The sequence below is a fragment of the Colwellia sp. C1TZA3 genome (assembly GCF_007954265.1).
In the GTDB taxonomy this organism is placed as follows: Bacteria; Pseudomonadota; Gammaproteobacteria; order Enterobacterales; family Alteromonadaceae; genus Cognaticolwellia.
In genome coordinates, this window is sequence record NZ_VOLS01000004.1 from 57,672 (window position 1) to 109,325 (window position 51,654).

Here is a 51,654-nt window from a genome sequence, read left to right on the forward strand (position 1 = left end):
TTTTACTAAATGCATCTGTTTGTGATGTTATTGATCTACTACCAAATTCAACAATAGTTTGAATCTCATCAGTGATACTTTTTAGTGCTGCGGTACTATTAACTGCAAAGTCGTTAAGAGAGCCGTCCATTGACTTAGCAAACTCATTAAGCTTCTCTAAAGTATGCAGCTCAAAATTCTCTACTGTCGCGGTGGCTTTCGCCATTTCCTCAACTGTTTTTGTCACACTTTTGTTCAATTCATTACTTATTTCAGCAAAGTCTTTAACTACTTTATTAGTGTTAGCCAGTTCAGTTGTAATAGGTAAAACAACCTCTTCACCCATTTTGTCAATTAACCCTTCAAATTCATCAGCTCGTGCTTTCGCTAGCTCATTAACGGCATTGACTGTCTTATTAGACACTGTAAGCATATCTACTGCATGCCCATCTACTTGCGTTGTAAGTTGATCTATAGGCTGGCTCACTTGAGTGAGTAGTGCTGAGTTAAGTACCTGCTCAGTTATTATATTCTCAGCGATATTGCCTACAGAGCTAGATAATTGAGTAATATCTCTTGCTGAAGATTCGATGACTTTGGTTAAAAGATCTAAACCATTTCCTAATGGCGATGAAACGTTATTTTGAAGTAATTTAGCTAAGATTTCAGCGCTAATTGAGTGCTCTTTAATATCCGCCAATTCTATGTTGATACCTAAAAGGGATTGAGTGACATCCTTAGTCTGGTCAGTAATTGGTTTATATATTTTTTGCTCTATAACACTTTCTAGGTCTGACTTTGAAAGTTTACTGCTAGTTGCAGTTAAAGTCTCAATCATCCCTGTTAAAGCATATGTAGCTTGATTGATCTGTTTGTTTTCTTCATTTATTTCAGCAAGCAATTTAGTAGGTTTTTCAAATGAATCTCTAAATGCTGATGTAACATGAGATAAATTACTGCAAAGTAATTCATCTAATGCTTCAACGCTAATTGAGTGCTCTTTAATATCCGCCAACTTTATGTTGATACCTGAAAGAGCTTGAGTGACATCCTTAGTCTGGTCAGTTATTGGTTTATATACTTTCTGCTCAATTACACTTTCAAGATCTTCTCTTGAAAGCTTGCTGCCAGTTTCACATAAGTTTTCAAGCAATCCTGTTAAAGTATATGTAGCTTGATTGATCTGCTTATTTTCTTCATTTATTTCAGCTAGTAATTCAGTAGGTTTTTTAAACTCTTCACTAAATGCAGATGCGATATTTGATGAAAGAGATTGAGCCAATTGGTTCTCATCTATTCTATTTTCAGTCAGTTTATGTGTAACCGAGTGCTCCAGTTTTTCTATTTTATCGCAAACATCTTTAGCCGCAATTGTTGAGTAATGCTCATACTCATTTGCAGTAATCGCACTAGGCTTGCTAGCTAACTCTTTTAAGGTGGTAGTTAGATCAGACATATTGATAGCTTGTTCATCCAAGGTTCGTTGTCCTATAACTAATTGGTGTAATAGGTCGTTACTTGTCACAACAACACTCTGTCCCTGCAAAAAACTTATTAAGTTATCTTTTGCCTTCTTAGTATTCGATACACTCCAGGAAAATAGGATCATAAAAATAAAGCTAGTCCCCATTCCCGCAATAGATGTGTCAAACGCTGTACCTAAACCACCAATTAAAGTAGATGCCTGCTCAACAAGAGCTGAAGAGTCAGAACCAAAACCCGTCAATCCTTTGAGGCCAATCGCAATTCCCACAAAAGTACCTAGAATACCTATGGTAGTTAAAATGGCGGGAACAGATTTAAATGAAGATGTAGAAAAGTCTTCGATTATTTGCGAAGGGTGTCTTAGTAGCTCAACACGCCCATGTCTAAACGATGTATACGTGAGATTTTTCTTTTTTGTGATGGCACACATATCGAGGGCCAGAGCTTTGCTTTCATCATTTAGACTATTTATAGGTGTATTTTCACTACCTGTAATGTCAAAGAAGTGATTACGCTTACTGTTGATCAAAGCTATATACTTAAAGCGGCTACGTAAAAGAGAAAATGTACATATAACAAATAATAGTCCGGTAGATATAAAAAAAATGTAATTCATAACTTAGTTCTTTTGGTTAATTGCTAGTTTTAATTCTGTTTCGGTTAATAGTCGTCTAGCGACCGCTACAGGTATATGTTCGGCATTCCACTTTATATCACCATCCGAGGAGAAAACCTTTTGGCTGCCCCAACGAACACTAAAAGCGCTGCCATCTGGATAACTATCGAGGTCAAGCTTGAACCAGACCTGTTCTGGATAGCTTCTAAAAAGCTCCACTTGCCACAATGACTTTTGGTCTTTGAGGCGCTCCGCCATAACATTATTAATTTGCGGAGATGGATCTTCTTTAGCGACTTTCCAAGCTCTATTTATTGAGACAATACGGTCAACAATTTCATTAAGCTTTAGACTTGATTCAAATTTGTAATTAATGGTTTGCATTTTTTTCCATTATTATTGGTACGGTGTTTACAGTTAATTTCCAGTTCAAATTTAATTTAACTTCGGCCAAATCTATCTTTATCTTGTATGTGGCGCGACATTTGAATCCAGTACATAAAGTCATATAGTTATACTTTTGATATAACAAAATCAGTAGGCCAATCGGCACTATTTCTAACCAAGCATTTCTCTCTTACCTCAAATATTTTTGCGCATTGCTCTTCTACGGGTAAATTAAAATCCAAAAACTTCAAATAATGACCTCTTTCAGGAGTTTGTAATGACCAATAACCTACACCTTGATCGGATTTAACCTTGAAAAAATCACCATTTTCAAATTCTATAACCATTAACCTTCTGTGAGGTATTTCAAAACGATTACTGTGTAAGTTTAAAGTCAAATCTACAGTTAGTCCTAACTTAAACCATAAGCTGTATAATTTTTCCATATCGTCAATATGCTGCCAATCGTTATTTATATAGCCACTATTACGAGCACTCTCATTAAAAACTGTATCTAATTGAATTGTCGAGTTGGAATGTGTCGGTAATGAATTTAATATTTCACCAATAATTATCAAGTACCAAGGACTTTGCAAATAACGATCTGAATAGTGAACTCTCATAACTTTAGATGTGGTCATTGCATAAGCTAGGGCTTCATTACTATCTTTTGCACTTTCCCAAAAGCGCTTGCCAAAATCAGTGATTCTCCCATTAAGTTCAGTCGATAGCTCAAGCTCAGATACTAGGCTGGCTTCAACTTTCTCCCAATCTCTGGTATCAAAGATTAACAATTTTACCTTCTCAAATTTATCTGACTTTACCACAACAATTTCTGACGTTGATAACAACCAATTATGGTTAACAGCTATTAGCTCTGTAGAACTAGCAGCTATAGATGTTATTTCTTTATCAGAAATGATTTGGGCGACAAACACTCCATCATTTGAGCACTGTTCATCACATTTAACTAAAGCAACTCCCCAGCTTTTATATCTTAAAAGTTCATTTTTTGTTTCATCATCTAACTCGATACTCGGGAGTACAAAGGTTAAGTCAATTTCTTGTACTGAAATATATTGGTGGACCAGAGTTCTTACTCTTCTGGAGTTTAAGTCCCACTCATTGCTATCACTTCCCAGCCAAAGAGTGACACTTTTAGCTCCTTTATTAATTTGTTGAGCAATAACCTCTTTCACTGAGGCATGACAATATTGAGCCCCTTCCATATATTGATACTGTTCAGGTAAAGAAATATCATTTTTAAAGCTAAGACCTAACCACTCTTTAGCCACATTTCTATTTAAAAATTGACTGTCATGTCTTGTACTTGAATCTAAAAGACATGAAGAGCAAACATCATCACATTTTTCAATACAGTTAAGAGTGTCATAAGCACTTTTCAGCAAAGTAGATATATAGTGTGGAGCTGATGTTGAGAAACCTGCCCCTCCTGAAACAATATCATATAGTTGAATGACCATAGCACTGTTCCCAGAGCCTGTTATTTTACTAGGTCTTATGGTGTAGCCCATCTCTCCGGTAGATACACCAAGCTGTTCTGAAAGTGCATTACGAAGAGCAACGGCTAATGTCGTGGCTACAGTTCTTCCCTCTGGTGAGTCTGGAATATAAGTATTTGTTTCTGGATCCCTTAACGTTATTTCAAAGACATCTGTAAAGCTTGAACAACCTAAGTGAATTCCAGATTGAATGAATGAGCTTCCTTCACATTGCTCTTTATATTTTTCACTACCTTTTGTTCCGGGCATACTAACAACAGGACGATGAGGCTCATTTGGAGTCAAGTCCTTTGGAAATTCATCATCAGAAATCATCGAGTCAGCACGACCACAAGTTAGACATACTGCATAGCCATGGCCATGCTCCCCTGAGGAATGATGAAAAATAGTTCCATTATTGCCATAACACATGAAACCGGTTTCTGGGTTTGGTAATGGATGACTATCTCCCGCAACTGAAACCCAAGCAGGCTGAACAGGAATATACTTTTGTGTGGATATGTCGTTTGAAGGCTCATCAAAGAAGTCTGTTACAAAGCCAGTTGGCTCTAAAACTTTTAATTGAAACTGTGGTTTAATCAGCTCATCACAGCTATGGCATTTTAACTCATCAGAGCCTAAAACACCGACACTTAGGCCGCTATCGCCACAGTTATCACAACGCCATGCGGTGTCAAACTTTTGCTCTTCTTTAGCGTTTGCTACACCAATCTTTTGCCAATTAAGGGAAATACCAGAGGATTTAAATACCCTTCCATCGATAACTAATTCTGCCCCAGGAGCGTATTCTCTTATAGCAACAGATAAATTTCTTGTTGGCATTCCCCTTAACTGTGAAATATTATCTTCTCTGCCAAATTTATCATTGGCTTCTTTATCCTTTTCTCTTTTGTAATCTGTAAGGTTAAAATTATTCAAAGATACAACGTCTGTTGGGAAACCATAACCAGGTAAAAAGGTTTTTGCTGCTAATTCTTTTAATAGATATTCTTTTCTATGGCGAGCAAGCTCTTGTCTTATTCTAAATTCAAATGGTGAATCTGTTTCAGCTTTTCCTAACTGAGCTATAAGCCTTTTAAAAGTATATAACCAGTCATTTTCCAATTTTGAAATCGCATTATTTGTATTTTCAATAATTGATTCTACTTGCATTGCATCTAAAGCTGTCCCTCTTACTAAAGACATGACATTTTGCTTTTGCTCAGGGCTTTGTTGCCCTAACCAGCCTTTAAAACGCTCACAGGTAGATTGTGAATCATCTTCAAAAAACCATTGTAAATTTAGTGATGTTTTTTCTTTCTGCGTTGTTCCAATCTCTTCTTTCAAATAAACAGAAAGCAAGAAGGAGTTAACATGTCTTTGCACTAAACGCTCAGAGTTAAGTGAAATTTGTGGTGCAGGTATTTTTGTCACAAAAGGCCAAGCAGGATTATTAAATACTTGAGTGTCGTGAGGGTTGTTTTTACATAGCGTATAAGAAATTGCTCTTGACTCTTTACTACGTCCAGCGCGACCAGATCTTTGTAGATAGTTTGCAGGGTGTGGAGGAACATTATTCATCACAACAGCAGATATACCACCAATATCGACGCCCATTTCCATGGTGGTTGAGCAATTTAATACGTTAACAGTGCCTTTTTTAAACATTGCTTCATAAGCTTGTAGACGCTCTGCTGATTGCTGTGCAGAATGTTCAGCTGTACGATAGTAGAAACCTCCTTCTACAGTCCTATCATTGATATCTGTCCATACATTCATACTTCTTAACTTTTCTACATCATCATTAAGTTTTAATTGCTCACGAACTTTAGTAACTCCCTCTTGATATTCTTCTTGGGAAACATCAAAATTCCACAATGATGGGTAGGCGACTTCCTCACATTGAAAGCTTCCTTTCGTAATATCTCGAGGCAAATAAGGAGTTAGTCCCTTAAAGGTAGTATCTAAAATTTTATTAGTGACAGGACACAAATACCCTTTATCGATAAAGGATAAGGTTAGGTTATTCCTAGTTAAGTAATACTGGTTTCCTTCAGACTTAAGTATTGGGTTTGCTTTGGAAGTAATTGCATTCCAAACACTAAACAGCCAGTCATTTATAATATCGACATCTGTTTGGTCATTAAGTTTTAATCCCCCTCCTAGAGCCAGAAGCTTCCCTAATCTATTAGCCATATTTTTTTTAACTTGAGGCCAACGTTTAACCCTATTATCTCCACTTGAGATGCCTGTAGGATCAGGTTTCATTAACTTTTTAGGTGAAAACCTAAAGCCAATCCACGCTCTCAAATTGTCTTCAAGTTGAATAAATGTGTTTTCTCTAACGTAGAAGTCAAGGCAGACTTTTATAAAATCACGCCAATCATTTAGATTTAACCCTTTAGATTCCCATAATGGTGGCGTGGTGGTTACTTTATCAATCCCTTGATAACTAATTTTCACTATACCCTGAGTTTCTAGGCTATTTTGTCTCTTAGGTCGTCTAGCAAACTCCCTAACTAATAGCATGTCTGCTAATGTATGTGCGCCCGAATTATCATTAAAAAGTTCAGGATTAGCATACTGATTGTATTGCAAAATAGAAGAGTGAACATCAGAATGCTGAGCAAGCTCAGTAACCATTTCAGTCCAAGTTAAAGCGACTGAGTTGAATATACTCCCACCGTCCTTTGCTGCCAATATTTCCTTAATTTTGTCATCAACCTTTGCTGCCTCATTTGGCATGATGGCCCTTAAAGTTTCTGCCGTGTCTCTAAGTTTTTGAAGTTCTGTTTCATCTATTTCCTCAACACTGAGAAAGGCTCCCTTTCTTAGTTGCTCATTCTTTAGTATTTCAAAAACTAACCCTCTTAATTTATTCCTCTCAGCTTCTTGTTGCATACGAACAGCCATACGAGCTGTACCTTGCCGACTATCGGTAAAAGTTATTAATTTTCGTCCTCTGCCAGGTAAACTTTCAGGACCTATATTAGTTTCCTTGTCAAACTCTGCATCAGGGCAGTACTCTAATAGAGTAGGTACGGCATTTGATACATAAAAAGGTGAACCTAAGATAGCTCTTCTAAATGGACTGTTTTTATTAAAACCTTTATAACTACACGCGCCGCACTCTGCTTTATTTGACTCATCGATTAAAAGGTTAACATCCTCATTAAAGCCGCCAATACGCCCACTTTCCTTATTTATACCAACTTCATGATATTTTTCATCATTTTTTCTGCTGCTAGCTATAACGATACAGTGTTTTGAAGTTCTAACATCTAACTCTTCTTCATCATCTGAGTCTTCGGTATTAAACTCTTGGTTTAGTGAAAATTCATCGTTTACTTCTAAATTTCTTTGAGTTAATACACCATTTTTATCAAGCCCTAATAAATGAGGCTCATTACAATCATTACAATGAGAAATCTCTAGGACAGGTGCACCACATTCACACTTATGTTTATGCTTTACGTAAACATTTCCAAATGGCCATTTATCTCTTAACGGTGTTTCTTTCTTTGCAGAACACTCTTTATCAATACAACTCCACAGGCCATTGATCATCGATTGAAAGAAGTGAGATCTAACCTTTAAAAATGCTTCAGAATTCAAATCTGGCTTGGTTCCTGTAAGTAAATCAATCCACCTTAAGAGTTCATCCTGTGATAGCTTAATATCAGTTTTACTAAAAACTTGATTGGAAATTTGTTCAATCGTTAAAGGGGTGTTGCTTTCAGTTAAAATAGTCCTAATTGTTTTAGCTAAGTTAGATTTACACAATGATTCAAACCTAGCTTTAGACACATCTAAATCAAAGTCTTTTGGTTTTTTTACTTCATTTGCAGGGATTTTACATAAGTCTTCTAAAGAAATATTTTCGTTTTCAAGTTCCGAAATCGTTGGCACTTTACGGTTACCGCCAATAACAACCACTTGCTTTAAATCCACCCCAGCAAGATCTGATAAATATTTCTGTAATTGCTCTTCCGCATTTTCATCAGCAATAGTTGCTGAAGTAGCAACAAACCTCACATTTTTAGCTTCAACACCAAAAGCTTGTAACACTCGTCTAAGTTGCATAGAAAGCTCTGCGGCTTGTGAACCAACATAGGTATGAGCTTCATCTAATATTATCCAACGAAGAGATTGTTCTTTCTTAGAGATTTCAACAATTGGCGCATCAATATTACGCACTAACATGTACTCAAGCATCGTGCCATTCGTTACAAGTATTGGTGCAGGCTCTCTCCTCATTAACTGCCTGGTTAGGATTTCATTTAGAGTTTTCTTTTGCTCACTACGCTTTAAGTTTTCTTTATCGACTGTATTTCCGTTATATAGACAAAACCGCATGCCATCGTCAAAACTTTGTGTCCAAGCAGATAAACGCTCACGTTGAGAGTTTATCAAGGCATTTAACGGATATAGAAATATTGCTCTAACACCAACAAGTTTTTCCTGTTTTTGGGCTAGCTCTTGATACAAGTCTTCAAGTACAGGTACCATAAAGCATTCTGTTTTACCCGAGCCAGTACCACTCGTAACAACAACTGATTTTTTACTTTTATCCAGTAATGTTTGCCAGCTTTCTAACTGATGTTTAAAAGGGTTAAAGTGAGCAGCAAAACGATATCTACCGTTTTCTTTACTGTCTAATGCATCAACAACACTTTTAGAAAGTAAACTTCCCTTTAAATCTTCTATTTTAGGCTCTGCTGGCTGCCAACCGAAAGTATGTTCAAATAACGGTGGAGCTAAGAATGATCCCTCTTTGCCGCACTCTGCTTCCATTTGGTTTCCTAGGTGTTCACGTAGCGCTGGATTTGTAATGCCTAAAACACTTAAAGTAGACTCTTTTGATCTTGATAATGTTTGCTGAACTAAGCTTGAAAAAAAACGCATTGGTAAGTCCTTTTAATACTTATTTAATAAAAATAAGTTTAAGAAATATGAATACACTGGATTGAACCAGTTATGGTCAAAGTCTCGAATTAGCTTTATATTAAATAAAGTTTCATGGTCAAATACAAACAACTCAGAAATACGGGTATCCTCAGCAGCTATAGAGGCACAAACTATTGGGAGAATTGCTACTGGAAATTGAAAACTATTAGGGATGTTTATATATTTTTTTACTTCGGGCCTTTTATTTAACCACTTCAAAAGCCTTCCTTCGAATCGCTGTGGCCAACTAGCGTCACTGTTATCTCTGATTAAATCTTGTATCCACCCGCTAATTACATGTTCCATTACTGGAGTAGGCATTAAAGCGGGCATTCTTTCTGTCTTGATGAAATCAATAACTTCTTGTGGGTAGTTTGGCAATGCTTGATGCAACTTATCAAATAGCCCATTGATAATAGTTGAACACATCTCCTCAGGTACATCTGCCGCCAACAAGTAATCCGCAAAGGTTTTTTTAGCCTCAATCCATACGTTAGGAGAGATCATTTCCCAAATAATAGTGAACTCACGATCAATACGTTGAACTAACCTTTCATCCATTTCCATTTTCAATAATAAAAGTGCTAATGCCTTATGATTTTTAACTAAATCACTCCAAGCATTAAATGTTGGTAGAGGTAAATAACTAAATTTCTCCCACAATTTTACAAAGTAATTCCAATTATTATTGTGTGGTTTACTTTCAATTTCTTTAATAAAAGTAGAAATAGTGTCGCGGTTATCAAACGAGAAGTGTTTTATAGCCGCTTTGATATCTTTTATTTCTGATAGTTCTTCTTTTTCATAGCTACTATAAAATCCAGCTCGAAAAGTTGCATTCGAGTCGGGTTGAGGAACTATCAACCATGGTCCTTCTTTGTCCATCAAACTTGGGATCTCAAACATCCCAACATTCATACCTTCAACAAGTTTAGGTTCAAGAAGTAACGGGGATCTTTCTGGTTCACTTATCAACATCGCCATTGGCCTAAAGCTATCATCAAACATATACTTTAATGATGCACCCCCCTTTAAACCAACCGTATGCATTTGATAGTCAACAACAACTGCGTGGGAGTGTCTTCTAATGTTAAAGGTTTTAATATTTCTTTGTTTACCTTTTATCGTCAGGCGAACAGTAGCGTCTAGTGCCCCCAAAGACATTAACTCATTAATTCTATCTTTATAACTGTATAAATTAATTTCGACAGGCTTATCATCAACCCTAACATTCCAATTATAATTCGGCGTTGAGCGCCCTTGAGGCATAAGTGCTAATTCAATGCTAAATGATTCAGACGAAATACTTGAACTATATAAATACAACCGGGAGCCAATTAAATCATCAACAGAAACATCCATTGCTAAGGACTCATTATCCTTATTAAATGCGTAAATTCCTGCCGCAGGAAATAGTAAATCAATTTGAATAGGGTCACTCATTAGATTTGCCAACACTGTCAAAGAAACATTAACAGGCGGTAAGTCTCTCGCTGACAGTAAAAACTCCATTCCATTAGCAAGTTTAGTGGTTAAAACCCTAACCCCATTCCCCTCTAATGAATAAATTGAATTTTCTGATGAAGTGACTATTACCTTTCCTTCACCGACTGTACTGCCAGGCTTAAACGCTATATCAAAATCATTAGGTAAAATACCTACACTACGTTTTAATAGAATATCATTATCTTTGTTTTTAACAGTGAATGTATGCCTTCCGTACTTTTGGCTATTTGTTAAAGACTGAATGTTTTTATTATTTATAAAGCTAGAAAAGTCATATTTTGAAACAGGTAAGTCTGAGTTAATATTAAATTTAGGGACGCCCTTATAAACAAGCGATGGTTTAGTACCCCACATGATTTCATCACCACGTAATGAAATCATGCCACTGGTATCTACGGATTTATTAGTACTAACTCTGTAGATATGTTCACCTGAAATACAACGTAAATCACCATTAGCCTTATACCAATGATACCCTTGGAAGGTATTTTCTAGTTCGCAACTACCTAATATAATCTCAACTTCAAAGTCGCTTGGTAGTAGTAAATAGATTACTTCTTTTTTAGTTGAAAAACTTGCTTGGCCAATTAATTGGAATGTGCCATTTTTTTCACTGAAACCTAAAGGAACTTCACCAAGTTGAATTGCCGAGTTCTCAATATCTTTGCCTTCTAGGTACTTACCAGCATCAGAAGCGACAATGCTAAGGCATTTATCCAAGTTAGTACGCTTGAGTTTTATGCCTTTTTGTTTGGGTCTAACTTTAGTAGCATTATTTTCAAACTGAGCATAACTCCCACCTAAGTAGGCAGCTGACTTATCACCTTCATAAATATCTATATCTATTCGAGCACTATTAACATCCGACTTTTTAAAATCAAACTGAAGTGTGTTTGGCAATGTAACTTCAGACCTAAATATCAAGTTAGGAAGAGATAGATAATGATGACAGGACAGCAAGGCTTTGTGCTTTTTAATACTTCCAGAAGCTTTCGTCGCATTAGATAACCAATTATCAAGTAATTCACTGCCCGTATTATTATCTAGAGGTATAGGGAAGTGAGTTCGCCACTCTGGAGAAACTTTATCTAAATAGCTTGAAGGTTTATCATATTCAATACTATCCAAGTTATGCATCTTAACTAACTGCATAAGTTGGTTAATAATTTCGGCTATAAGCTCTATAGATTCTTCTTGTTGAAATGCAGATGGCAAATAGTCAACGTTTCGGCGGATAACGTCTTGTAGTGATATTCTAAATAACTCGACTTGATAAAAGTCTCTTAGTGTACGCCTCATTAAATAGCCAAAATTATTATCGGGCTTACTTATTAGCTGAAATGGAAGACCTCCCTCTGAAAAGACAGAGCCTAAAAAATTTCTTTTTGCTGTATAACGAAGAATTGGGCGCTTCCAATAACCTTCTAATCCTAGTTTAACAATCGTTTCACGTTCACTTGCAATCTTTTCAAACCCAAGTTCATCCCAAATCCCCTGCCAAGCCCAACCATCTTCAGCCTGGTATAACCTGCGATACCATTCAGAGCAAAAAATAACAAAACAAGCACACCACTCTTTATGTTTAATACTTAAATTAATTTTTGGTTCATATTCAACAACTATATCTTTTAGAACATTATATTCTTCTAATGTCATCTGGTACGAAAACAACGAATTTCCAGATGCAGAATTTAATCCTCTTTCATTTATAAATTGAGTTAACCATTGAGACGGGGTTGTAAAGTTCATAAACACATACTTCCTTTTATGCATTTATTAAATGCAGATAATTTAAATTCGAATAAATCCTCATTCGAATGTAACCTTGAAAAATATTTGGTTATTTGTCCTGTGTCATACTCTACATGAATTAATAATAAATTAGAAATCATAGTGTTACCTTTTAAGAATAATATTGTTCAAGCTCCTTAATATCGGTATTAGAAGCAGTCGATTGACTATTTCTGATATATATAATTACAGCAATAATCGATAACAAAGCAATTGATGCAAATATAATTGTTTGAATAATTAAGTCATTCATTTTTTAGCACTCCAAAGTTAGTATCACTTTAAGTAGTGCTAAACTCATGCCAAAAACAAATAACCAATAAATTCAACAACTAGAGCAATAAAAATCCAATCAACAAGTAACATATATAACGGATAGGTAATAATTATTACACCTATAAGCTTATTACTACCCCCTTTATTGTTGCTCAGCCCAACGTACACAAACTAAAGAGAGTTGACTTTAATAGCTGTATCTCCTTGAATATTAATAAATACTAGATCAGTAAATCCTTCATCGTCTCCGACTGATTCATAACTTAAAAACATATTTTTAATCGCTATTTCATCAACATACTTTCTCTGTTGCTTAAAACGCAGTTGGTTACGCTTGAGAATTAGAGACTCACTCCCCTGGAAGTCAAAAACAACTGCTTTAAAGGTAGCGAGTGGATAAAAGTTAAATATTCTCTTTCTAGATCTTTTAGTTAAATTTGTTAGATCCCAAACAACATGTTTGAAGTTTTTACTTTCTTTAATTAATTGTTCGAATATTTTGTTGTGAGTTATTTTAATGTTGCTATTTGACGGGTACTTAAAAAATTCGTGGTAATAAATTCCAGCTCTTTTCGTCAGTATGTCAACAATATCATCTGACGAAATAACAAAGTCATAGTCAAAAGTATTTAAATAGGACGTTTTTCCAACACATGGAGGGCCAATTAACACAGTGACTTTAGAAGTACTATCTTTCAAGGCAAGAGCCTTTTGGCCATTTAAACCGTTTTTCATCGTCTATGATTGCAGAGATATCAAATGGAACTACCCATAAACGTAATGGTTTATCGTCATCAAAATCAAAGCTCTGCTCAATAGGCTCTTGAAAGTCATCATGACTTGGGTAAATCAAAAATAGCTCACCTTTACCTCTTAAATATTTATGACCGTAGGCAAACATTTGGTAAAAGTCTGACTGAGATAAACCATATTTATTTTTCTTATCACTGCTATTTACTAGCTTCCATTTAGTATCGAGTACACAGGCGTTCACGCCTTTATCTTTACTATATGAGTTTTGTAGTAATAAGTCTGGCTTTAACATAAACCGTTTGTCGCCGTCATGGGTAACTAAGTATTCAGAACTGGCTTGTGTTTTCAAGCTAAAACCATCTGAAAGTTGCTTACCTAAAACACTAGCAACATAACTTTCAAATACAGCTTCCATGGGGAACAACAAGGAAAAAGCATTGCTTTTTCCTTGCATAGTTAGTGGTGAAAAACCTTCCAGAATTAATCTTGTCCATGCTAATGGTGTTTGGTAATAATTCATGCCTCTATCTAGCTTAATACCGCCAAAGTCATTCTTGATATTCGTGCTCTCTGGTATGTCAGCAAAAGCAAATAATAACTCTTGAACCAACTTTTGGTTGTTCACACTGCGGCTATAGCCGCTTACTTTTTTGAGTGCGGAATGGATTAACCGGTTTACTGGCCTATCTTGCAAATACTCATCATATTCTACATAAAATTTATGTTTGTTAATAAAATTATGCTGAACCTGTTTACCTACTAAGAGCTTACCTTTTAGAAAGGCTAAATTATCTTCACGGCGTACATAATCATTACGTAAACCCCGTTTAATTAATTCATTCACTGAAGATAAAAACTGGCTGATAAATACCTCTAACAAAGGCATTTTATTTTTAGCCAAATTAGCATTGTTAGTTTTTAAGTGACGAAAGCTCTTTAACGTTTTAAGCATGTTTAATAAAGAATCTTGAGCGTGTTTTGCTCGATCCTCATTTACATCTTTTTTAGCAACTTTAGGTAATACCTCTATTTGTGTACCATCAGGGGTAAATAATACGCCTGCATAGTTTTGTACTTGTAACACTTCACAATTATTGATGAAACGTGGACGCAAGAAACGGCTTTCAGACTCGTCACATAAACATAACTTTTTTAAATACTGAAAGGCCGATTCAGAAATGATTTCAATGTTTTCAGAAGCTTTGGCTTTATCACCAAAGCCTAAAAAACCAAACTCAAAAACAGTGGTTTGACTTTTAACAACAGGCATTAAGGGGTTACCTGTAACTCAGATTCACCTACTTTAGTGTTCTCATTCGATTTTATTTCATCACTTTTTGCCGCAATGGTCGATTTAGCCTTTAAAACTAAGGAGTTTAATACCTTGTCATCATAAATAGTCTGATAAGCTTCAGGGTTACCCCATACACTACTTATGCCTTCAAAGTTAGCTAACTTATAAGTTATTTTACTATCTTCATAGGTTTCCAAACCATGGTTTTCTCCAAAGATACTGCTGTATTTCTGAGTTTGTTGTTGAATAAAAACATACTTATTCAACTCATCAGTTTCTTTTTGAGACTTTAACACTTTTCGATTGTCACCCAAGACTAGACGAATTTTATTCCAGTCTTCAAAGAAATATTCTTCAAGTAACGGAATAATTTTATTTTTGAAGGTCTTTTGCAACTCTATAAAAGCTTTACCTTCATCACCCTTCGACTTTTCGTTTCCATCACGAGCTTCAACCACAGTCATAAAGAACGCATGACCTAAAGTGTGCTCACGATCGTAAAGCACTTCGATACGTTTATTCATTGTTATCAGTAACTGGGGAAGATCTATTCCTTTAACTAATGTACCTGCCAATAAATCAGGGTTTGGCATCATTTCAATAAAATCAAAACGACGACGCAGTGCAGTATCCATCATGGCTAGCGATCTATCGGCCGTGTTCATCGTACCAATTAAATACAAATTATCAGGAACAGAGAATAGTTCTTCTGAATTAGGTAAAATCACTTCTAATGCACCTTTACTGCCTAAACGTTTTGACGGTTCAATTAAGGTAATTAACTCACCAAATATTTTAGAAATATTGCCACGGTTAATTTCATCAATTATCAGACAGTAATTTTGTTTCTTTGCACTTATCTGGCCAGCATCTTTTTCGGGTAAATGTTTTTTTAATGCATCTAACGCTCTAATAAAGTAAGAAGCGTGTTGTTTCGCAAGGCCCGAAACAAATTCAGATTGTTTGATTCCTTGTCTGCTCTCAACTCCGTTTTTATATAATAACTTTAAATCTTCGTATTTCATGATTTGAGAGCTTTTCCAACTTTCTCCGCTATATCGAAAGCCAAACTCTTCAATAGCTGTAATTGAAACAGCTTCTGTTAATTCAAAATTATCAGACTCATCAAACATTGAAAGCTTAAACCCCTCTAACGCTTTGCTAAAACTGTATTCTTCATTTAACTCTGCGTTGGATTGTTTACTCTTTACTAAGTTCTTTTTAGCCTCGTCGCATATTTCTTTAAATACACCATTTTTTTCAAAGTAAGATATCTGCTCGCCTTTGGTTCTGGCCGTTAAGCCAATAACGAACTCTTCATAACCATAGCTCTGATGAAAGGTAACAAAGCGAATGCGCCCCTTTGCAACTAGCGACTTATATGCTTTTTCAAGTTTCTCCCTAAGCGTAAGGTTATAAGGTTCAACAGCCTCATTGATGATTAAGTCGTAAAGCAAAGGTTCGGCCGCTTTAACGGCAGCTTCAATGGTATGATAGGTTTTTCCTGTTCCAGGAGGGCCATAAAGTATTTGATTCAACGGTGTCTCTTGCATAGTACTAACTCCTTTACTGCCAGCTTGCTGAGCATCATAATCAGATTCAGGTTCAGTTATTCCACCAATATCTTCTGGTTTTTCTTTTTTGTTAAAAAACTCATAGAGTTCCCACAGCAAAATATTTCTGGTGAAAAAGTCATAATCTTTATTTACAAACGAATTTACAGATTGTAAAAGCGTTTCATTATCTTGATACCAATGGTCAGCTTTAAGTAGTGACAATTCAAAATTAGTATTTAAACCTGCAAAAATAGCTTTAAGGTATTTTTTACCTACAATGCTAGTAACATGCTCAGGATCAGCCAAAGCAAATACACGATGTATTACCGAATATAAAACTCTTTTAAAATTTTCATTTGCTGTCCAACGCTTGAAAACATCATCAAAAACTTCCTTAGTTGGATTATTAACAATATCTAAAGTTACTTTTTGTAAAAATACTTTATTTTTTGAAAATTCCCTCTCATCGTACATAAAGCCATTGCCAACACTCGATATACCGTTGACTTTCTTTAGCCAAATTTTGCTTAAGTCTTCATCATCAACAGATTGCGTGTTAATTATTTTATCTTTTAGCTGACAAGTCGCTTGATAGTCTTTGTACCAGCCATCAGAGTTAAAATGGTTACTTTTAATCCAGTCAAAAAACACTGACAAGCTATGTTTTTTATTACTTTGTTGCCAAAAATCATCGATAGCACTTTGATACTGATTTCTTATCTGTATTCCTGAACTTTGTGTACTCCATTGTTGTTCAGGACAAGCGTTTTGCAATAACACATAAGGTATCAAGCCTTCCTTACAGGTGTTACGTAAGCCTTGTAACTCAAATTCAATGTAAGAACGTTGTTTGTTAGAATCTTTCCAACAAACATCCATAAAACTAGGTCTGGTTACCACACCCTTCGCAATAATACCGCGAGCGCCATCACCTAATTTAATCAAATAAACATTATCGTTTAATTTCACTTGTTTATTATGACAAGACCACGTGATTCTTTCGCCAACTTTATAAATAAGTTGCCCTTTCGTTGAGCCTTCTCCACCATTGTTGAAATGTTTGGGATTCCAACTTAATAAATAACTTTCCATAATCTATCTACCTGTCTCAATACCTGATGCTGTAATGCTTTCTTTGTAAGCTTTATCCCAATTCTCATACTTAAACGCTTTTTTCACGTTATCAATAAACTCTTTCTTATTGAGCGTTTCGTAAGTCAAATCTTTAAAGTCGTAGCGTAATTCCATTTTTTTTATCAACTCATCGGCACTTGGGAATACATCGTTTAATTGATCTTCTATCCATAGCCTAATAGCTTCATCACTCGGGTCAGGGCCTAATTCTCGCTCTATATCTTCTAAATCGTTAGCCTTTAAAATAGGCACATAAATATCAACAATCGCAGATTTAGAGTCTTCAATACTTTGCTGTAAATTGTCTTGTACGGCTTTGCCATGAGCTGTTAGTTTTTTATTCAGTTCATCTATTTTCTTTAAGAAGAGTTCTTTATTCCTAACAAGTAACACTCTGCCTCTGTCTTTACCCAGCGACGAGGTAAATTTATCACGAATGTCTTTAAGATCTTTTTCTATTTTTTTAGAAGAGAGCGCATTGTCTTTGGCTAATAAATCAAAACTTGTTTTAAAACGCCCTTCTAATTCAGTATTGGCAGTGCCCAGTGCTTGTAAGCTTTTAGGCATGGATATTTTTTGGCGTTGAATAGCGGCACCTGTCATCGACAATTCAACATATTGCAGATACGAGCTATACACCCTAACTTGGCGAGTTACGTCAAACTTAACTAAGGGGTTATTTTTAATTGAGCTTTCAATGGTTTTAATCTCTTGCTCACCTAATGGGTTATTAGGTATTTCAGGAATAGTAGCTGTGATTTTTTCACGCTCTTCTTCACTTACACAGGTGGTAAGCGCTATTGCTTTAGCCGCAGGAGATAATCGAGTTGTAGCTTCTTGTACTTGTTGTACAGTTAGTTTGATGGCATTAAAACCTAAGCTGGTTGACTGTTCACTTTCAAGGTATAAAGCAGTTGGTGAAAAGCTATAGCCTTTACCATCAACAATGATCAAGGCAAAACGCAAATTAGGAATGTTATTAATCACAACAAAGTCATCCAAATTCGATACTGCTTCAAAATCACCAAAGCCCATTCGAATGCTTTGTTCACAAACATCCAGGCATACAGTAACCATGCCTTCACTTAAATCTTCCGAAGCTTGGATCAAAGCACCAGCCACTTCAGGCCTAACTCCCGGTGCTGCATAGATCACAGACTCGGTTGCACTTTCAATTAATTGGCTTATTTTAAACGTGTCTAAATAAGTAAAAAAACCATCAAAACCTTCCATGTAACTTCCTGTTTTTATTATTTATTTTCATCAAAGTAAACGGTATATCTACACCTTGTCTGTTAATACTCTTTTTGCTTCACTATAACGATTGTCAAAGGCTTCAGTTTTAATGTTTTCCCCACAAGAATCATCAGCACCACGGCGAAAGCGGTTACAGCCATAGAAAGTCTCTCGATTAGCATCGTTTTCTAATCTAGCGACCATAGTGCCAATACCACAACGTAAGCAGCCAAGCTCAACTTCATTACAACCAAGACAAAACCTAAAACCTTTAGCATTGGTTTGCATAGGCGAATTACAATGCTTACAAGCATTCATAGTCGTATCGCAAGCTGGCGCTAAAGTGCACTTATAAAAAGTTTTATCATAGCGAGTTTGCAATGCTTGTAACGTACCTGATTTACAGCTAGGACAATGCCACTGAGCAAATGATTTAGCTAACTTATTATCAACTAACTTATTGCCATACTTATTGATTTCAGTTAAGAAAGGGCTACCCTTGTCAGAATCGAACAATACATAAATAAAGTGCTTAGCTCGGGTTAAGGCAACATAAAATAAACGTCGCTCTTCTGCATACAAATAACTTTCTTTTTGCGGCAACACCAAATCAACCAGCTCATCATTTTCACGTGAAGAGGGAAAACTCCCGGACTCTACGCCCAGCACTACCACATAATCAGCTTCTAAGCCTTTACTTGAATGAGCGGTAACATAAGTAATATCTAAAAAAGAATAATTCAATTTATCAACATCAAACCCTGTCAGCATTGGCATGTTTTCTTTGCGATATCGGCCAATTATTAATACCGATAAATGTTCATTTTTCTGTTGTGCACTTTTATTAAAGGTATTTAAGCTACGTTGAAGTGCTTCCTGATATGCTTGCTGTTTTTGGTCTTTTATTGATAAATGACTTAGTTTTAAGTCTTGCTTTATATCTACTAGCCTAAGTGCAGGAACATCAATTTGAGCATGAGTTGAAATATCTTTTTTAAGTTGTCCTGGGTTAGCCATAACAAATTGACTACTCAGATTCTGAATTTTATTATTAAAACGAAATGTTTTATCTAATGGCACAGCCGTTGACGGAGAAAAGCTTTTATTAAACTCAGTAAACAAAGCGATATCAGCACCATTAAAGCGGTATATCGATTGCCAATCATCACCAACAGCAAACAGTCGCATATTAGGTTTAGACGCTAAAAGAGCCTTTAATAACTTTGCCCTGCCACCAGATATATCTTGGAACTCATCGACTAAAATATGGGTATAACTGTGGAAAAACTTCCCGTTTTCTACAATTTCCACAGCAAGCGAAATCATATCGCTAAAATCAACCGTATCAGTTTCACTCAAATGTGTTTGATAACTATACAATATCGGTTCAAACAAGGCTAAAAAGGCACGCGTTCTTTCAATGTCATACTGCGCAGGTGTAATACTTGCCAGTATTTCATCTACCGAGTGCCCACCTTCTTTGTAAAGTCCCAAGAAACGTTGAATTAACTCAATAAAGCCTAACCATTGCGTTTCATTTTCTTCTTTTAATTGTGTAAATATTTCTGCTAAAGGGATAGTTTTAACGGTTACCAAGTTATCGATTAGTACCTGCTTTAAACAGCTAGGTAACTTCCCCTGCATTAGTTGATAAGAATACAGCTCAGCCATTTTGGTGTCTTTTGAGCGATGTAATTCTCGTTTCCATTCAAGGTCTTCAAGATAACTTTGCTGATCAACAAATGGCGCCGTTTCAAACTTTTCATTTAAGCCTAAATATTCAATGTAAAGATCAGCCTCAGGTAAATAAAAGTCAGGTTGGTATTGGCGTCTGGCGACAGTTTTGGTATCAAATTTGTAATTAGCTTCATACTCATAGGCAACCCCATTAAGTGTTAAATAGTTGGCAATACGTAATTCACCGACACTTTTAACCCATTCTCCTTTAAGCGTAATCAAACGACAACTTGATAAAAACTCGTGATAATCATCAATAGTTTCAAAGTCTAATTCTGCTTTAGCGGGTGTACCTAAACTCGAGAAATAGTTAACTAATAACGCTTTATAATTATCATCCGCATCAGCTAAAGTATCTATGGAGCTATTAATAAATTGTGTAAATTGAAGTGGTTGCTCAGCAAATGGGGTTACTGCCTTTTTATAACCACCAAAGTTTGCAACAATGGCATTGCCAAGCGCATGAAAGGTACTGGCTTTAATGTCTTGTGCAACAGACGGTATGCGATCTTTAATTCGCTCATTCATTTCAGCGGCAGCTTTATTACCAAAAGCTAGCATCAGCACATTTTTTGCACTGGCAATATTAGCTTCGACTAAAAATCCCGCCTTGCCTATTAGCGTTGCTGTTTTACCTGTACCTGCGCCAGCAATAACCAAATTATGGTCATCATTCGTAACACAGGCGATACGTTGCTTTTCAGTTAATTTTGACTTTTCTACCGTATCGAAAAATTCTGCGTATTTATTCAGTAAAATAGGCACAACTGATTGGTTATGTAATTCACGCCCAAGCTCACTAACATCAGTTGTTTTTAAGCTGAGCGCTTGAGTAAATATTTGCTGATGTAACGGATTTTCTAATTGTTCAACATTAATACCTAATAATGAAAATTTGGTCACTAAGAAGTGTAACTGTGCGATAGGTTGCCATTCAGTACTAGATAAATAAACCTCTCTATTTTTTAATTGCTCTAATGACTGTTGAAAGTGTAACCAACGTTCACTTGAGGCAATCAAACTTAATAGAGTAGTAATCACTTTTTGTTTAAAAGCATTTAATACCGCACTGCTGTAGCCTTTAAGGACTTCTTGTTGCTGGTCTTCTGCCCCTATCGTTAACGAATCAAATAACCAGCCCTTGTTGACGTTAAACTGGTTAATATCATTTAATGAAAATTCAATAACGCCACCATTACGTTTAATCGTAATGGTGGTACTGTCAAGTTCAATACTTAGTTGAACACCGCGTATTTTATGCCAGAATTGAACTACTGATGCTGGGGTTAGTCTCATTTAGTTACCGTATTTAGGTAAGGTATTATAATCATTACCACTAAAATAAAATTTCGAAGTCTTCGTCTTTAGCTACTATTGAACTTGTTACTTTAGGCGCAGCATCCACATACTTATTGTCTTTAGAATAAGGGTTAGTACTACACCCCATCAAACTACAAGATTGACATTTTGAACACTTACACCAGTTGCAAGCTCCACACCGGGGGGTTGCCGGGTCGCGATCATCAACGCGCCCACTATGACAACTCCAACAATGATTTATATACCATTCAGTCGCACAATGTTGGCAACGTTGATAGCCTTGTGCGCTGTGCACCCAATATGTTGGTACAAATTCCGTTACCGGCTTGTAAGGATCCGCAAATTTAATTTTATAATCGGTATTGTCTGATGCACAGTTGAGACAAACGTGACGCATAGCATCATCATTTCTAATGTCTGTGGCATTTTCTTTATATTTAGTACAACGCGCTTCAAACTTTTGTTTTTGTATTTGCCTTTTTAAGGCCAATGTTTCTTCTTCACCCAACAAACAGCAACTCACCTCATCTAGCCAATGAGGTGAACTCAACTCTGTTTTTTTCCAATGGGCATGAATAGTTAATTGCTCTATCCATGCTGATTTTTCTGTCGCTGTAATTACATCACTTAAAATCAGTGATTTTAGTGCAAGAATATCTGTTTGGGTAATACGAGCATTCACCACAAACTTGTCTTTTAATTGTGCAACAAAATCGACTAACTGTTGATTAGGAATATCATTAACATTGTGCCAATGCTTAGCCAGTGCATTACCTTTATCTGTTTTTTCGTTATCAAACCAAACCGTTAAATGAGATGATTTAACGTTTGAGTTATTCTCATAATTATAGGTATCGAACTTAGCTAATAATTGTTTAGTGCTTTCATCTTTTATTTTTCTAATATGGAAAAATATATCCTTATAACCACTTACTTCGATAAAACCAAAGCCTTTATCATCAAGATAACGGCTAACCGTACCAAATAATAATGCCATTATGCGACACCCTTAGTTTTTGGCTTTGTCTTGGCTTTATTGGCCTTAGAGGCTTTAGCAACTTTCTTCGCTGCCTTTTCTAGCTTTTCAGCCTCAGCTCGGGCGGCTTTAATGCGTTGAAGTAGTTTGTTGGCCGGTTCGTCGTTGGGATCTTGTGGCACTAACTCGCCTTTAAAAGCTTTAGCTAATATCGATTGGGTTAGGTTGTCGACTCGCTGTTTGGCATTGCTGAGATTCTTTTCTAAGGTATCGGCTAAGGCAGAGTATTGTTCGACTAGTCGGACTATTTCGGTTTGCTCCTCGATAGGAGGTACTTCTAAAATAAATTCTTTCACATCTCGTTGAAATAAATGAGGTACAGCACTTCCTGTCATTCTTTCCTGAACAATTCGCTGAACCTCTGGCCCTGCTAGAAAATAATATAAATAATCAGTTAAAAAGTACTTCCCCGATCTAATTAGCAGAAGTGAAGAATTTATTGACGCAAGTTCAGTTAAATCTTTAATAATTGCTATTTTCCCAATACCTGCACCATCTTTGCACACAAGGATATCTTCATTTCTGAGTTGTATTTCTGGGCTCTCCTCATATCTCTCTTTGGATATGTGATAGGCTCTGGACAAATCAACATATTGACCATGGTTTAAACCGTGAACAGATAAAAACAATGGACCTTCTTCTGTATATTCGTCAGCTTTTAGTCCTTTCCAACCGATTCTAGCTGAAATATAAATAAGACCTTCTAAAGTTTCATAAACCCAGCCTTTTGGAAGTTGTTTTTCTTCACCTGATAATTCAGTTAAAATTTCTTTGTATTTGTCTTTCCATTTGTCATTTTTAGGTACTTTCCCTTTAGCTAAAAACTTTGCTTCCTGCTCCTCAACCCAAATGTCATATCTATAGTTTTTTATATCTTTTTTAATTTCAACAATAGATTTTTCGCATTCATTATCCCCACGCCATTTCTCAGTGAGTTTGCCGGAGACTGCGGCGGCGAGCACGGATTGACGGAAACGTTTGATGATGTTGGGCAAATTGTTGAGGCGTTGTTGTATGGTGTCGACCTGCGCCAATAAGCTATCGAGTTTTTCAACAATGCGTTTTTGTTCTGGGAGTGGTACTACAACAAACGGTAAAGTTGAAAGCGTTTTAGGAGATAAATTTGGCTGTAAAGTCTCTGACAAATTCACCTCAACTAGCTTCATAAAGCTATTTGTTAATAAATGATACTCACAGTATTTTTTATCTATTTCAGCATTGAAATTTAATTTACAAACTCGCTGATTAAGTAGTCCAATTTCATTTCCTTTAGGGTAGTGACAAATCTTTAATTTCCCGTTAGTGATCGGACGAGTGAGAGCCATCAATAAATCTTCAGGTTTTACCAAAAAAGAGTTATTTGTATCTTCGATATAGGAGGATGGTAAATACTCCTGATTCTTGATTAAATAGAAACCACTTTGAACGTTAGATATTTTTACTAAAGGAGTACCAGACTCTACAAAATCTTTACTTTTAAAAGCATTCCCAGAGATTACATTACAAATGGATCTAAGTTCATCTTGTATCCAACCTTTAGGTAATTCAGTTACTTCTTCTAGACCCATTATTCAGCACCTACAATAATTTTTTTCTCTAGCCCAAACTCTTCCGCTAATAAATCCACTTGCCCTGCTGCTTCATCAATAGCTCCAAGATCTATCATTAGTTGATTCATTTCGCGCAAAGCTTCGGTCAGTTCGGTCATCGCTTCAGTCGCTAAGACTTCTGGTGCGGGTAGGTTAGCTGCATCAGTAATTGAGTTATCTTTCAGCCAAGTAATGTCTAAGCTGTCGCCTTTATCTTTAATAAACTGGCGAGAAAATTTGCGGAAACGAGCCTGTTCAATTCCATTAGAAGATTCTGAATCAAGTTCAGAATGACTGTCGGTAGTACAACCTAGAATATTGTAGATACCCTCTTCACGTTTACTTTGACCATTAGCATCATCACCATACGCTTGTTCAAAGCTTTCAAGGTACTTTTCAGTAAACGGGCTGCGTTTACCAAAGGTTTGTAAGTTAGTACGTAAATCGTATACCCAAGTCTCTTCAGTACAGTCTTTGTCTTGGTTGGGGTTAGTCGGCGTGCCTTTTTGGAAAAACAATACGTTGGTTTTTACCCCTGCTGCGTAAAAAATGCCGGTCGGTAAACGTAAAATGGTGTGCAAGTTACATTTATTCATTAAGTCGGTACGAATTGATGCACCCACACCAGATTCAAATAATACGTTATCCGGAATCACCACCGCCGCTCTTCCGCCTGGCTCAAGGGAGTTATAGATATGCTGCATAAAACACAATTGTTTATTCGAGGTGGGGTAAACAAAAGTACGGGTAATATTGGTACTAGCAGCCGAGCCAAAGGGAGGGTTGGTTAAAATCACATTGGCTTTGGGCAGATTTTCACCGTCGTTACCTAAGCTATTACCTAAACGGATAGCACCGCCTGCGCCGCTGCCTTCACTAGCAACATCAGGACCTTCTATGTCATGTAATAAACAATTCATTAACGCTAAACGACGCGTTTCAGGTACCAGTTCAAGACCAACAAAAGCGCGTTTCATTTGAAACTCTTGGCCGCTGTCATCTAAGTCGTCTAAGTCGTTAGTTTGGCTTTTAATGTATTTGTCGGCTTCAATTAAAAAGCCAGCGGTACCTGCTGCGGGATCTTGAATTATTTCGCGTGGCTGTGGTTTAAGTAATTTAACCATAGCGCTGATTAATGGTCTTGGTGTGAAATACTGCCCTGCGCCTGATTTTGTTTCGTTGGCGTTTTTTTGTAATAGCCCTTCGTACATATCACCAAAGTCATCACGGCTTTTGGCGCTACCACTTTCGAACCAATCTAGGTCGTCCATGGTGCTGACTAGCTCAGTTAATTGCCCTGCATTAGTAATAGTAGTGTTTACGTTTTGAAATATAGCACGCACAATGGCGTGTTCGTCACTGCCTAATTGTACTAACATGTTGCGGTAAAATTGCAGTTGCTCTAAGCCAATTTTACCTTTTAAATTGCCCCAACGCATGCCTTCGGGCAGTAAATCCTTTTCTTGACCAGTTTCTTCACTCATTTTTAAAAACAGTAAAGTGGCTAATTCGTTTACGTAGTTTTGATACGAAACACCGCCGTCACGCAGGGTGTCACACATTTTCCAGAGTTTGGCGACCAAGTCATTATTATTCATTTTTTGTTCCTAACGCCTTTGTAAACAGACCATTATGGTCATGTTGGCTTAAATTTGGTTTGTTTTTGACGGGCTAAAGCCCGACCTACAAATAGATTACCGTATTGGCTGATATTGTCGGTTGGCCTTTAGGCCGTCGGTTTGTTTGTCTTTGACGGGCTAAAGCCCGACCTACAAAATATATTACCGTATTGGCTGTTATTGTCGGTTGGCTTTTAGGCCATCGGTTTGTTTTTCTGTGACGGGCTAAAGCCCGACCTACATTTTACTTATGCGGGTTGTTCCCACATGTATTCGTTAAATTGTTCGAGTACTTGGTTGAGTTTGCCATCAAATACGCTTTCTAATTTTTTTACGCCGCCACGGCGTTTGTAGTTGCCGGTTTTAAAGGTGTCTTCGTCTATGGCAACTTGTTCTTTTAAGCTGCTGGCAAGACGTTCTAACCAGTTAATTTGCTCTGGGTTCCAGTCTGTTTGTTGTGATATTTTTTTTAGCGCGTTATCTACTCGTTGGTTAAATGGCAGTAAGGCATCACCTAAAGCGGCGCGGCGAATATGGCCAATTAAACGGGCGGCAATGTCTTGATTAGTCGTTTTTTGCCATGCGACACGTAGGGTTGATTCGTCAAACGATTGCGCGTCAAACCATTCTTGCAATTCTAACAGCGCTTTACGGGTTAAATCTTTAGGTTTAGTAATAACGGTATGCAATGCTGCTTGTTTATTTTCGCTTTGCTCAACTAATGTGTCAAATGCTTCAAGAAAGTCTTCAGGGCTGTCGTATTCGCCAAAACCTTGTTTCATATCGATGAGTTCATCATCAATGTCGGTGAATATCGGTTCACTTCTTAATTCATTTATTTGTTTTTTCAGTTGCTCTAAGTTTTCAACCAATTTGGGCATTTTAGTAAAAATTTCAGCACATTGCTGTGGGCCTTTAGTTTTTAGCGTTTGGGCTAAGTTAGCAAAGTCACACCCTGCACTGTGGCTTAGCGATTCATCAAAACGTTTAATCGTTTGCTCAATTTCTACTGACTTTTCTCGGCTAAACAAACCATGGCTAACAATACGTTGAACTTTGGCAACAAGTTGCTCATGACTATGTTCGGCAAAGTTTCTGCCATCAGCTTCAATAGTTTTATAGGTTTGCGAGTCGGTGATTTCATTCACTAAGGTTTTTAATTCTACTTTAGGTCTTACTACCACAGGTTTCATGGTATCTACTGATTCGAGTGTGCTGTATAAGTCGACGGCGTCATAAATTTTAAAGCTGATTTTACCGACTTCAGGGCATAAACGTGTGGCACGACCTTTCATTTGTTCGTACAAAATACGGCTTTTAACTTTACGCAGAAAAACGATATTACAAATACTGGGAATATCGATACCGGTAGAGAGTAAATCAACCGTTACCACGATATTAGGCAAGCGCTCTTTGTTGTAACGGGTGATCAAGCTTTGAATTTTTTTCGGATCTTTATCACTGGTGCCGGTTATTTTAATAATGGCGTCGTGTTCTAGTTTTGGGTATTTATCTTCAAAGGCATCGCGTAGCGCCAATACCACCATGTCGGCATGGACATTATTAACGCAAAAGATTAAGGTTTTTTGAAGCCCTGTTGGGTTTAGCTCACCCGCTAGTGCTTCAGCCACAACCTTTGTAAAACTCGGTACGATTATATCTCGGTTAAAGTTGGCAACTTCAAAGTCTTGTTCATCTTTAAGAGTGTCTTCAATCAATTCACCTTGATTGGTTAATCGAGTGACTTTGGTGCCTTGGTCTAGATAAATACCTTCTTGAACCAATTTAGTCATGATTTTTATTGGTGGCTCTTGGTCGGTTAAGTAACCGTCGATCACCGCTTTACGATAACTATAACGGTATACAGGTGTGCCAAAAATGTCAGTAGTATGAAGTGCTGGTGTTGCGGTAAGTCCTATTTTAACTGCGTCGAAATGATCAAGTATTCTTCGATACGCAGAAACGTAATCTATCTGGTTGCGAAACTCCATTTCACCGTCGGTTTGCTCTTTATCGAGAATATACCCGCGATGTGCTTCATCGACAATAATACAGTCGTAACGTTCTACCGGCATAAACTCATCGCTTTGCAACGTGCGTTTAACTAAAGACTGCACGGTTGCAACATGAATTTTTGTCGCGTCAGATGGAAACTTGTCGGTTAAACCTTTGATGTTAAATATAGTATTAAAAGGAACATCGTTAATGCGAGTATCGTCAAAAGCGTTAAGGGCTTGCTGACCTAAGGATCTACGGTCAACTAAAAATAATACGCGATTAAAACGACGAGATTGCACCAAGCGATACATTAAGGCAATAGCGGTTCTAGTTTTACCTGTACCGGTAGCCATGGCTAACAGTATGTTTTGCTGCCCTGTTTTAATGGCTTGTTCTGTTGCGGTTACGGCTTCTTCTTGAAAGTAGCGTAGCCCTAAATCGGTGGGTTTGTTATTTTCTAACCATTGGTGCGCAACATCACTATTGCTGCCAAGTTTCCCTTGAAGTTCTTTAGGTGTATGCCATGCGGGTAATGCTTTAGGCGCATTATTAATTTTACGTACATCACGATACCAAATACCACTTTTTGTCAGTAGTTGACGGCGATAATCTCGACCATTTGCTGAAAAAACAAAAGGAATTTTATAGGTCCGGGTATTTGGCTTAGCTGATTCAGGCCAAGTAACTTGATAACATTGCACTTGTTCCGCGACTTTTGCTTGCATCACTTTTTGTGATTGAGCATCATTCGCCGCTTGCTTTGTTAGTTCAAGGCATAGTTCGTCGTTTAGGTGGTTATAGTCAAAATAAATACTATAACGATGCGCTTCGCTTAACTTGTCACAAACATCAATATTAATTTTTTTCGCTTCAACAACGCCCATAGGCTGCAAACCAACAAATAATACGTAATCAGCAAAACCTGTTTTACCCGTTTCATCTTTGGCTGTTGGCCATTCGGCAATGGCTAAATTTTTACCCGTTTGTGGACGAGTACCATTAGCATAAGTCAATGCTTGGGTATCTGCTGCCCAACCGGCATCACGCAGTTGTTGGTCGATAATAAACCGGGTTTCTTTTTCTGATAAGTTTAAACGACGAGCCGCTGCACGTTGGGTAATTTCCTGTTTGTAGGCTTTGCGCTCTACTTCGGTTTTCTTGGCTAGCTCAACTTCTTTTTCTTGTAACTGCGCTTCTAACGCTTCCACACGCGCTTGGGTTTGCGCTTGGGTTTCTACTTCTTTGCCTTCAAGTATGGCGATGTAACCATTAAGCGCCGTTAACTTGTTTTTATTCGCTGCAAGCTCAACACCTGTTTGGCTATTAGTATTTAAGGCTTGTTGTAACGCTTGTTTAAGTTCGGTGACCTGATGCTGGTATTCGTTATCTTGCTGACCATCGGGCAGTACAAACATAGGTGCTGCAAAGTCTAGATCTTTATTAACTAAGCGGTAATACCAGATACTTAAACGAAAGGCTAAACGCAATGCCATTTCGGCATCGTCAAGGTCGTTATGGTAATCGTGAACCGCTTGATTACCCACTTTACGCAGCATATGAAAAACGTTGATAATAGAGTCATCAACCCAAGATATTTTGGCCAGTTCTCTGACTAATTCAATTTGCGTTGGCGGGAGTTCAATATCGAGTAATTTAGCAATATGTTTAGCTGATGCTTCACCAAACATACGTAACTTAACTAAGGTGGTGTTGGGATCGTCAGGAAAGTTCTTTTCCGCCGCTAATGCGATACGGTAAAGAATGTCGTTAACACCTTTTAAGAATTCAAAATTAGATTTTGTCACTGACGAAGTACTCCATTCACTTCCTTTATTTATTCAACTATTTATTTTATCGCAAGTTTAATACCACATATTTTATTTTTGGCATTAAACAATTTCAATATCTAAATCTTTGATCCATTTTGTTAACACTTGGTGACTATTTAAACTTAGCATATCAGCAGCTTTACTTTTGTTATTGCCTGTTGCTTTTAATGCGGCTTCAATGTATTTTTTTCTTTGTATATCAATAATATCACTGATATTAACTTTTTGTCCAAGTGTTAAACTTATTTCATTAACTTTTTGTTTATTTGTACGAATAATTAATCCATCTTGAATATCTTTTTCTGTTATTTTTTCTTTATCAGTCCACAAGAAAGCACGGTTTAAAGTATTCCATAATTCTCTAATATTCCCTGGCCATGCTTGAGTGGAAATAAATTTTATTGCACTTTCGGAAATATTCTTACTTTTATAGTCGGGGAGCTTACTCGCAGCTAAGTTGATTTCATCTATTAATTCCTTAACCAAGAGTACAATATCTTCAGCTCTATCTCTTAAAGCGGGTATTTGAACAATGCCTACCGCTAATCGATAAAATAAGTCTTCTCTGAATTCATTATTTTCAACTAATTGTATTAAATCTCGGTGAGTCGCTGCAATAATACGCACATCAACATTAATGGTTTGCTCACTACCTACTTTAGTAATTTCACCTTGTTGTAATGCTCGTAAAAGCTTCACTTGTGTTTCTGGCGTTAGCTCACCGACTTCATCTAAAAATAACGTTCCGCCATCTGCTTGTTCAAATAGACCATTATGTTCCTTTTCAGCTCCGGTAAACGCGCCTTTAACATGACCAAATAAAATTGAATCAACCAGGGTTTCGGGTAACGCGCCACAGTTAACTGTTTTTAATGGTTTACCTGCTCTTAAGCTTGCGGCATGAATGGCATTGGCTAGAACTTCTTTACCTGTTCCTGTTTCACCTAGAATAAGCGTAGGTAATTCAGAGATTGAAAGTCGTTTAGCTTTATTTATGGTTGATTTCATTGCTGGTGAATGAGCAACAATATTATTAAAGGCTTTATGAACTAGGGGTTTAGCAACGGCTTTTGAAGCAATGTTTTTTGCTGCTGATTGTATATAAGCTTTACCAAAATCAACGGGGATATCTACATCTAAAACGTTGTCATCTTTTGATGATTGTATGAATATTGTATTGCTCTTACCTTTGCCGACTAAGATAGAAGCGGCGGTCATTGCAGGAGAGCCTGACGTTAAATTGATATACAGGTGTTCTGATTCTTCAGATAACTTTGAAAGCCACTTTTCAGTATGTTTAATGATTGTTGGGTAATCAATGGCCGATGTAACATCAGCTCTGTAGACTTTAATGTTATCTGAAGGGCGTTGAATGGTGCTTAAGCGCTTCCTAAGCCAGGTTTCGTACTTATCCCAACTTTCTTCCCATGTATTAGCAAAGATGACAATACGATCAAAAGGAGTTTTGTTGAAAATGGCTAAACTTGCGACAGCTGCATTTTGATCCTGCTTCATGTTTTCTACATCTCTGTAGCCTAACCAAGTATATAAAGTATTCACAGATATGAGTTTCTTGTTATTTTAAATTGGTAATTAATATTACATAAAATAAAATAAATTACCATTGATATGAAGGTTCTTGACTAGTAGATCGTATATAGCGTTACTACGGCTACAGAAAGAACATAGAGATAATATATATGAATGTTAATACATTTGAATTAATGTCGAGACAAGAATTAGTGCAAGCCTATAAAGAAATCATACAAATACAGCCCCCCCGTAAAAGCACAAAAAGAGTTTTTACTAGGAAATATATCCTGGCATATTCAAGCACAATCAATCGTAAAAAATGCTAGCGAATTACGACAAAAAATAGTTCGCAGTGTCTCTAAGCATAAAGCATCATCAAAATTTACCTATAAACCAGGTACCCGCCTTATTAGAGAGTGGCATGGTACAAGCCATGAAGTAACAATTGAAGCGACTCATTTTGTTTGGCAAAAACGTAAATATAAAAACCTTTCTGAAATAGCTAGAGAGGTTACTGGTACACGCTGGTCTGGTCCTCGTTTTTTCGGTTTAACAAATTAAGGAAATAATATGTTTGAATCTAATAATAAGATAACTCGCTGTGTTATTTATACCCGTAAATCAACAGAGGAAGGTCTAGATCAAGCATTCAACTCACTTGATGCACAACGAGAAGCTTGTGAAGCCTATATTAAAAGCCAGGCCCATGAAGGCTGGGTATTATACCAGTTCCATTAAGTTTGTGATCTTGTTGTGCGCAGGAAAAATAACTCAAGGTAAGGCGCTTGATTGAGCAATAGCTGGCTATTGGGATTGAGAGCAACACAGCCTTGAGCTATTTTAACTAGTACAAGTGAGCAATAACTTAATGGGATTGGTATTAATAGAAAAAGAATATAATGATGGGGGTTTTTCTGGCGGTAACACAAATAGGCCTTCATCAGTTCAATTAATGTCTGACATTGAATCAGGTGAAATAGGTTTGATCGTTGTATATAAAGTTGATCGGTTAAGTCGCTCTCTTGCTGACTTTTCAAATATGGTTAAAACATTCGATAAAAATAACGTTTCGTTTGTCTCTATTACTCAGCAATTCAATACATCTACCTCAATGGATCGGTTAACACTCAATGTATTATTATCTTTCGCTCAATTTGAGCGGGAAGTTACAGGGGAACGTATAAGAGATAAAGTAGCTGCTTCTAAGAAAAAAGGTATGTGGATGGGCGGTGGCGTTTCTCTTGGCTATGATAAGTTGCAAAATCGGATTATATCATTGCAGACAGAGGCTATGATAGTGAAGCACTTAGAGATAAAATACGCGATAAAGGTGCTATTCCAGTTATCCCGAGAAAGAAAAATTCCAAAGTAGGTAATGATGATATCGATTGGTGTTTATACAAATACCGACATTTAGTTGAAAATGTTTTTGCTCGCCTCAAGCATTACCGGGGTATAGCGGCAAGATACGATAAATTAAAAAGAAACTATGAAAGCACACTCGCATTGGCATGTTGCATAATATGGCTGCCAATGTAAGTGGTTAAAATATGAATTTGAAAGATCAACAGACCCTACTACCAAAATAATGCAGATGAGTTCTTTAATGGAACCATCAACGTTGATATGAGCAACATCTATCAGCACTTTACTAAAGACTTACCCGTTAATGCTTTAATACTTGATGCTGGTTGTGGCTCAGGTCGTGACAGTAAAGCTTTTCTTGATATGGGTTATCAAGTTAAAGCCTTTGATGCTAGTTCTGAGATGGTAAAAAGAGCCAGTAAGTACACTGATTTAGACGTTAAACACGCTGTCTTTGATGATGTTACCGCCACTGATAAATATGATGCTATTTGGTGCTGCGCTTCTCTGTTACACGTACCGGAAGATGATTTACCTAGTACTTTAGCAAAGTTAGTTGCTGCACTTAAGCCTAATGGCATATGGTACTTGTCGTTTAAGTATGGTGATACTCAACGAGCAAAAGGTGGGCGTTTATTTACTGATGTTAACGAAAAAAGATTGGCTGATTTGGTAAATGCTTTACCCCCTATTGAGGTAAAGTATAGTTGGGTCACTGAAGATAACCGCCCTGATAGAAATGAAAGATGGCTTAATGCTCTTTTAATAAAAATTTAGCGATAACTTAAATAGTTACCGCTAATATTCAATAGATTAAAAGTTGTAGATAGCACCCACACTTAACACACCGACATCACTGCCATCAATATCATACAATTCATACTCCCCACGGACAGAAAAGCTTTGAAAGTTATAAGACAGACCTAGTCCTACAAAAACATCAGTGCCGTCATTCGTTTCGCTTTCGTTTATTTCAAAGTCGATACCAGAGGCAGATGTTCTAACAGACGTATCAGCTTCCCACGCATTAGCTCCGGCCTTTGCATAGATTGTAAATTCTTCTGACAGCGGGTAACCAGCAATAATACTTGCAGTAAATCCTGTTAACTCTGAAGTCATACCCACAGCTACATTAACACTAGATTGTGAATAATTATCTGTTACAGCTACTTGCCCAAAGTCAACATAAGAAACCTCTAAAGAAAAGTATTGATTAAAACTGTATCCTGCCAACATCTTAAGTGACACATCAGTATCATCATAATCTCCATTTGAGGATAAATCCAAATCCTCTGTATCAATATCAAAACTTGATTGCCCTAGAGATGCACCAACATAAAATCCATCAGACGAAGTGCCAGAGCTCTCATTTGCATATGTAACGTTAGAAAAAATTAAAGAGGAGGTTAGTATTACTGAGGTTATTAAATTGTTTTTCATGTTATGTCCTTTATAAAAATCAAGAGCATCTTGCTCTATTTAAGAAGTTTTTTTCGATTCTAATTATATAGAATATTCAAGTATGTAAACATAAGACATAAGATATAATATATGTAAGACAATCGCTATTTTGTATATGAAATAAATAATCTACCAAATTACATCCCTTGAGCAATAACAAGATTTGCATCAGCCAATTCTGGTTTAACCATTAATGTAATGGTTAAACCTAGTCGATTAATTGTATCAGCTGAGATACATTCAAGCTCACCTGAAAACACTCTGTTAACTACTTTTGGATCATTGTGCTTATACAAATTAAATTTGATACTGATTCAGTTGATTTAATTATGAGTAAAAATAGTGGGAAAAAATTATAATAATTGGAGACAGATTCAGTATTGGTGCTGTGCACCAATATAAGGTGGGCTACCCCCCTACCCCTTTATAATGGAATTTAATTACATTAACTTAAAGGATATAAATCATGACTGATCTAATCATTTATGGCGTACTTGGCTTTATTTTTTCGTAAGCCTATCAGCACAGTGGCTGACGTAACTGACAACGTAGTCAAAGCTACTGGTGACTGGACTACAACACAACTTAAAGACAAGTAACTAACTAAACCTTCTGGGGTTTAGTTCTTTTTTTATACTAATACTACGTATTACCTACCTACCTACTCTATGGCTAGTTACACTAGCTATCTTCTTAATGGTGAATATTTAATATACCTCAGAGCTTTCTGTATGATAGCTGCAAAAAAGAGCAAGTATTAAAGAATTTAAAGAGCTTGTCACTTCTTTAAATTTATTTACAGCAAAGACAAATGACGGTCTTATTGACGTCTCAGAAAAATATAGGCATAAAAAGCCCTTGTAAAACATAGGCTTACTTATAAAATGTGGCGGTGAGATAGGGATTTGAATTCTACTCGCAAGATTGGCGCTATAAACCCTATCTTATGTAATGTGCTAAATTTTAGGCGAAAAAAAACCGCTTATCTTTCGATTAGCGGTTTTCTATAGTTTGGCGGTGAGATAGAGATTTGAACCCTACTCGCAGGATTGGCGCTATAAACCCTGCCTTATGTCATCCACTAAATTTTAGGCGAAAAAAACTGCTTATCTTTCGATTAGCGGTTTCTCGTTTTTTGGCGGTGAGATAGGGATTTGAACCCTACTCGAAGCATCGGCGCTATAAACCCTGCTTTGCTGTAACACGCTAAATTTTAGGCGAAAAAAAACCGCTTATCTTTCAATTAGCGGTTTTTATAGTTTGGCGGTGAGATAGAGATTTGAACCCTACTCGCAGGATTGGCGCTATAAACCCTATCTTATGTCATCCACTAAATTTTAGGCAAAAAAAACCGCTAATCTTTCGATTAGCGGTTTTTTATAGTTTGGCGGTGAGATAGAGATTTGAACCCTACTCGAAGCATCGGCGCTATAAACCCTGCTTTGCTGTAACACGCTAAATTTTAGGCGAAAAAAAACCGCTTATCTTTCAATTAGCGGTTTTTTATAGTTTGGCGGTGAAACAGGGATTTGAACCCTACTCGAAGCATCGGCGCTATAAACCCTTTGTTGTGGCACACTAAATTTTAGGCGAAAAAAAACCGCTTATCTTTCGATTAGCGGTTTTTTATAGTTTGGCGGTGAGATAGGGATTTGAACCCTAGAAGGGCTATAAACCCTTGCTGGTTTTCAAGACCAGTGCTTTCGACCACTCAGCCATCTCACCAATGTCCGAAAGCATTACTGCTTGAGAACGAGACGCATAGTAAAGGCTCGAAATTCTCTTGTAAAGGATTTATTATATAAAACAGTTTGTTTGCTAAAAAAAACAACAATTTGTCATTTATTTAAGCAGATTAAGTTAATTTTAATGTTTAAGGAGAGCTTATGGGTGAAGAAAACCTTTGTCGATGTCCTTGGTTAGATACCACAAAACCTGATTATGTTGCTTATCATGATGATGAATGGGGTGTACCTGTTGTTGATGATCGAAAATTATTTGAATATTTAATGCTTGAATCAGCACAGGCAGGTTTAAGTTGGTATACAATTTTAAAACGCCGTGAGGGTTACCGTGCCGCATTCGCTAACTTTGACGTTAACCTTGTTGCGCTATTCACCGATGATAAAGTTGAAGAACTCGTACTTAACTGCGCTATTATTCGCCACAGAGGTAAAATTAATGCTGTAATTAATAATGCTAAAATATTTATAAAAATTCAAAAAGAATTTGGCAGCTTTAGCCATTATATGTGGGGTTTTGTTGGCCATAAAACTATTGTCAATAATTGGACTACACTAGACGACTATCCTGCCACCACTAAAGAATCTGATGCTTGGAGCAAAGACTTAAAAAAACGGGGCTTTAAGTTTGTTGGTTCAACTATTTGTTATGCGCATATGCAGGCTTGTGGCATGGTTAACGATCATGGTGGTGACTGTTACAAACGCTCACAAATTATTGCAAAATTTCAGCAAGGTTAAAGATAGTATTTAAAAATACACCGTGCCATAATATGTCAATGTGGTTTATAATTAATTATCACTGTAGTGATAAAGTAAAGGTTAAATATTTGATTTACCCTTGAACTATTTAACAATAGCCCATATCTAAAAAATAGAATTGGCATACTTAGAGGAAATATTATGCAATCAAATATTAGTGTAAATGCTAATAAAAGCTCAGCAGTTGAAATTAACAAGGTATTGAAAAACACCTATATGTTACTTTCGATGACTTTGGCGTTTAGTGCCGTCACTGCTGCTGTTTCTATGGCGATGGGCTTGTCTCACATGGCTGGCCTAGTAATGATCTTAGTTTCATTTGGTTTATTATTTGTTGTTAATAAAAACGCGGATAAAGCGAGTGGTATTTTTTGGATTTTTGTTTTCACCGGTTTAATGGGTGCATCTTTAGGCCCAATGCTTAACTATTATGCGGCAATGCCCAACGGCGCTTCATTAATTATGCAAGCATTAGGTGGCACGGCATTAATTTTCTTTGCACTTTCTGGCTACGCGTTAACCAGCAAAAAAGACTTCTCCTTTATGGGTGGTTTTTTAATGGTGGGTTTAATCGTTGCGGTCATTGCAATGGTAGCAAATATATTTTTCCAAATTCCTGCGCTGTCGTTAGCTATTAGTGCTGCAATTATTATGATCATGTCTGGTTTGATCTTATATGATACAAGCCGTATTATTCACGGTGGTGAAACAAACTATATTCGTGCAACTGTTTCGCTATACTTGAATATTTATAATATTTTCGTACACCTATTAAGCCTTTTAGGGGTTTTAGGTAACGATGACTAATTCGCAGTCAAAAATTATTAACTGTGATTAATCATTGTTTATACTCTACGTATAAATTATAAAGCCTCAATATTGAGGCTTTTTTATTAGCGGTGTTTAAATAACGTTAATTAAGGCGATAAGCAAAATATGCAAAATACATTGGCTGTAGTGGTGACTACCCCGCCCAACAGTAACTTAACAACAACGGCAATTAATATTGTAAGAGCGGCGCTTGATAGTAGTGTTAGCATTATTGGTGTCTTCTTTTATCAAGACGGTGTGTTAAATGCTGCTAAACAGCTATTAATACCCAGTGATGAATTTCAAACCTTAACACAATGGCAACAGCTTAATAGCGAATACAATGTGCCGTTATATTTATGTATTACTGCCGCCGAAAAAAGAGGCTTAAGTGACGAACTCAATAACCATGAAAGCTCAAATATAGACTCAGCATTTACCGTTTCAGGTTTAGGTGAGTTAGTTGAGTTAACAAGTAAAGCTGAACGTGTGGTGCAATTATAATGTCAGAAAATAAACAGCCTGATAAAACTATCGCCATTATAAATACCCATGCGCCTTTTTCAAATGCCGCCGGTAAAGAGGCACTAGACGCCGCGTTAATATTTGGCTCTTACGAGCAAGCAACCTCACTGTTCTTTCTAGGTGATGGGGTATTTCAACTGATCGGGGATCAAAATGCCTCAGCGATTGAGATTAAAGATTACCTAAAAACATTTTCTGCACTTGAATTTTACGATATTGAAAATATTTATGTTTGCCAACAGTCGTTAACTGAGCGCAGCTTAACCGCACATTTTCATATCAATAATGTACAAGTATTATCAAAGCAAGCGTTTAGTCAACGCTTACACCAGCACAACGTGATTTATAGGTTTTAACATGGCGATGCTACACATTATTCGAAATTCAGGCTTTACTAGCAGTGCATTAACACAATGCCTTGATATGATTTTGCCACAAGACAGTATAGTATTAATCGATGACGGTTGTTATAACTTGAATCATACCTTGTTGCTTAAAACGCTAACAGAGCAGCGAGACATAACAGTTTACTTTATTAGCTTACATGCCGATGCCCGCGCACAACGCACTACTAATAGCTTATTTATTGCAACCACCTTAACAGAAGTAGTCGCGCTACTTTTTAAACACAACAATTCAATTACTTGGTCATGACAATAACATATAACAACAAAAGCTTAGCCACCGATAAATTAGGCTATTTGCTCGACTTTAAGCAATGGAACGAAGACGTTGCCGTGTTACTGGCAGAAAGTGATGACATTGAGCTGCTAGAAGCCCATTGGGAAGTTATTCGCTTTGTTAGGCAGTTTTACCTAACTTACAATACCTCACCTGCTATTCGCGCCTTAACTAAAGCAATGAAAGCAGAGTTTGGCGAAGAGAAGGCCAGCAGTCGTTACCTATATCGCTTGTTTAAAGAAGGCCCTGCTAAACAAGCCACTAAGTATGCCGGTTTACCCAAACCGGCTAGGTGTATTTAACTGCTCTTATTTGATCAACGAACTTAAAAAGCTGACATAGTATATTAAAGCAAGCTGACTAATCATCGGTTGGTTTTTAATGGTTAAAATAAATAACTACGGCGTTACAAAATTTAATAACTCGTTGTGCTAATTATTAAATAATACCAATCCCATTAAGTTATTGCTCACTTGTACTAGTTAAAATAGCTCAAGGCTGTGTTGCTCTCAATCCCAATAGCCAGCTATTGCTCAATCGAGCGCCTTACCTTGAGTCATTTTTCCTGCGCACAACAAGATCACAAACTTAATGGAACTGGTATAACGCAGTAGTAGGTTGTTTTAACCAGTAAAAATGATCAGATAATGAGTGAAATTGGTATTAATCTTTATTGGCAAAAAAAAGCGCTTACCTACAAGGTAAACGCTTATTCAAATAGACTAAATCGGTACTGTGCTAACTATGCCTAACTATGCCTAGTTATGTTAATGGCAGTGTTGGTACATCAATACCTGACATTGCTAACATCACACGCACTACCTGACAACTATAACCAAACTCATTGTCGTACCATACGTAGAGTACAGCGCGATCACCATCAACAATTGTTGCTTGTGAATCAACAACACCCGCGTAACGTGAGCCGACTAAATCAGTAGAGACAATTTCAGTAGAAGCGGTGTAATCAACTTGATTTTGCAATTTAGAATTTAAAGAGATGTTACGTAAATAATCATTTAATTCGGCTTTGCTGGTTTCTTTTTTCATGTTCAAGTTCATAATAGCCATTGAAACGTTTGGCGTAGGAACGCGAATGGCATTACCGGTTAACAAACCTTTTAATTCAGGCAGTGCTTTTGCTACTGCTTTAGCTGCACCCGTGGTACTGATCACCATATTCAATGGCGCACTTCGGCCACGACGTGGCGCAGGATGGTAGTTGTCAATTAGGTTTTGATCATTGGTATATGAATGCACTGTCTCAACATGACCGTTGCGGATACCAAACTCATCATTGAGTGCTTTAAGTACCGGTGTGATCGCGTTAGTTGTACAACTTGCTGCAGAAATAATGGTGTCTTCTGCTAAAATCATATCTTCGTTTACGCCGTATACGATGTTTTTAATATCGCCTTTAGCAGGCGCTGTTAGTAAAACTTTAGCAACACCTTTTGACTGTAAATGCTGACCTAAACCCTCTTCATCACTCCAAATACCCGTGTTATCAACCACTAAAGCATTGTTGATACCGTAAGAGGTGTAATCAATTTCTGCTGGCGATTTAGAGTAAATAATTTGAATAAAAGCACCGTTCGCTTTAATAACGTTATTTTCTTTATCAATGGTGATGCTACCGTTAAAGGCGCCATGCACTGAATCACGACGCAATAAACTCGCACGTTTCTCTAAGTCATCTTCTTTACCAGGGCGAATAACAATGGCGCGTAACTTAAGCTTAGCATTAGGTCCGGCACGTTCAATTAATAAACGCGCTAACAAACGACCAATACGGCCAAAACCGTAAAGTACAACGTCTTTAGATTCTTGTAAGTCGGTATCTTTAGTAATGGTAGCTAATTCTTTTTCTAAAAATTGTTCAATTGATAAACCATTCGCTTCACCTTTAAACAAATAACGGTAAGCTAATTTACCTACGTCGATCCGCGCAGGTGCTAATGACATACTAGCTAAAGCTTGAATAAAGGGGAAACTTTCACGTAAACGCAATTTATTTTCTTCGTGTAAGGCCACTGATTTATGTGCTTTAATAATGTCGATAGCAGAGGCGTTAACTAGTGGGCGACCATAAATAGAAATTTCGATACCGTCATTTCTAAATAATTGTCCGATGATTGGCTGCATATTTTCAGCGAATGTTTGACGTTCCTGCCAACTAGTTAGATATTGTTCCTCAAGAAGAGAAGTCATTGCGTAAACCTTTTTATGTCAGTCAATTGAGTGATGGGTTATTATTTATGTAAAGAGGTAATTAGCAATAACTAATTACTGAATGCGGCGCATATTGTAATCCAACATGAATTATTTCGCCACCAGTTACAAATATTTTTCTGGGATAAATAGAGAAAAAGATGAAATTTGATAAATTAGCGATGCTTTTACCTTTTTGTACATTAATGGCCTGTGAAAACAGACCCAATTTTTCTGATTTATGTGAACAACATACAAAAATTTGTCAAGAATTTCAAGAAGACACTTGGTGCAAACAAGAACGTGTCGCGGTTGGCTTTGCTAACTTGGCAGACAAAAGCGATGCTAACGATAGCAACAAATACCAGCAGTTAATTGCCTATGAAGGCTATGAAAAATGTATGGTCCATGCAGCTAAAATTGAGCACATTAAGCTAAAAACTAAGCAGACCATGCGCATCGATAATGTAGTGAAAGCGCAGGCTAAAATTAAAGCTATAGCACTTGCAACGCAAAATTCTGAACACCCTGACCTGTTATTTTTTCATTGGTCACGCTATTTAAATCAGCACTCACTAAATAAATTCATTGCCTTAGAAGGTAATGAATTATTGGAAACGCCTAACCGACAAATTAACTTAGCGAGCTACTACATAAAACATGATACCAATAAAACCTTAAGCTTGCTCTATCATGCACTAGAACTTTACCCGAGCGATGGCACTATAGATACCGAGATATTTCAATCTCTTGCCAGCATTTTTTCTCATAAAAAGGAGCATAAACAAGCTTATGTCTGGTCAAAAATATTACATTTATATAGCCCAAAAGATAGCCATATCAGCCATGAGATTTTAGTCAGTTACTTTAAAAGCAATAACTTAAATACTCAGTTTTTAGACCGAGTAGCGAAAAAAACCTTAAACAATATTATTGCGGGTCAGTTTAAAGCGCCTCGAACTTAATTTTCGGACGACTAATGACCCAGTTTTTTAAATACAGCGCTCGCCAAGTTAACCATTAATATTAGTTATTACCCAAGTAGAACAAAACTCTACTTGGGTTGAAATACCGCTATAGTTAATTGATTTCCTGCATATTACGCGATTCACTTGACCAGTTAACATGATATTTTTTTCCGGTAGCTTTATCGATACGTTCAAAGGTATGAGCGCCAAAGAAGTCACGCTGTGCTTGTAATAAGTTGGCCGGTAACACGGCACAACGTATAGAGTCGTAATATGATAAAGCAGATGAAATTGCCCCTGTAGGGATCCCCATCAAGGCAGAGTTAGACACCGACTTGCGCCAGTTCAATTGATGTTGACTTAATTGCTCAGCGAAAAAATCATCTAAAAGTAAATTGTCTAAATCAGGATTTCGCTCAAATGCTTGCGTGATTGACTGTAAGAATGCTGCACGGATAATGCAGCCTGCACGCCAAATTTTGGCAATACTAGCGAAGTTAAGCTGCCAATTATGCTCTTGCTCAGCCAATTTCATTAACTGAAAACCTTGTGCATAAGCACATATTTTTGCACTATATATAGCATCATGTAACTGTTCAATAAATGCCTGTTTTTCTTCACCATCGAGTATCACAACTGCTGGGCCTGACAATATACCTGAAGCTTTAACGCGTAAATCTTTAAAAGAAGAAATAGAACGAGCAAAAACAGCTTGAGCAATAGTTGGCGCAGGTGTGCCCAATTCTAAACTACTGACCGCAGTCCAAAGCCCGGTACCTTTTTGCCCTGCTTTGTCCAAGATCAAGTCAACTAACGGTGTTTTTTCTTCGCCAACTCGATGACGTAAAACTTCAACCGAAATTTCCATTAAATAACTCTCTAGTGGACCTCCATTCCACATTTCAAAAATATCAGCAATTTCATCACTGCTTAATGCTAAACCGTCACGCAGCATTTGATATGCTTCACATATAATTTGCATATCGGCATACTCAATACCGTTATGCACCATTTTCACGTAATGCCCAGCACCTGCTGGACCAATATAGGCAGCACAGGGTTCACCTTCGGTCACAACTTCACCGGGTTTAGTACGTTCAATTGGCTTACCTGTTTTTGCATCAACTTTTGCAGCAATGGCTTGCCAAATAGGTTTAATTCTTGCCCATGCGTAGGGTGAACCACTTGGCATTAATGCCGGACCAAAGCGCGCACCCACTTCACCACCTGAAACGGCTGAAGAGAACAGAATAAAGTTATTTTTATATTTTTTCTCACGTGCGACGGTATCAACCCATAAGCTATTACCGGTATCAATAACAATATCATCCGGTTGAATACCGGCACCAATCAAGTTTTCACATACTTGATCTACTGGTGCGCCTGCGGGTACTGATAGTACGATAAGATGCGGTGGTTTTAAGCGAGAAAGTAATTCAGTATAAGACGAACAACCAATAACACGTGCTGTTGATAAACCACTTTCAGCCTTGTCTTGAGTAATGGCATCTTCGACTTTACTAATATCAAGGTCAAAGGCGGCGATACTAAAACCATTATCGGCCAAGTTCAGCACTAAATTCTTACCCATAACACCTAAGCCAATAAAACCGATATCGCATGCACTGTTGTTCTGTATCATAAAAAGTCCAAAAAAATTATAGATGAGGACATTATGCCATCATCAACATAGAAAAATAATAACCTTATGAAAAAGCCAATAAATAAATATTTTAGCAAGGCTAGGTTTAATAGCCGACATTTTAGTAACAATACGCAATAAAACAAGGTTTAAATCAATATTTATTGCTTATTGTCGAGTTATAACTTGTAATTTTTATGAAATGGTGTAATTTTACTACATTAATTTTTAAAGTTTGATTTTAGGGTTTTATTATGACAATTAGAGTAGGGATTAACGGCTTTGGTCGTATCGGTCGATTCGTGTTTAGAGAAGCATTTGCCAGAGCCGACGTTGAAGTAGTCGCTATTAACGATTTAATTGACGTTGATTACATCGCTTATATGCTTAAGTATGACTCTACTCATGGTAGATTTAACGGCACTATTGATGTTGTTGATGGCCACTTAGTTGTCAATGGCAAAAATGTTCGTGTGACCGCAGAACGCGACCCACTAAACCTAAAATGGAATGAGGCTGAAGTTGACGTTGTTGTTGAGTCAACCGGCTTATTTTTAACCGATGAATCAGCGCGTAAGCACATCGCAGCGGGCGCTAAAAAAGTAGTACTTTCTGCGCCATCAAAAGACGATACACCAATGTTTGTTATGGGTGTTAACCATATTGAATATTCCGGACAAGACATTGTGTCCAATGCATCTTGTACCACAAACTGTTTAGCCCCTATCGCAAAAGTGTTAAATGATAATTGGGGTATCAAAGACGGTTTAATGACGACAGTACATGCCACCACAGCAACACAAAAAACAGTTGATAGCCCGTCAGCTAAAGATTGGCGCGGTGGTCGTGGTGCTGGGCAAAACATTATTCCATCATCAACAGGTGCTGCAAAAGCTGTTGGTAAAGTTATACCAGCATTAAATGGTAAACTAACAGGTATGGCATTTCGCATACCAACGCCTAATGTTTCCGTGGTTGATTTAACTGTAAATTTAGAAAAACCAGCCAGTTACCAAGAGATTTGTACAGCGATGAAAGCAGCATCAGCAGGTGAGCTAAAAGGTATTTTAGGCTACACCGAAGATGCAGTAGTGTCGAACGACTTTATTGGCGAAAGATGTACCTCGGTATTTGATGCTACCGCAGGTATAGCGTTAACAGATACTTTTGTGAAAGTAGTTTCTTGGTATGATAATGAAATTGGTTATTCGAACAAAATTTTAGACTTAGCAACCTATATTTCAAGCCAATAAGTCTTTATATCTTGGCTTATAAGCGTAAATAAATTTAAAAGCCAGATTCGTTCTGGCTTTTTTGTCTGCTATTTTGGTACTAAAAATCATAAAAATACATTTGCCAACCTATTATCCTTCAGCGGCTTATTTACTAATACCAATTTGATTAATTAGGTGGTCTACTACCTAGGTTATATTGTTGAATGGCGTAATTATTGTCTTTAAAGATGTAATAAAACAACACAGAAAGTCTGTTTGTTACATGCTAACAATGATCAGTTAACTACGTCAGTGCCGCCATGATTGTTATTATTTTTATATTTCAAGCAAAAAAACCAGACATAGGTCTGGTTTTACTTGTTCTAAGCACTTAGTTTAACTAACTAATGGCTATTATTTTACATGCGCTAGTGCTTGCTTTGCTAAACGAGTAATTTCTTGCCAATTACCTTGTTTAATAATTTCATCTGACACTAACCAAGAGCCACCACAGCATGAAACATTAGGTAACGCCAAATAGTCTCGAACATTGTTTAAGTTAATGCCGCCAGTTGGACAAAATTTAATATCAGGAAATGGTCCGCCAATTGACTGCAACGCTTTTACACCACCTGATGCTTCCGCAGGGAAGAACTTAAGATGATCATAACCACAATCAATACCATCCATTAATTCAGAAATAGAAGAAATACCTGGAATTAAAGCAATATTGCCTTCTTTACCTGCTTGTAATAAATTTTTAGTTAGTCCCGGGCTAATAGCAAACTTTGCGCCAGCATCAAAAGACTTTTGTAATAAATCTCGATTAGTGACTGTGCCCGCACCGACAATGGCCTCGGGTAAATGTTTAGCTATAATACTGATCACTTCTAATGCTGCCGGTGTACGCAAGGTGACTTCTAGCACTTTTACGTCGGCTGCTAATAATGCTTCTGCAATAGGCAATGCATCTTTAACATCTTTTATCACTAAAACGGGCACTATCGGGCCCATAGCAAATAGCTCTTTTGGCTGTATTTGCCAATTATTTGATAATGTCATAATTGCTTTTATTACCTTGTAGTATTATTTTTTTGGATGGCTTCATTAGCTTTTTCTGACATAAATTGGCTAAGGTATGCCGATGCGCCAAGTAAACCTGGCTGTTCTTCAGTAACAACAAATGTCGGTATAGGCTGATTAAAACTGGATAAACGTCCTTTTTGTTCAAATCGTTGTCTAAATTCACTGTTAGCAAAAAACTCGATAAAACGAGGAACAACACCACCCGCAATATAAACGCCACCATAACTACCCAGTGTTAACGCCAGGTTACCAGCGAAACTGCCTAAAACTCGACAAAATTGCGCTAATGTTTCCACTGCCAGTGAACAACTGCCTGACAAGGCTTTTTCCGTTATTTCTTTTGCTGATAGTTTTGTTGTTGCGCCATTTTTTTCATAACTCAAGGCTTGATATATTTGTTCAATTCCTAATCCTGACAATAATTGCTCATAGGAAACACGAGCATATTTTTTTGAAAGAAATTGAAAAATCGCCACTTCTTGTTGATCAACTGGCGCAAAGTCTACATGGCCACCCTCACCACTTAAACTATGCCAACCAGAATCAACGGCGATCAAATTAGCTACGCCTAAACCCGTACCCGCACCACAAATAGAGATAGGCTTGTTTGCAATAACCTCACCAACGCCTATTTGTACTTTTTGCGCTGCGCCTAAATGCGGAATAGCATGCGCTATCGCAGTAAAGTCATTAATCAGCACTAATTCGTTAAACTGCAAATCTGCTTTTAGCTGCGTTTGCGAAAACTGCCAAGGTAGATTAGTCATCACAATAAGATCTTTATCTACTGGGCAAGCAATAGCTAAACAAGCATTAACTTTCTTACCCATTAATTGCTGCTGTGTAATAAAGTCGGTTAATACTTCGGCCAAACTCGTGTAATCAGCACAAGCATAAATGGTGATGTTAGCAATATTCCCTTTTGCGTTGACTAACGCCACACGCATATTAGTGCCACCAATATCAGCAATAATATTTATCTCACTTTTAGGCATGGTTATAGCTCACCTTGAGAGTTGTCATCAAATAATGAACAGGCACCGGTTTCAGCAGAGCTTAGATTACGACGCATAAAACCAAATAATTCACGACCCATACCTTGATGATGACCATTAACCTCAAAAATAGCGTTTTCACGTTTTGCTAGTTCAACATCATCAACTAACAAAGTTAACTCACCACTTTCGCCATCAAGTAAGATCATATCACCGGTTTTAATTTTTGAAATTAAGCCGCCATCTAACGCCTCTGGGCATAAATGAATAGCTGCTGGCACTTTACCTGAAGCACCAGACATTCTTCCATCGGTAACTAAAGCAACTTTAAAACCTTTATCTTGTAAAACCCCTAACGGTGGCGTTAATTTATGCAGTTCAGGCATGCCACGAGCTTTTGGCCCTTGAAAGCGAACCACAGCGATAAAGTCTTTTTCTAACTCGCCGGCATCAAAGGCAATATCAAGTTCATGTTGATCTTCAAAAACAACCGCAGGGGCTTTAATGACAAAGCTACCTTCGCGCAGTGATGAAGTTTTCAACACTGAAACACCTAAGTTACCTTTCATGACTTTTAAACCACCATGGCTGCTAAAAGGTTTTGTAACAGTGGCAATTATTTCGTCATCGCCTGAGCTAGTTGCGCCATCGATCCAGACTAATTTGCCATCTTCTATTACTGGGCGTTGCGTATAGCGAGTTAAGCCACGACCACAGATAGTTTCAACGTCTTCATGCACCAAACCAGCATCAATAAGCTCTTTGAATAACAATGCCATGCCACCCGCTTCTTGAAATTGATTAATGTCAGCATGACCATTGGGGTAAATACGGGTTAATAGCGGCACAGCGTCTGATAAGTCATTAAAATCTTGGAAATTAATAGTAATACCCGCTGCTTTAGCGAAGGCGATGATGTGCATGGTTAAGTTTGTTGAACCACCCGTTGCTAACAAGGCAACAATGGCATTAACAATTGAACGTTCATCAACCATTTTGCCTATTGGCATATAATTGCCAGATTGCTGAGTCAAACGGGTAACTTGGCGTGCTGCAGCTTTGGTCAATTCTTCACGTAACTGGGTATTTGGCGCAATAAAAGAGGCACCTGGTAAATGTAAACCCATCACTTCAACTACTAATTGGTTCGAGTTTGCCGTACCAAAAAACGTACAGGTACCAGCGGTGTGATAAGACGCAGATTCTGCTTCTAATAATTCCTCTTTACCCACTTCACCTTGGGCATATTGCTGACGAACACGTGCTTTGTCTTTGTTTGGTAAGCCCGACGGCATGGGACCCGCAGGGACAAAAACTGTAGGTAAATGACCAAAGGTCATACTAGCAATCATTAACCCAGGTACTATTTTATCGCAAATACCTAACATCAGAGCGCCATCAAACATGTTATGTGACAAGGCAACAGCAGTCGACATAGCAATAACGTCGCGGCTCATCAAGCTTAAATCCATACCTGGCTGACCTTGTGTAACACCGTCACACATCGCAGGTACACCACCGGCAAATTGTGCTACACCACCGGTTTCTTTAACCGCCGCTTTAATAATGGCTGGGTATGTTTGGTAAGGTTGATGCGCTGAAAGCATATCGTTATAAGCCGATATAATGGCAACGTCTGAATGATTAACACCACGTAATGTCGATTTATCATCACTACCGCAAGCAGCAAAACCATGGGCTAAGTTGCCACAAGATAAGTTAGCACGATGCACAGTAGTTGATTTTTCACCCGCTATCTTTTCAAGGTAGGCCGCACGACTTGCTTTACTTCGATCAATGATGCGTTGTGTGATGCGTAAGATGTTCTTGTTCATAACTGTTTTATTCATAATTACTTGGCCCAATAAACTTGTGTATTAATGTCTGGCGCTTGTAAAAAAGCCCTAATTGGCATTTCTTTACATGCTTGTCCGGCAATAGCTTTAGCCAATACTTGTTTTTTACTGGTACCGCTAATGTGTAAAAAAGTATTTTTGCTTTGTGCTAAGGCAGCAAAACTAAAACTAATTCGCTGATGTGGCGCCGTTTTTGGCGTTACTTTCAATAATGCTTGGCTATCCTTTGCCAGGCACTGCGCTATTTCATCACTACAAGGAAATAACGAGGCAGTATGACCATCTTCACCCATACCTAAAATAAGGATATCTAATGGTAATAACTGCTGGTTTGCTGCTAGGTTTAAATCAGCTAAGGTTTCATCACTTAGGGTTTCACCTTGTTTTAGATGAAAAAACTTTGCTTTTACCGCTTCATTTTGCATAAGGTATTCATGCACTAACTTGGTATTACTATCGCTTGAGTCAATATCAACCCAGCGCTCATCAGCTAAGGTAATAGTGATAGCTTGCCAGGCTAGTTTTTTCTTTGATAAAGCTTGAAAAAAACCTTTAGGTGTTGAACCACCCGACACCGCGATGCTTGCTTTGCCTTTACTTTCCAGCGCAGCTGTCAATAACGCGGCAACTTTATCTGCCAGTGATTCATCTAATAGTTGGCGTTGTTCGAATTCATTAATTTGATACATTATTCTACCCACTGGCGATCATCGCGTGCGATTAAAGAAATTGATGAAACGGGTCCCCATGAACCTGCTGCATAAGGTTTAGGTGCTTCATTGGTTGCTTGCCATGCTTCGATTATACTATCAGCCCATTGCCACGCTGCTTCAACTTCATCACGACGAACAAATAAAGATTGATCGCCTTTAATAACTTCAAGCAGCAAACGTTCATAGGCGTCAACCACACGCTGGTTATCGTAAGCTTGAGAGAAACTTAAATCGAGTTTGTTTTCGTGAATTTGCATTTGCGATGCGATACCTGGAATTTTATTCATCATATCAAGTTCGACACCTTCGTCAGGTTGCAAACGAATGGTCAATTTATTTGATGGTAAATCGGCATAACTCTCACTGAAAATGTTATGAGCTTGTTGTTTGAAATGTACAACAATTTCACTGTGTTTTTGCGGCATACGTTTACCTGTTCGCAAGTAAAAAGGTACGCCAGCCCAACGCCAGTTGTCTATCTCAGCTTTTATGGCGACAAAAGTTTCTGTTTTACTATTCGCTTTTGCACCTTCTTCGTTCAAATACCCTGGAACAGCTACGCCATTTAAATAACCATCAGCATATTGGCCACGCACGGTTTTATCTTTAACATTTTGTCGAGTGATAGGTTTAAGCGCTTTGATCACTTTTAGTTTTTCATCACGAACACAATCAGCACTTAATTCTGCCGGTGGCTCCATGGCAACTAACGACAGTACTTGCAACAAATGGTTTTGCACCATATCTCGCATTTGCCCTGCTTCATCATAAAAGCCCCAACGTCCTTCAATACCAACACTTTCTGCAACGGTAATTTGGACATGGTCAATACAGTTTCTATCCCAGTTATTGGTAAATAGGGTATTGGCAAAACGTAGCACTAATAAGTTTAAGACCGTTTCTTTACCTAAATAGTGGTCAATACGGTAAATTTGGTTTTCATTGAAGTAACGAGAAACCTGATCATTAATCACTTTAGACGACTCTAGGCAATGACCAATAGGTTTCTCCATCACTACCCTATCTGCATCGTGGATTAACTTAGCTGCTTTTAAGCCTTGGCTAATATCACCATAAATAGCGGGTGGAGTAGAATAATAATAAACCTTCGCACTCGATACTGCTGATAAACTTTCAGCCAAATTTTTGTAAGACTTAAGATCTTTAAAATCGAGCTGTTGATAAACAAGCCTAGCTAAAAACTTGGTCAGTGCTGCAGCATCTAAAGCTTCAGATATAAACTCGTTTAAGCTTTCATCTATTTGTTTAGTAAATTGTTCAAGTGTTAGTTCATTTCGAGCAACAGCAATAATGCGAGTGTTATCACTCAACAAGCCAGCAAGTTCTAATTGATACAAAGAAGGTAAAAGTTTGCGACGAGATAAATCTCCCAACGCACCAAAAATAACAATTTCGCTTGCTAAAGGGCAATCTATGTTTTTCATAGCGTGTATTCTCAATTATTTATTTTACTGTAACTAAACTACATATGAGGCTAATTTATCTGCTATAGCGTCATCAGTAAAGCTCTTTTGGTAATTTTATTACATTTACTGTGTTTCATTTAAAAATAACCATTTCAAGGCTACTTTAGTCAGGGCGGGATTATGCTTTGCTTTATTTTTAACCAAATAAAATTTCCGCTCTAAATTTAGCATCCCAACATGCCCGCTGCATTTTACCTGCAACACTATCTGTTAGTGGGTGTGCTTTGATTAAGTTGAGTAGTTTACGCCTGATAGTCGCTAAATTTATCGCTCCGTCATCAGCATAAATTTGGCTCTCATCTTCCCTAAAGGTGACATCTAATACCCAATGCTGGCTATTTTCTATAGCCCAATGACCTCTTATGTATCCCGCTACCTCTTTTACGTTTTCTTTGACTGACGTTATATAATAAGATGTCTCTTGCTCTGTTTTCATTTTCAGTTGTCGTGTACGTTTTACTTGCACTACAGCGAAGCTATCCTTGAACTTTTCTGTTTCATCAAACCATTTAGTGATGGGTAATAAGCGGTATTCTCGCTCATTAATCCGACCGTGCTCACCATCTAATTCCTGAAAAACATTATCTTTTAATACTTTAGGAAAATCACGCTCGGCGATATGAAAATACGCTTCAATTTCTTTTAGTAATTTACCCTGATTCTTTTTTACTTGCAGCACGTAGTCGCCTTTGCCTTCGCGTATCAACTGCGTAGTTGCTGTTTGGCAATGCATAGCATCGGCGGTAATCACGGCATTTGTTATATTCATACTTGCTAGCATTGATTGCATGACAGGAATTTCATTTGTTTTCGTTGATGTTTCTTTTTGGTAAATAATAAGGCCGTTTTTTACCACCATTGCTGTCATTAATTGCAAAGCATCTATCTCACCATGCTTGGAGCCACAAACGACCTTACCATCAAAGCTGATATGTTCTTTGCCATCACTTTCTCGAACAGCATTTGAAAAATTGATGAAACATGAGACAAGACTATCTGCCTTGATACCTCTT

At 37.3% G+C, this 51,654-nt stretch carries 35 protein-coding genes, 1 tRNA gene and 1 pseudogene (1 of these 37 cut by a window edge); 13 read left to right on the top strand and 24 right to left on the bottom strand.

What is annotated here, in order from left to right; genetic code table 11:
* The 14 genes from ESZ39_RS02245 to ESZ39_RS02310 all read right to left on the bottom strand — a co-directional run.
* A protein-coding gene (locus ESZ39_RS02245) for a MotA/TolQ/ExbB proton channel family protein (RefSeq protein ID WP_146878171.1) crosses the window boundary here: on the bottom strand, positions 1 to 2,080 show its 5' portion. Its footprint begins 722 nt before the window's first position; the window shows 2,080 of its 2,802 coding nt (coding positions 1-2,080); the start codon lies at positions 2,078 to 2,080; its stop codon lies beyond the left edge, outside the window.
* Positions 2,081 to 2,083: 3 nt separating this feature from the next.
* Positions 2,084 to 2,464 carry a hypothetical protein gene (locus ESZ39_RS02250; protein WP_146878172.1) on the bottom strand — a complete coding sequence of 127 codons (381 nt, stop codon included), beginning with the start codon at positions 2,462 to 2,464 and terminating at the stop codon, positions 2,084 to 2,086.
* Between the two features lie 128 nt (positions 2,465 to 2,592).
* Positions 2,593 to 8,874, bottom strand: a complete 6,282-nt coding sequence (locus ESZ39_RS02255; RefSeq protein ID WP_146878173.1) for a DEAD/DEAH box helicase — start codon at positions 8,872 to 8,874, stop codon at positions 2,593 to 2,595.
* Positions 8,875 to 8,886: 12 nt separating this feature from the next.
* Positions 8,887 to 12,171: an STY4851/ECs_5259 family protein gene (locus ESZ39_RS02260; RefSeq protein WP_146878174.1), complete on the bottom strand. Its 3,285-nt coding sequence runs from the start codon at positions 12,169 to 12,171 to the stop codon at positions 8,887 to 8,889.
* Between the two features lie 489 nt (positions 12,172 to 12,660).
* Positions 12,661 to 13,224: an AAA family ATPase gene (locus ESZ39_RS02265; RefSeq protein WP_146878175.1), complete on the bottom strand. Its 564-nt coding sequence runs from the start codon at positions 13,222 to 13,224 to the stop codon at positions 12,661 to 12,663.
* The gene (locus ESZ39_RS02270; protein ID WP_146878176.1) at positions 13,178 to 14,512 is read right to left on the bottom strand and encodes an McrC family protein; all 1,335 of its coding nucleotides are present in this window, start codon (positions 14,510 to 14,512) and stop codon (positions 13,178 to 13,180) included. Before ESZ39_RS02270 ends, ESZ39_RS02265 begins: the two co-directional genes overlap by 47 nt.
* The gene (locus ESZ39_RS02275) at positions 14,512 to 17,184 is read right to left on the bottom strand and encodes an McrB family protein (protein WP_146878177.1); all 2,673 of its coding nucleotides are present in this window, start codon (positions 17,182 to 17,184) and stop codon (positions 14,512 to 14,514) included. The genes ESZ39_RS02270 and ESZ39_RS02275 overlap by 1 nt, the downstream gene beginning before the upstream one ends.
* A gap of 3 nt (positions 17,185 to 17,187) precedes the next feature.
* Positions 17,188 to 18,459 (bottom strand): hypothetical protein, encoded by a 1,272-nt coding sequence (locus ESZ39_RS02280; protein WP_146878178.1) that lies wholly within the window; start codon positions 18,457 to 18,459, stop codon positions 17,188 to 17,190.
* A 48-nt stretch (positions 18,460 to 18,507) separates the two neighbouring features.
* The gene (locus ESZ39_RS02285; RefSeq protein WP_146878179.1) at positions 18,508 to 21,495 is read right to left on the bottom strand and encodes a UvrD-helicase domain-containing protein; all 2,988 of its coding nucleotides are present in this window, start codon (positions 21,493 to 21,495) and stop codon (positions 18,508 to 18,510) included.
* Between the two features lie 40 nt (positions 21,496 to 21,535).
* Entirely contained in the window at positions 21,536 to 22,516 is a 981-nt protein-coding gene (locus ESZ39_RS02290; RefSeq protein WP_146878180.1) for a cold shock domain-containing protein, read from the bottom strand.
* Positions 22,516 to 24,123, bottom strand: a complete 1,608-nt coding sequence (locus ESZ39_RS02295; RefSeq protein ID WP_146878181.1) for a restriction endonuclease subunit S — start codon at positions 24,121 to 24,123, stop codon at positions 22,516 to 22,518. The genes ESZ39_RS02290 and ESZ39_RS02295 overlap by 1 nt, the downstream gene beginning before the upstream one ends.
* Positions 24,123 to 25,742, bottom strand: a complete 1,620-nt coding sequence (locus tag ESZ39_RS02300; protein WP_146878182.1) for an N-6 DNA methylase — start codon at positions 25,740 to 25,742, stop codon at positions 24,123 to 24,125. Before ESZ39_RS02300 ends, ESZ39_RS02295 begins: the two co-directional genes overlap by 1 nt.
* Before the next feature lie 269 nt (positions 25,743 to 26,011).
* A complete protein-coding gene (hsdR, locus tag ESZ39_RS02305; RefSeq protein ID WP_146878183.1) occupies positions 26,012 to 29,566 on the bottom strand; it encodes a type I restriction-modification system endonuclease in 3,555 nt (1,184 codons plus the stop codon).
* 84 nt (positions 29,567 to 29,650) lie between these two features.
* Complete coding sequence (locus ESZ39_RS02310) at positions 29,651 to 31,150, bottom strand: sigma-54 interaction domain-containing protein (RefSeq protein ID WP_146878184.1); 1,500 nt, start codon at positions 31,148 to 31,150, stop codon at positions 29,651 to 29,653.
* A 192-nt stretch (positions 31,151 to 31,342) separates the two neighbouring features.
* Here ESZ39_RS02310 and ESZ39_RS18345 point away from each other — a divergent pair, with 192 nt between their 5' ends.
* The 5 genes and pseudogenes from ESZ39_RS18345 (at position 31,343) to ESZ39_RS02335 (ending at position 33,265) form a co-directional block, all read left to right on the top strand.
* Positions 31,343 to 31,684 (top strand): DUF2924 domain-containing protein, encoded by a 342-nt coding sequence (locus tag ESZ39_RS18345; RefSeq protein ID WP_146878204.1) that lies wholly within the window; start codon positions 31,343 to 31,345, stop codon positions 31,682 to 31,684.
* 9 nt (positions 31,685 to 31,693) lie between these two features.
* Positions 31,694 to 31,861, top strand: a complete 168-nt coding sequence (locus ESZ39_RS02320) for a recombinase family protein (protein ID WP_223270202.1) — start codon at positions 31,694 to 31,696, stop codon at positions 31,859 to 31,861.
* 130 nt (positions 31,862 to 31,991) lie between these two features.
* A complete protein-coding gene (locus ESZ39_RS02325) occupies positions 31,992 to 32,495 on the top strand; it encodes a recombinase family protein (protein ID WP_146878185.1) in 504 nt (167 codons plus the stop codon).
* Positions 32,387 to 32,662: pseudogene (locus ESZ39_RS02330) on the top strand (transposase); the annotation flags it as partial. The gene ESZ39_RS02325 and the pseudogene ESZ39_RS02330, both read left to right, overlap by 109 nt.
* An 87-nt stretch (positions 32,663 to 32,749) precedes the next feature.
* The gene (locus tag ESZ39_RS02335) at positions 32,750 to 33,265 is read left to right on the top strand and encodes a class I SAM-dependent methyltransferase (protein WP_223270203.1); all 516 of its coding nucleotides are present in this window, start codon (positions 32,750 to 32,752) and stop codon (positions 33,263 to 33,265) included.
* 36 nt (positions 33,266 to 33,301) lie between these two features.
* Here ESZ39_RS02335 and ESZ39_RS02340 read toward each other — a convergent pair whose 3' ends face one another.
* Complete coding sequence (locus ESZ39_RS02340) at positions 33,302 to 33,928, bottom strand: outer membrane beta-barrel protein (RefSeq protein ID WP_146878187.1); 627 nt, start codon at positions 33,926 to 33,928, stop codon at positions 33,302 to 33,304.
* 1,655 nt (positions 33,929 to 35,583) lie between these two features.
* Positions 35,584 to 35,674: transfer RNA gene (locus tag ESZ39_RS02345), tRNA-Ser, on the bottom strand.
* Between the two features lie 161 nt (positions 35,675 to 35,835).
* On the opposite strand from ESZ39_RS02345, the gene ESZ39_RS02350 reads away from it, so the two are divergent.
* The 6 genes from ESZ39_RS02350 to ESZ39_RS02375 all read left to right on the top strand — a co-directional run bounded on the left by ESZ39_RS02350 (position 35,836) and on the right by ESZ39_RS02375 (position 38,771).
* The gene (locus ESZ39_RS02350; RefSeq protein WP_146878188.1) at positions 35,836 to 36,432 is read left to right on the top strand and encodes a DNA-3-methyladenine glycosylase I; all 597 of its coding nucleotides are present in this window, start codon (positions 35,836 to 35,838) and stop codon (positions 36,430 to 36,432) included.
* Between the two features lie 162 nt (positions 36,433 to 36,594).
* The gene (locus tag ESZ39_RS02355) at positions 36,595 to 37,260 is read left to right on the top strand and encodes a Bax inhibitor-1/YccA family protein (RefSeq protein ID WP_146878189.1); all 666 of its coding nucleotides are present in this window, start codon (positions 36,595 to 36,597) and stop codon (positions 37,258 to 37,260) included.
* A gap of 129 nt (positions 37,261 to 37,389) precedes the next feature.
* On the top strand, positions 37,390 to 37,767 hold the full coding sequence (tusD, locus tag ESZ39_RS02360) for a sulfurtransferase complex subunit TusD (protein ID WP_146878190.1): 378 nt from the start codon (positions 37,390 to 37,392) through the stop codon (positions 37,765 to 37,767).
* Complete coding sequence (tusC, locus tag ESZ39_RS02365) at positions 37,767 to 38,144, top strand: sulfurtransferase complex subunit TusC (RefSeq protein ID WP_146878191.1); 378 nt, start codon at positions 37,767 to 37,769, stop codon at positions 38,142 to 38,144. The genes tusD and tusC overlap by 1 nt, the downstream gene beginning before the upstream one ends.
* 1 nt (position 38,145) lies before the next feature.
* Complete coding sequence (tusB, locus tag ESZ39_RS02370; protein WP_146878192.1) at positions 38,146 to 38,442, top strand: sulfurtransferase complex subunit TusB; 297 nt, start codon at positions 38,146 to 38,148, stop codon at positions 38,440 to 38,442.
* On the top strand, positions 38,439 to 38,771 hold the full coding sequence (locus ESZ39_RS02375; RefSeq protein WP_191321685.1) for a TusE/DsrC/DsvC family sulfur relay protein: 333 nt from the start codon (positions 38,439 to 38,441) through the stop codon (positions 38,769 to 38,771). Before tusB ends, ESZ39_RS02375 begins: the two co-directional genes overlap by 4 nt.
* Positions 38,772 to 39,231: 460 nt before the next feature.
* Here ESZ39_RS02375 and ESZ39_RS02380 read toward each other — a convergent pair whose 3' ends face one another.
* Entirely contained in the window at positions 39,232 to 40,680 is a 1,449-nt protein-coding gene (locus tag ESZ39_RS02380) for a glyceraldehyde-3-phosphate dehydrogenase (RefSeq protein WP_146878194.1), read from the bottom strand.
* Positions 40,681 to 40,841: 161 nt separating this feature from the next.
* Between ESZ39_RS02380 and ESZ39_RS02385 the strand changes: the two genes are divergently transcribed.
* The gene (locus ESZ39_RS02385) at positions 40,842 to 41,645 is read left to right on the top strand and encodes a DUF2989 domain-containing protein (protein WP_146878195.1); all 804 of its coding nucleotides are present in this window, start codon (positions 40,842 to 40,844) and stop codon (positions 41,643 to 41,645) included.
* Between the two features lie 115 nt (positions 41,646 to 41,760).
* Here ESZ39_RS02385 and gndA read toward each other — a convergent pair whose 3' ends face one another.
* Complete coding sequence (gndA, locus tag ESZ39_RS02390) at positions 41,761 to 43,290, bottom strand: NADP-dependent phosphogluconate dehydrogenase (RefSeq protein ID WP_146878196.1); 1,530 nt, start codon at positions 43,288 to 43,290, stop codon at positions 41,761 to 41,763.
* Between the two features lie 254 nt (positions 43,291 to 43,544).
* Here gndA and gap point away from each other — a divergent pair, with 254 nt between their 5' ends.
* Entirely contained in the window at positions 43,545 to 44,543 is a 999-nt protein-coding gene (gene gap, locus ESZ39_RS02395; RefSeq protein WP_146878197.1) for a type I glyceraldehyde-3-phosphate dehydrogenase, read from the top strand.
* Positions 44,544 to 44,918: 375 nt separating this feature from the next.
* Here gap and ESZ39_RS02400 read toward each other — a convergent pair whose 3' ends face one another.
* From ESZ39_RS02400 to ESZ39_RS02425, 6 genes are all read right to left on the bottom strand, one after another.
* Positions 44,919 to 45,566 carry a bifunctional 4-hydroxy-2-oxoglutarate aldolase/2-dehydro-3-deoxy-phosphogluconate aldolase gene (locus ESZ39_RS02400; protein ID WP_146878198.1) on the bottom strand — a complete coding sequence of 216 codons (648 nt, stop codon included), beginning with the start codon at positions 45,564 to 45,566 and terminating at the stop codon, positions 44,919 to 44,921.
* An 11-nt stretch (positions 45,567 to 45,577) separates the two neighbouring features.
* Entirely contained in the window at positions 45,578 to 46,585 is a 1,008-nt protein-coding gene (locus ESZ39_RS02405; RefSeq protein WP_146878199.1) for a glucokinase, read from the bottom strand.
* A gap of 2 nt (positions 46,586 to 46,587) precedes the next feature.
* Complete coding sequence (edd, locus tag ESZ39_RS02410) at positions 46,588 to 48,420, bottom strand: phosphogluconate dehydratase (RefSeq protein ID WP_146878205.1); 1,833 nt, start codon at positions 48,418 to 48,420, stop codon at positions 46,588 to 46,590.
* 17 nt (positions 48,421 to 48,437) lie between these two features.
* Positions 48,438 to 49,130: a 6-phosphogluconolactonase gene (gene pgl / locus ESZ39_RS02415; RefSeq protein ID WP_146878200.1), complete on the bottom strand. Its 693-nt coding sequence runs from the start codon at positions 49,128 to 49,130 to the stop codon at positions 48,438 to 48,440.
* Positions 49,130 to 50,599: a glucose-6-phosphate dehydrogenase gene (zwf, locus tag ESZ39_RS02420; protein ID WP_146878201.1), complete on the bottom strand. Its 1,470-nt coding sequence runs from the start codon at positions 50,597 to 50,599 to the stop codon at positions 49,130 to 49,132. The genes pgl and zwf overlap by 1 nt, the downstream gene beginning before the upstream one ends.
* 178 nt (positions 50,600 to 50,777) lie before the next feature.
* A partial coding sequence (locus ESZ39_RS02425; protein WP_146878202.1) for an ISAs1 family transposase occupies positions 50,778 to 51,654 on the bottom strand: 877 nt, incomplete at its 5' end.

Excerpts from the sequence above, each read along its gene's own strand:
- ESZ39_RS02250 (WP_146878172.1), bottom strand. The coding sequence starts at position 2,464 with ATGCAAACCATTAATTACAAATTTGAATCAAGTCTAAAGCTTAATGAA.
- ESZ39_RS02255 (WP_146878173.1), bottom strand. The coding sequence starts at position 8,874 with ATGCGTTTTTTTTCAAGCTTAGTTCAGCAAACATTATCAAGATCAAAA.
- ESZ39_RS02260 (WP_146878174.1), bottom strand. The coding sequence starts at position 12,171 with ATGAACTTTACAACCCCGTCTCAATGGTTAACTCAATTTATAAATGAA.
- ESZ39_RS02265 (WP_146878175.1), bottom strand. The coding sequence starts at position 13,224 with ATGAAAAACGGTTTAAATGGCCAAAAGGCTCTTGCCTTGAAAGATAGT.
- ESZ39_RS02270 (WP_146878176.1), bottom strand. The coding sequence starts at position 14,512 with ATGCCTGTTGTTAAAAGTCAAACCACTGTTTTTGAGTTTGGTTTTTTA.
- ESZ39_RS02275 (WP_146878177.1), bottom strand. The coding sequence starts at position 17,184 with ATGGAAAGTTATTTATTAAGTTGGAATCCCAAACATTTCAACAATGGT.
- ESZ39_RS02280 (WP_146878178.1), bottom strand. The coding sequence starts at position 18,459 with ATGGAAGGTTTTGATGGTTTTTTTACTTATTTAGACACGTTTAAAATA.
- ESZ39_RS02285 (WP_146878179.1), bottom strand. The coding sequence starts at position 21,495 with ATGAGACTAACCCCAGCATCAGTAGTTCAATTCTGGCATAAAATACGC.
- ESZ39_RS02290 (WP_146878180.1), bottom strand. The coding sequence starts at position 22,516 with ATGGCATTATTATTTGGTACGGTTAGCCGTTATCTTGATGATAAAGGC.
- ESZ39_RS02295 (WP_146878181.1), bottom strand. The coding sequence starts at position 24,123 with ATGGGTCTAGAAGAAGTAACTGAATTACCTAAAGGTTGGATACAAGAT.
- ESZ39_RS02300 (WP_146878182.1), bottom strand. The coding sequence starts at position 25,742 with ATGAATAATAATGACTTGGTCGCCAAACTCTGGAAAATGTGTGACACC.
- ESZ39_RS02320 (WP_223270202.1), top strand. The coding sequence starts at position 31,694 with ATGTTTGAATCTAATAATAAGATAACTCGCTGTGTTATTTATACCCGT.
- ESZ39_RS02325 (WP_146878185.1), top strand. The coding sequence starts at position 31,992 with ATGGGATTGGTATTAATAGAAAAAGAATATAATGATGGGGGTTTTTCT.
- ESZ39_RS02335 (WP_223270203.1), top strand. The coding sequence starts at position 32,750 with ATGAGCAACATCTATCAGCACTTTACTAAAGACTTACCCGTTAATGCT.
- ESZ39_RS02340 (WP_146878187.1), bottom strand. The coding sequence starts at position 33,928 with ATGAAAAACAATTTAATAACCTCAGTAATACTAACCTCCTCTTTAATT.
- ESZ39_RS02350 (WP_146878188.1), top strand. The coding sequence starts at position 35,836 with ATGGGTGAAGAAAACCTTTGTCGATGTCCTTGGTTAGATACCACAAAA.
- ESZ39_RS02355 (WP_146878189.1), top strand. The coding sequence starts at position 36,595 with ATGCAATCAAATATTAGTGTAAATGCTAATAAAAGCTCAGCAGTTGAA.
- tusD (WP_146878190.1), top strand. The coding sequence starts at position 37,390 with ATGCAAAATACATTGGCTGTAGTGGTGACTACCCCGCCCAACAGTAAC.
- tusC (WP_146878191.1), top strand. The coding sequence starts at position 37,767 with ATGTCAGAAAATAAACAGCCTGATAAAACTATCGCCATTATAAATACC.
- tusB (WP_146878192.1), top strand. The coding sequence starts at position 38,146 with ATGGCGATGCTACACATTATTCGAAATTCAGGCTTTACTAGCAGTGCA.
- ESZ39_RS02375 (WP_191321685.1), top strand. The coding sequence starts at position 38,439 with ATGACAATAACATATAACAACAAAAGCTTAGCCACCGATAAATTAGGC.
- ESZ39_RS02380 (WP_146878194.1), bottom strand. The coding sequence starts at position 40,680 with ATGACTTCTCTTCTTGAGGAACAATATCTAACTAGTTGGCAGGAACGT.
- ESZ39_RS02385 (WP_146878195.1), top strand. The coding sequence starts at position 40,842 with ATGAAATTTGATAAATTAGCGATGCTTTTACCTTTTTGTACATTAATG.
- gndA (WP_146878196.1), bottom strand. The coding sequence starts at position 43,290 with ATGATACAGAACAACAGTGCATGCGATATCGGTTTTATTGGCTTAGGT.
- gap (WP_146878197.1), top strand. The coding sequence starts at position 43,545 with ATGACAATTAGAGTAGGGATTAACGGCTTTGGTCGTATCGGTCGATTC.
- ESZ39_RS02400 (WP_146878198.1), bottom strand. The coding sequence starts at position 45,566 with ATGACATTATCAAATAATTGGCAAATACAGCCAAAAGAGCTATTTGCT.
- ESZ39_RS02405 (WP_146878199.1), bottom strand. The coding sequence starts at position 46,585 with ATGCCTAAAAGTGAGATAAATATTATTGCTGATATTGGTGGCACTAAT.
- edd (WP_146878205.1), bottom strand. The coding sequence starts at position 48,420 with ATGAACAAGAACATCTTACGCATCACACAACGCATCATTGATCGAAGT.
- pgl (WP_146878200.1), bottom strand. The coding sequence starts at position 49,130 with ATGTATCAAATTAATGAATTCGAACAACGCCAACTATTAGATGAATCA.
- zwf (WP_146878201.1), bottom strand. The coding sequence starts at position 50,599 with ATGAAAAACATAGATTGCCCTTTAGCAAGCGAAATTGTTATTTTTGGT.